Annotated in this window: 50 protein-coding genes and 7 tRNA genes (2 of these 57 cut by a window edge); 38 read left to right on the plus strand and 19 right to left on the minus strand. The window is 53.0% G+C overall.

The window, feature by feature from the left end; all coding sequences use genetic code 11:
- Nucleotides 1-340, minus strand: the 5' portion of a protein-coding gene (gene sdhC, locus ABIE10_RS07705) for a succinate dehydrogenase cytochrome b556 subunit (protein WP_016152282.1). 65 nt of this gene lie to the left of the window's left edge; the window shows 340 of its 405 coding nt (coding positions 1-340); its start codon is at nucleotides 338-340; its stop codon lies beyond the left edge, outside the window.
- 437 nt (nucleotides 341-777) lie between these two features.
- Between sdhC and ABIE10_RS07710 the strand changes: the two genes are divergently transcribed.
- The 3 genes from ABIE10_RS07710 to ABIE10_RS07720 all read left to right on the plus strand — a co-directional run bounded on the left by ABIE10_RS07710 (nucleotide 778) and on the right by ABIE10_RS07720 (nucleotide 3,541).
- Entirely contained in the window at nucleotides 778-831 is a 54-nt protein-coding gene (locus tag ABIE10_RS07710; RefSeq protein ID WP_418135082.1) for a hypothetical protein, read from the plus strand.
- A gap of 206 nt (nucleotides 832-1,037) precedes the next feature.
- Entirely contained in the window at nucleotides 1,038-2,321 is a 1,284-nt protein-coding gene (locus ABIE10_RS07715) for a citrate synthase (protein ID WP_016152281.1), read from the plus strand.
- A gap of 173 nt (nucleotides 2,322-2,494) precedes the next feature.
- Complete coding sequence (locus tag ABIE10_RS07720) at nucleotides 2,495-3,541, plus strand: AbrB family transcriptional regulator (protein ID WP_429155196.1); 1,047 nt, start codon at nucleotides 2,495-2,497, stop codon at nucleotides 3,539-3,541.
- On the opposite strand, the gene nei is transcribed toward ABIE10_RS07720, so the two are convergent.
- Genes nei through ybgI form a run of 8 tightly spaced genes read right to left on the minus strand, consistent with a single transcriptional unit; the run spans nucleotide 3,538 to nucleotide 9,833 of the window.
- The gene (gene nei, locus ABIE10_RS07725; protein ID WP_429155198.1) at nucleotides 3,538-4,329 is read right to left on the minus strand and encodes an endonuclease VIII; all 792 of its coding nucleotides are present in this window, start codon (nucleotides 4,327-4,329) and stop codon (nucleotides 3,538-3,540) included. The genes ABIE10_RS07720 and nei overlap by 4 nt on opposite strands.
- 14 nt (nucleotides 4,330-4,343) lie before the next feature.
- Entirely contained in the window at nucleotides 4,344-4,988 is a 645-nt protein-coding gene (gene pcp / locus ABIE10_RS07730) for a pyroglutamyl-peptidase I (protein WP_016155998.1), read from the minus strand.
- A gap of 9 nt (nucleotides 4,989-4,997) precedes the next feature.
- Nucleotides 4,998-5,993, minus strand: coding sequence for a DUF979 domain-containing protein (locus ABIE10_RS07735; RefSeq protein WP_016152277.1), 996 nt, complete (start codon nucleotides 5,991-5,993; stop codon nucleotides 4,998-5,000).
- A complete protein-coding gene (locus tag ABIE10_RS07740) occupies nucleotides 5,990-6,712 on the minus strand; it encodes a DUF969 domain-containing protein (protein ID WP_019076288.1) in 723 nt (240 codons plus the stop codon). The genes ABIE10_RS07735 and ABIE10_RS07740 overlap by 4 nt, the downstream gene beginning before the upstream one ends.
- Before the next feature lie 55 nt (nucleotides 6,713-6,767).
- Entirely contained in the window at nucleotides 6,768-7,502 is a 735-nt protein-coding gene (pxpA, locus tag ABIE10_RS07745) for a 5-oxoprolinase subunit PxpA (protein WP_053388605.1), read from the minus strand.
- Nucleotides 7,492-8,424 (minus strand): 5-oxoprolinase subunit PxpC, encoded by a 933-nt coding sequence (pxpC, locus tag ABIE10_RS07750; protein WP_429155201.1) that lies wholly within the window; start codon nucleotides 8,422-8,424, stop codon nucleotides 7,492-7,494. Before pxpC ends, pxpA begins: the two co-directional genes overlap by 11 nt.
- The gene (pxpB, locus tag ABIE10_RS07755) at nucleotides 8,418-9,074 is read right to left on the minus strand and encodes a 5-oxoprolinase subunit PxpB (protein WP_046274709.1); all 657 of its coding nucleotides are present in this window, start codon (nucleotides 9,072-9,074) and stop codon (nucleotides 8,418-8,420) included. Before pxpB ends, pxpC begins: the two co-directional genes overlap by 7 nt.
- Nucleotides 9,075-9,089: 15 nt before the next feature.
- Nucleotides 9,090-9,833, minus strand: a complete 744-nt coding sequence (gene ybgI / locus ABIE10_RS07760) for a radiation resistance protein YbgI (protein ID WP_181221912.1) — start codon at nucleotides 9,831-9,833, stop codon at nucleotides 9,090-9,092.
- Nucleotides 9,834-10,122: 289 nt separating this feature from the next.
- Here ybgI and dtpD point away from each other — a divergent pair, with 289 nt between their 5' ends.
- Nucleotides 10,123-11,604 carry a dipeptide permease DtpD gene (gene dtpD, locus ABIE10_RS07765; RefSeq protein ID WP_016152272.1) on the plus strand — a complete coding sequence of 494 codons (1,482 nt, stop codon included), beginning with the start codon at nucleotides 10,123-10,125 and terminating at the stop codon, nucleotides 11,602-11,604.
- 49 nt (nucleotides 11,605-11,653) lie between these two features.
- On the opposite strand, the gene ABIE10_RS07770 is transcribed toward dtpD, so the two are convergent.
- The 3 genes from ABIE10_RS07770 to ABIE10_RS07780 all read right to left on the minus strand — a co-directional run bounded on the left by ABIE10_RS07770 (nucleotide 11,654) and on the right by ABIE10_RS07780 (nucleotide 14,485).
- Nucleotides 11,654-12,574: an Rpn family recombination-promoting nuclease/putative transposase gene (locus ABIE10_RS07770; protein WP_141874979.1), complete on the minus strand. Its 921-nt coding sequence runs from the start codon at nucleotides 12,572-12,574 to the stop codon at nucleotides 11,654-11,656.
- A gap of 161 nt (nucleotides 12,575-12,735) precedes the next feature.
- A complete protein-coding gene (gene phrB / locus ABIE10_RS07775) occupies nucleotides 12,736-14,154 on the minus strand; it encodes a deoxyribodipyrimidine photo-lyase (protein WP_259686028.1) in 1,419 nt (472 codons plus the stop codon).
- Between the two features lie 124 nt (nucleotides 14,155-14,278).
- The gene (locus ABIE10_RS07780; RefSeq protein ID WP_003022870.1) at nucleotides 14,279-14,485 is read right to left on the minus strand and encodes a YbfA family protein; all 207 of its coding nucleotides are present in this window, start codon (nucleotides 14,483-14,485) and stop codon (nucleotides 14,279-14,281) included.
- Nucleotides 14,486-14,793: 308 nt separating this feature from the next.
- Here ABIE10_RS07780 and kdpF point away from each other — a divergent pair, with 308 nt between their 5' ends.
- From kdpF to potE, 9 genes are all read left to right on the plus strand, one after another.
- On the plus strand, nucleotides 14,794-14,883 hold the full coding sequence (gene kdpF / locus ABIE10_RS07785) for a K(+)-transporting ATPase subunit F (protein ID WP_001670793.1): 90 nt from the start codon (nucleotides 14,794-14,796) through the stop codon (nucleotides 14,881-14,883).
- Nucleotides 14,883-16,562 carry a potassium-transporting ATPase subunit KdpA gene (kdpA, locus tag ABIE10_RS07790; protein ID WP_200051419.1) on the plus strand — a complete coding sequence of 560 codons (1,680 nt, stop codon included), beginning with the start codon at nucleotides 14,883-14,885 and terminating at the stop codon, nucleotides 16,560-16,562. Before kdpF ends, kdpA begins: the two co-directional genes overlap by 1 nt.
- A 20-nt stretch (nucleotides 16,563-16,582) precedes the next feature.
- Nucleotides 16,583-18,631, plus strand: a complete 2,049-nt coding sequence (gene kdpB, locus ABIE10_RS07795; RefSeq protein WP_101699821.1) for a potassium-transporting ATPase subunit KdpB — start codon at nucleotides 16,583-16,585, stop codon at nucleotides 18,629-18,631.
- Nucleotides 18,632-18,639: 8 nt separating this feature from the next.
- Nucleotides 18,640-19,206 carry a potassium-transporting ATPase subunit KdpC gene (gene kdpC / locus ABIE10_RS07800; protein ID WP_046274706.1) on the plus strand — a complete coding sequence of 189 codons (567 nt, stop codon included), beginning with the start codon at nucleotides 18,640-18,642 and terminating at the stop codon, nucleotides 19,204-19,206.
- Nucleotides 19,207-19,216: 10 nt separating this feature from the next.
- On the plus strand, nucleotides 19,217-21,901 hold the full coding sequence (gene kdpD / locus ABIE10_RS07805; protein ID WP_047359485.1) for a two-component system sensor histidine kinase KdpD: 2,685 nt from the start codon (nucleotides 19,217-19,219) through the stop codon (nucleotides 21,899-21,901).
- Complete coding sequence (gene kdpE / locus ABIE10_RS07810; RefSeq protein ID WP_016152265.1) at nucleotides 21,898-22,575, plus strand: two-component system response regulator KdpE; 678 nt, start codon at nucleotides 21,898-21,900, stop codon at nucleotides 22,573-22,575. The genes kdpD and kdpE overlap by 4 nt, the downstream gene beginning before the upstream one ends.
- 278 nt (nucleotides 22,576-22,853) lie before the next feature.
- Nucleotides 22,854-22,958, plus strand: coding sequence for a leader peptide SpeFL (speFL, locus tag ABIE10_RS07815; RefSeq protein ID WP_114149115.1), 105 nt, complete (start codon nucleotides 22,854-22,856; stop codon nucleotides 22,956-22,958).
- Nucleotides 22,959-23,214: 256 nt separating this feature from the next.
- On the plus strand, nucleotides 23,215-25,413 hold the full coding sequence (gene speF, locus ABIE10_RS07820; RefSeq protein ID WP_429155212.1) for an ornithine decarboxylase SpeF: 2,199 nt from the start codon (nucleotides 23,215-23,217) through the stop codon (nucleotides 25,411-25,413).
- On the plus strand, nucleotides 25,410-26,729 hold the full coding sequence (potE, locus tag ABIE10_RS07825) for a putrescine-ornithine antiporter (protein WP_016155987.1): 1,320 nt from the start codon (nucleotides 25,410-25,412) through the stop codon (nucleotides 26,727-26,729). Before speF ends, potE begins: the two co-directional genes overlap by 4 nt.
- Nucleotides 26,730-26,800: 71 nt before the next feature.
- Here potE and pgm read toward each other — a convergent pair whose 3' ends face one another.
- A complete protein-coding gene (gene pgm / locus ABIE10_RS07830; RefSeq protein WP_016152262.1) occupies nucleotides 26,801-28,441 on the minus strand; it encodes a phosphoglucomutase (alpha-D-glucose-1,6-bisphosphate-dependent) in 1,641 nt (546 codons plus the stop codon).
- 24 nt (nucleotides 28,442-28,465) lie between these two features.
- The gene (gene seqA / locus ABIE10_RS07835; RefSeq protein WP_016152261.1) at nucleotides 28,466-29,008 is read right to left on the minus strand and encodes a replication initiation negative regulator SeqA; all 543 of its coding nucleotides are present in this window, start codon (nucleotides 29,006-29,008) and stop codon (nucleotides 28,466-28,468) included.
- A gap of 194 nt (nucleotides 29,009-29,202) precedes the next feature.
- On the opposite strand from seqA, the gene ybfF reads away from it, so the two are divergent.
- The 9 genes from ybfF to ABIE10_RS07880 all read left to right on the plus strand — a co-directional run bounded on the left by ybfF (nucleotide 29,203) and on the right by ABIE10_RS07880 (nucleotide 36,845).
- The gene (gene ybfF / locus ABIE10_RS07840; protein ID WP_047415163.1) at nucleotides 29,203-29,976 is read left to right on the plus strand and encodes an esterase; all 774 of its coding nucleotides are present in this window, start codon (nucleotides 29,203-29,205) and stop codon (nucleotides 29,974-29,976) included.
- A 128-nt stretch (nucleotides 29,977-30,104) separates the two neighbouring features.
- The gene (gene ybfE / locus ABIE10_RS07845; RefSeq protein WP_003022842.1) at nucleotides 30,105-30,392 is read left to right on the plus strand and encodes a LexA regulated protein; all 288 of its coding nucleotides are present in this window, start codon (nucleotides 30,105-30,107) and stop codon (nucleotides 30,390-30,392) included.
- Nucleotides 30,393-30,547: 155 nt separating this feature from the next.
- Nucleotides 30,548-31,078 carry a flavodoxin FldA gene (fldA, locus tag ABIE10_RS07850; RefSeq protein ID WP_003022839.1) on the plus strand — a complete coding sequence of 177 codons (531 nt, stop codon included), beginning with the start codon at nucleotides 30,548-30,550 and terminating at the stop codon, nucleotides 31,076-31,078.
- A gap of 210 nt (nucleotides 31,079-31,288) precedes the next feature.
- Complete coding sequence (locus tag ABIE10_RS07855; RefSeq protein ID WP_049259739.1) at nucleotides 31,289-31,375, plus strand: ryhB-regulated fur leader peptide; 87 nt, start codon at nucleotides 31,289-31,291, stop codon at nucleotides 31,373-31,375.
- The gene (gene fur / locus ABIE10_RS07860; protein ID WP_003022836.1) at nucleotides 31,368-31,814 is read left to right on the plus strand and encodes a ferric iron uptake transcriptional regulator; all 447 of its coding nucleotides are present in this window, start codon (nucleotides 31,368-31,370) and stop codon (nucleotides 31,812-31,814) included. Before ABIE10_RS07855 ends, fur begins: the two co-directional genes overlap by 8 nt.
- Nucleotides 31,815-31,942: 128 nt before the next feature.
- Nucleotides 31,943-32,869, plus strand: coding sequence for a tricarballylate utilization LysR family transcriptional regulator TcuR (tcuR, locus tag ABIE10_RS07865; RefSeq protein ID WP_410398613.1), 927 nt, complete (start codon nucleotides 31,943-31,945; stop codon nucleotides 32,867-32,869).
- A gap of 97 nt (nucleotides 32,870-32,966) precedes the next feature.
- Nucleotides 32,967-34,370: an FAD-dependent tricarballylate dehydrogenase TcuA gene (gene tcuA / locus ABIE10_RS07870; RefSeq protein WP_200079487.1), complete on the plus strand. Its 1,404-nt coding sequence runs from the start codon at nucleotides 32,967-32,969 to the stop codon at nucleotides 34,368-34,370.
- A complete protein-coding gene (tcuB, locus tag ABIE10_RS07875) occupies nucleotides 34,357-35,496 on the plus strand; it encodes a tricarballylate utilization 4Fe-4S protein TcuB (protein ID WP_101699818.1) in 1,140 nt (379 codons plus the stop codon). The genes tcuA and tcuB overlap by 14 nt, the downstream gene beginning before the upstream one ends.
- A gap of 53 nt (nucleotides 35,497-35,549) precedes the next feature.
- Entirely contained in the window at nucleotides 35,550-36,845 is a 1,296-nt protein-coding gene (locus ABIE10_RS07880) for an MFS transporter (protein WP_429155219.1), read from the plus strand.
- 51 nt (nucleotides 36,846-36,896) lie between these two features.
- On the opposite strand, the gene chiQ is transcribed toward ABIE10_RS07880, so the two are convergent.
- Both chiQ and chiP read right to left on the minus strand, forming a co-directional pair.
- A complete protein-coding gene (chiQ, locus tag ABIE10_RS07885; RefSeq protein WP_016155980.1) occupies nucleotides 36,897-37,229 on the minus strand; it encodes a ChiQ/YbfN family lipoprotein in 333 nt (110 codons plus the stop codon).
- A 49-nt stretch (nucleotides 37,230-37,278) separates the two neighbouring features.
- A complete protein-coding gene (gene chiP, locus ABIE10_RS07890; RefSeq protein WP_016152254.1) occupies nucleotides 37,279-38,685 on the minus strand; it encodes a chitoporin ChiP in 1,407 nt (468 codons plus the stop codon).
- Between the two features lie 636 nt (nucleotides 38,686-39,321).
- Between chiP and ABIE10_RS07895 the strand changes: the two genes are divergently transcribed.
- The 3 genes from ABIE10_RS07895 to ABIE10_RS07905 are packed head-to-tail and all read left to right on the plus strand — an operon-like array spanning nucleotide 39,322 to nucleotide 43,783.
- Nucleotides 39,322-40,323 (plus strand): LacI family DNA-binding transcriptional regulator, encoded by a 1,002-nt coding sequence (locus tag ABIE10_RS07895; RefSeq protein ID WP_181220676.1) that lies wholly within the window; start codon nucleotides 39,322-39,324, stop codon nucleotides 40,321-40,323.
- Between the two features lie 34 nt (nucleotides 40,324-40,357).
- Nucleotides 40,358-42,466, plus strand: coding sequence for an ADP-ribosylglycohydrolase family protein (locus ABIE10_RS07900; protein WP_429155222.1), 2,109 nt, complete (start codon nucleotides 40,358-40,360; stop codon nucleotides 42,464-42,466).
- Between the two features lie 33 nt (nucleotides 42,467-42,499).
- Nucleotides 42,500-43,783 carry an ABC transporter substrate-binding protein gene (locus ABIE10_RS07905; protein ID WP_103283621.1) on the plus strand — a complete coding sequence of 428 codons (1,284 nt, stop codon included), beginning with the start codon at nucleotides 42,500-42,502 and terminating at the stop codon, nucleotides 43,781-43,783.
- Nucleotides 43,784-43,841: 58 nt separating this feature from the next.
- Here ABIE10_RS07905 and glnS read toward each other — a convergent pair whose 3' ends face one another.
- Entirely contained in the window at nucleotides 43,842-45,509 is a 1,668-nt protein-coding gene (glnS, locus tag ABIE10_RS07910; protein ID WP_016152250.1) for a glutamine--tRNA ligase, read from the minus strand.
- Nucleotides 45,510-45,696: 187 nt separating this feature from the next.
- Nucleotides 45,697-47,646 (minus strand): PTS N-acetyl glucosamine transporter subunit IIABC, encoded by a 1,950-nt coding sequence (nagE, locus tag ABIE10_RS07915; protein ID WP_429155224.1) that lies wholly within the window; start codon nucleotides 47,644-47,646, stop codon nucleotides 45,697-45,699.
- 342 nt (nucleotides 47,647-47,988) lie between these two features.
- On the opposite strand from nagE, the gene nagB reads away from it, so the two are divergent.
- The 12 genes from nagB (at nucleotide 47,989) to ABIE10_RS07975 (ending at nucleotide 54,981) form a co-directional block, all read left to right on the plus strand.
- The gene (gene nagB / locus ABIE10_RS07920) at nucleotides 47,989-48,789 is read left to right on the plus strand and encodes a glucosamine-6-phosphate deaminase (RefSeq protein WP_003022803.1); all 801 of its coding nucleotides are present in this window, start codon (nucleotides 47,989-47,991) and stop codon (nucleotides 48,787-48,789) included.
- 60 nt (nucleotides 48,790-48,849) lie between these two features.
- The gene (nagA, locus tag ABIE10_RS07925; RefSeq protein WP_032931096.1) at nucleotides 48,850-49,998 is read left to right on the plus strand and encodes an N-acetylglucosamine-6-phosphate deacetylase; all 1,149 of its coding nucleotides are present in this window, start codon (nucleotides 48,850-48,852) and stop codon (nucleotides 49,996-49,998) included.
- An 8-nt stretch (nucleotides 49,999-50,006) separates the two neighbouring features.
- Nucleotides 50,007-51,227 (plus strand): DNA-binding transcriptional regulator NagC, encoded by a 1,221-nt coding sequence (gene nagC, locus ABIE10_RS07930; protein ID WP_200079485.1) that lies wholly within the window; start codon nucleotides 50,007-50,009, stop codon nucleotides 51,225-51,227.
- A gap of 155 nt (nucleotides 51,228-51,382) precedes the next feature.
- Complete coding sequence (gene nagD, locus ABIE10_RS07935) at nucleotides 51,383-52,135, plus strand: ribonucleotide monophosphatase NagD (protein ID WP_005121413.1); 753 nt, start codon at nucleotides 51,383-51,385, stop codon at nucleotides 52,133-52,135.
- A gap of 252 nt (nucleotides 52,136-52,387) precedes the next feature.
- On the plus strand, nucleotides 52,388-54,052 hold the full coding sequence (gene asnB / locus ABIE10_RS07940) for an asparagine synthase B (RefSeq protein ID WP_003835552.1): 1,665 nt from the start codon (nucleotides 52,388-52,390) through the stop codon (nucleotides 54,050-54,052).
- A 222-nt stretch (nucleotides 54,053-54,274) separates the two neighbouring features.
- Nucleotides 54,275-54,351, plus strand: a tRNA-Met gene (locus tag ABIE10_RS07945).
- An 8-nt stretch (nucleotides 54,352-54,359) separates the two neighbouring features.
- A tRNA-Leu gene (locus tag ABIE10_RS07950) sits at nucleotides 54,360-54,444 on the plus strand.
- 23 nt (nucleotides 54,445-54,467) lie between these two features.
- A tRNA-Gln gene (locus tag ABIE10_RS07955) sits at nucleotides 54,468-54,542 on the plus strand.
- Nucleotides 54,543-54,579: 37 nt separating this feature from the next.
- A tRNA-Gln gene (locus tag ABIE10_RS07960) sits at nucleotides 54,580-54,654 on the plus strand.
- Between the two features lie 21 nt (nucleotides 54,655-54,675).
- A tRNA-Met gene (locus ABIE10_RS07965) sits at nucleotides 54,676-54,752 on the plus strand.
- 43 nt (nucleotides 54,753-54,795) lie between these two features.
- Nucleotides 54,796-54,870: transfer RNA gene (locus tag ABIE10_RS07970), tRNA-Gln, on the plus strand.
- A gap of 36 nt (nucleotides 54,871-54,906) precedes the next feature.
- A tRNA-Gln gene (locus ABIE10_RS07975) sits at nucleotides 54,907-54,981 on the plus strand.
- A gap of 103 nt (nucleotides 54,982-55,084) precedes the next feature.
- Here the strand turns inward: ABIE10_RS07975 and ubiF are convergent.
- Complete coding sequence (gene ubiF, locus ABIE10_RS07980) at nucleotides 55,085-56,260, minus strand: 3-demethoxyubiquinol 3-hydroxylase (protein WP_429155228.1); 1,176 nt, start codon at nucleotides 56,258-56,260, stop codon at nucleotides 55,085-55,087.
- A 145-nt stretch (nucleotides 56,261-56,405) separates the two neighbouring features.
- On the opposite strand from ubiF, the gene miaB reads away from it, so the two are divergent.
- Nucleotides 56,406-57,671, plus strand: the 5' portion of a protein-coding gene (miaB, locus tag ABIE10_RS07985) for a tRNA (N6-isopentenyl adenosine(37)-C2)-methylthiotransferase MiaB (protein ID WP_103766019.1). The gene runs 165 nt beyond the window's last position; 1,266 of the gene's 1,431 nt are visible here — the first part of the coding sequence; the start codon lies at nucleotides 56,406-56,408; the stop codon falls past the right edge of the window.

A 57,671-nucleotide genomic window follows, 5' to 3' on the forward strand; every position in this document is an offset into this window, starting at 1 on the left:
AACGTGTCCCTGCTTCGAGGGTTTCTTCGATATAGCCAAAATCCATCAACAGATGGCGAATGCCCATTACGGCGTGATATGCCAGCGCAATCAGGATCCCCCACAGAATTAACTCCACAAAGAAGTTATTCATAATGGATGACGCCGCGAGGAAACCTTCAGGGGAGGAAAGGCTGGTACCCAATAACCACAACAGAATCCCGACCGCCACGAAGGTGATCACTCCGGATACGCGATGGAGAATGGACGCTATCGCCGTGATTGGGAACCGGATCGTTTGTAGATCCAGATTGACAGGTCTTTGTTTTTTCACATTTCTTATCATGAATAACGCCCACATGCTGTTCTTATTATTCCCTTTGGACTTCGGGTACAGAAGATGAAGACACCTGTAGCCTGAAAGACGACGGGATTTCCTTCCTCCGGTCTGCGTGCGGGTCAGACAGCGTCCTTACTATAACTACGCGTCATATAAAACACTGCTTCCAGATGCTAAAACGACACGTTACAACGCTGGTTGGCTCGGGATTGCAGGGTATTCCGGAGACCTGGCGGCAGTATAGGACGTTCACAAAATCATTACAATTAACCTACATATAGTTTGTCGGGTTTTATCCCGAACAGTGACATAGGTCACGATAACAACATTATTTTAATTTTTAACCATCTAATTTGACAATCATTAAACAAAGTTGTTACAAACGACACCAGAAAAAGCATATAATGCGTAAAAGTTATGGGGTCACTCTTTCACCGGACATTTAGTTATGTAACAGTGTGGAAGTATTGACCAATACAGTCAGGACAGTTATTAGTGATAGACAGGTTTAATAATTCGGATTGCTAAGTTCTTGATTTGCAGTTTATTCGCCATGAAAAGACCGTTTTACCTGCAAGCGCCCATAGCTCTGTACCCAGGTTATCCCCTCTTTCGCAGAGCGGCGAGCCAAATAACAAACTGGTAACGGTTCATTGATGTACGAAGGCAAATGTGAGTTCCAGCAGTCTTAAGCAATAAGGCGCTAAGGAGACCGTAAATGGCTGATACTAAAGCAAAAATCACTCTAAATGGTGACTCTGCTATTGAACTGGATGTGCTGAAAGGTACGCTCGGTCAAGATGTTATTGATATTCGTAGTCTTGGCTCAAAAGGGATGTTTACTTTTGACCCAGGTTTCACCTCTACCGCATCCTGCGAATCCAAAATTACTTTCATCGACGGTGACGAAGGTATTTTGCTGCATCGCGGCTTCCCGATTGATCAGTTGGCGACCGAGTCAAACTATCTGGAAGTGTGTTATATCCTGCTGTACGGCGAAAAACCGACGCAGGAGGAGTACGACGAGTTCAAAACCACAGTCACTCGCCATACCATGATCCACGAACAGATCACCCGCCTGTTCCACGGTTTCCGCCGCGACTCTCACCCGATGGCCGTTATGTGTGGTGTTACCGGGGCGCTGGCTGCGTTCTACCACGACTCGCTGGATGTGAATAATCCGCGTCACCGTGAAATCGCCGCCTTCCGTCTGCTGTCCAAAATGCCGACCATGGCAGCGATGTGCTACAAATATTCCATCGGACAGCCGTTCGTGTACCCGCGTAATGACCTCTCCTACGCCGGTAACTTCCTGAACATGATGTTCTCCACGCCGTGCGAAAAATACGAAGTGAATCCGATTCTGGAACGCGCAATGGACCGTATCTTGATCCTGCACGCTGACCACGAACAGAACGCCTCAACCTCTACCGTTCGTACCGCCGGTTCTTCTGGCGCTAACCCGTTTGCCTGCATCGCGGCCGGTATTGCTTCCCTGTGGGGACCAGCACACGGCGGCGCAAACGAAGCTGCGCTGAAAATGCTGGAAGAAATCAGCTCTGTTAAACACATTCCGGAATTTGTTCGCCGCGCGAAAGACAAGAATGATTCCTTCCGCCTGATGGGCTTTGGTCACCGTGTTTATAAAAACTATGACCCGCGCGCCACCGTCATGCGTGAAACCTGCCATGAAGTACTGAAAGAACTGGGCACCAAAGATGATCTGCTGGAAGTGGCGATGGAACTTGAACACATTGCGCTCAACGACCCGTACTTCATCGAGAAGAAACTCTACCCGAACGTAGATTTCTACTCCGGCATCATCCTGAAGGCGATGGGTATTCCGTCTTCCATGTTCACCGTTATCTTCGCCATGGCGCGTACCGTGGGCTGGATTGCACACTGGAACGAAATGCACACCGACGGCATGAAAATCGCTCGTCCGCGTCAGTTGTACACCGGCTACGATAAGCGCGATTTTAAGTCTGATATTAAGCGTTAATTGTCTGCCGGATGGCGCCAGCGCCTGTCCGGCTTACAGCCATTAATTCTCCCGGGTCGGACAAGGCATTGAAGCCACAATCCGACCTGTTTTTTTGATGCATATTATTTTATTCTCATCATGCTTTCTCTATGATTTACTGAGATTTCCGTCATTTCACTCAGGAGCATGGGATGCCTGTTTTGCAGTGGAGCCTGTTGTTTCTGCTATCGCTCCTTCTTTCCCTGTTCTTTTTGTTTATACACCTTCCAGGACCGCTGCTGCTCGGTTCGATGATCGTCGGCATCATATTCAGTATGCGCGGCATCTCACTGAACCCTCCCCGCTGCACATTTCTTGGCGCGCAGGCGATTCTCGGCTGCATGATTGCCCAAAACCTGACGGGCTCAATCTTGACGACCCTTACGGCCCACTGGCCGATGGTGATTATCATCCTGCTGACGACCCTTATCAGCAGCGCGGTAATCGGCTGGCTGCTGGTTCGCTACAGTAACCTACCGGGAAACACCGGTGCATGGGGCTCGTCACCTGGCGGTGCGGCGGCAATGGTGGCGATGGCGCAGGAATATGGTGCCGACATCCGGCTGGTGGCGTTTATGCAGTATCTGCGCGTACTGTTGGTGGTTGGTGCGGCGGCACTGGTCACCCGAGTGATGATGGGCGACCAGGCCCAAACGGTCAGTGAGCAAATCGTCTGGTTTCCGCCACTGAGCAGCAATCTGTTCAGTACCCTGGCGCTGGCCGCCGTTGCCGGTACGGCCGGGCGTCTATTGCGTATTCCCTCTGGCGTCATGTTGCTACCGATGTTGGCAGGCGCATTGCTGAATGCTGGTGGCGTGATGGCGATCGAACTGCCGGAATGGCTGCTGGCGATTGCCTATATGGCCATCGGCTGGCAAATCGGCCTGGGTTTTGACAAGCAGATCTTTTTAATGGCGTTGCGCCCCTTACCGCAAATCCTCTTGTCCATTTTTTCACTGATGGCGATCTGCGCCGCTATGGCCTGGGGACTGGCGCATTACATGCAGATAGATTTTCTTACCGCCTATCTGGCGACCAGTCCAGGCGGCGTGGATTCTGTTGCGGTGATTGCCGCGGGGAGTCACGCCGATATGGCGCTGATCATGGCAATGCAAACCCTGCGGCTATTCAGTATTTTATTGACTGGCCCGGCGGTGGCGCGGTTTATTTCGCTACACGCGCCAAAGCATCCCGCTTAGTGCTGACATCCCGGACACCAGTAAAAGGGTCGTGAAGAGAGCGTCGTTTTTTCGATGATTCCGCCACAGCGCTCACAGGCTTCACCATCCCGGTGAAAGACCTTAAAGCGAAACAGCGCGCCGTGATGTTTATTCTCATCCACCAGCCCGCGGGTGTTATAGGACAAACGAGGAATATCAAGCAGCGCATGCGCCAGCGCATCCAACTGCTCATCTCCGAGCATCGACGCTTTATGCTGCCCGGTCAGCCCTACCTGCCAGAGAATCTCTACCCGCAGGTAGTTACCTAATCCCGCCAGAAACGCCTGGTCCAACAGCAGGCCAGAAAACTGGCGATTGCGAAAACGCGGGGATAACAGACGCGCTTTCACGTCATCGGGCGTTAAACGTAAATCCAGGACGTCCGGCCCAACCCGTTGCAGGAACGGGTGGGTAGCGAGCTGTTCCGGCGTCAGCATGTCGATATCAGAGGCGCTATAGAGCAGAATAGTTTTGTCGTGTGTTTGCAACCTGACACGCAGAACCCGCGAAGTCTGCGGTATTTTGCCGGTATCCACCACTCGCCACACGCCATAGAGCTGATTGTGGCTGTACAGCGTCAATCCATTAGAAAAATGGGTCAGCAATGCTTTACCCCGCGTTTCAAGCTGGGTAACACTCTGCCCAATCAGTTGAGATTGATACGGTTTTAGCTGATCAAAGGCAAACCAGACATCGGTCAGGGGTTTGCCTTTGACTGCCGCCTCCAGGTTATCCGCCGCGCGGCGGATCTCCGGGCCTTCAGGCATAATACTGTCCTTTTTTAATGTGTTGCACCGCCCGTCACTGCGATATCACTCTCCACCTGCAACGCGGTGGCAATCGCAACTTCCAGCGCCCGGCGCACCGTGTCCGCTGCCATACTTGGCGCCCCGGGATGCTGTGCAGCCTGTTGCGGTAAATAAGGGATATGAATAAATCCTCCCTTCACCGCCGGAACGTCACGTAGTTTATGCAGCAGGCCATACATCACGTGGTTACAAACGAAAGTGCCCGCGGTCTGGGAAACCGAAGCCGGAATTCCCGCGTTGCGCATGGCAACAACCATCGCTTTGATCGGCAACGAACTAAACCATGCCGCCGGACCATCGGCCACAATCGGCACATCTACCGGCTGTTGACCCTGATTATCCGCAATACGCGCATCGTCAACGTTGATCGCCACGCGCTCCACGGTGACATCCGTGCGCCCCCCCGCCTGCCCCACCGCCAGCACCAGTGATGGCGACAGCGCGTCAATCGCACCATTGAGTACGGCAAGAGACTCGCCAAAGACGCACGGCAGTTGGCGGGCAACGACGCGGCATCCGCCGATGATAGCATTGTCGAGGCCCGAGACCACTTCCCAGGAAGGGTTAACTGACTCGCCGCCAAAGGGTTCAAATCCCGTGATGAGTACTGTTTTCATCCTGTCACCTTACAAGAACATCAGGAAATACATCAGGAACACGTTGACCAGCAACAGCAGTATGCCGGTTGGCACCTGCGCTTTAATCACCGCGTTTTTATCCGGCAGCTCCAGCAGCGCTGCAGGAACAATGTTAAAGTTTGCCGCCATCGGCGTCATTAACGTCCCGCAATAGCCAGAGAACATACCAATTGCCGCCATTACTGCCGGATTGCCGCCGTGCTGCAGCACGAGGATCGGAATACCAATTCCAGCGGTCACGATCGGGAAAGCGGCAAACGCATTGCCCATGACCATCGTCAGCAATGCCATGCCGAGGGTGTACACCGCCACTGCGATAAAGCGGCTATCCACCGCCAGGTATTCTTGCGTTAGCCAGGAAATACCGCTGCCTACGCCCGCTGCCGTAAACAACAGCCCGAGCGTGGCCAAAATCTGCGGCAGGATGAACGCCCAGCCGATGGAGTCCAGCAGACGGCGCGCCTCCTGAATCGGTTGGTGAACCCGCTCATGGGTCATTTTTATCGCCATCGCCAGACCAATCAACGAGCCTGCGGTCATAGAAAAGAGCGTCACCAGCGTGGCGTGATTACCCGGCCCAAACAGCGCATCCTGTAAGCCCGGAATATGGTTGAACATCAGCACGCCAATAACCGTTACCACCGGAATTGCCAGCGCCGGGAAAAACAGGCGGTTACCCAGACGACTGGCGCTTTCTTCGCGCTGTTGCTGCGTTCGTTGATGGTAGCTTCCCAGCTTCACGCCGCCAAAACCGGCGATCAGGGCCAGCACGACCACCGCAACGCCAACGGCAATATGCACCGTGCGTTTGTCGCCAAACAGCGAATATGTCCAGTCGCCAAGCAGAAACAGTACGCCGTATATGCCCCAAAACAGGCCGGTGGTGAAGCGACGCGGGTTCGCTTTGTCCTGCCAGGACATCAGCGCCACAATCAGTAATACCGCTCCCGCCAGCCAGTAGAGATAGCTTTGTTGAAAATTCATTTCGCTTCCCCTTTCGCTGCGGCATTCGCTTTCGCCACCTCACGTTGCAAATAGCTATCCAGACGCCACAGACGCGTACCGTGGATCAGGAATGCACAAATTGCCGTAGGGATCCCCCACAAGGCAATATGCAGCGGTTCGGTCTGGATCCCACCAGACTCCAGCATAAAGTTGTGCATAAAAATGATGGCACCGAAGGCAACAAAGATATCTTCACCGAAGAACAGCCCGACGTTATCGGTCGCAGCTGACATGGCGCGCAGACGATAACGTACCGCCCCTGGTATCTCGCCGTGATTTTTCTCTGCGGCCCCTTCCGCCATCGGCGCCAGCAGCGGACGCACCATCTGCGGATGCCCCCCCAGACTGGTCAACCCTAACGCAGCGGTCGCTTCGCGAATGAACAGATAGACAATAAGCAGACGGCCACTGGTGGCGCTGCGGATTTTTGCAATCCACGCCTGAGCACGCTCTTTGAGTCCGTGGCGTTCCAGCAGGCCAATCACCGCCAGCGGGATCAGCAGGATAAATGGCAGGTTGCGGGTGTTAAGAAAACCTTCACCCAGCTTCTCAAGGATAGTGGCTACCGGCATATGCGCCGCCAGCCCCGTGACGATCCCGGCAATAATGACCACCAAGACCGGGTTAAAACGTAAAAGAAATCCGACCACGATGACGGCGATCCCCGTCAATGGCCAGAGAGAAATTACCTCTCCCATAATTCAGTCCTGTATATGTTGTTGTGTAATATATTATTGTTTTATATGAATAAATTTATGCGCTAATTTGAATATTGCATGCATTGAATGCGGCTCGCAAGCGACGGGCAAAAGCGAGTGCGTGCTCACCATCCCCGTGAATGCATACCGTCTGGGCTGTCACGCTCGCCCACGTTCCACTCTGGCTTTTTACTCTGCCGGATTGCACCATTTCTAGCGTTTGCGCCAGCGCCTGCTCTTCATCCTCAATCAATGCGCCCGGTTGGCTGCGCGGCACCAGACTGCCATCCGCCTGATAACCCCGATCGGCAAAAACCTCCTGACGTGTTACCAGACCATAGCGTTCTCCGGCACGAATCAGTTCGCTTCCCGCCAGCCCTACCAGAACCAGCGACGGATCGCAGGCATACACCGCTTGAGCAATAGCATCCGCCAACTGAGGATCTTTCGCCGCCTGGTTATAAAGCATACCGTGCGGTTTAACATGACGCATTACGCCGCCCTGCGCACGCGTGATGGCAGCCAGCGCACCAATTTGATACAGCGTCTGCGCATACACCGTTTCCACAGGCAGGGTCATGGCGCTACGGCCAAAATTTTCCCGATCCGGAAAACTCGGATGCGCACCTATCGCTACGCCATTTTTTAGCGCTTCGCGCACGCTTAAAAGCATCGTCTGCGCATCACCGGCGTGAAACCCACAGGCGATGTTGGCTGATGACACCAGTTGCAGCAGCGCTGCATCGTTAGGGCATCCCTCACCGAGGTCTGCGTTGAGATCAATTTTCATTGTTAAGTCGCCATGTTAACTGTTCCAGATAACGCTGCCGATCCTGGCGCGCCTTAAGCGCTTCCTCCAGCGAACACTGCACAAAATGAATCGGCTGGCCGAGCGGGATCTGCGCCAGATGATACATATCTGCTTCGATGATACAGGCGATACGCGGATAGCCGCCCGTCGTCTGAGCATCGTTCATCAGCACGATGGGCTGACCATTATGCGGAACCTGCACTACGCCAGGGAGCAAACCATGCGACAATAGCTCGCGATCGGTCGTGCGCTTCAGCGACTGCCCCTGCAAGCGATACCCCATACGGTTGCTTTGCGGACTCAGCTGCCACGGGGAGCGCCAGAAAGAAGCCTGCGATACTTCGTCAAACTCCTGGTATTCAGGCCCGGGGAGCGCACGAATGTGGTTGCCCCACATCAGCTGTTTTACGCCCTGCGGCCCGCTGAATTGCCGGGTCGATGCGCCAATTGGCAGCCGATCGCCATCGCGCAGCAGACGCCCTTCCAGCCCGCCAATTCCGACTTTGAGATCGGTACTGCGCGACCCCATTACTTCGGGCACATCAAAACCGCCCGCTACCGCCAGATAGCTGCGCATGCCGTGATGTGGACGTTTTAGCGTCAGACGCTGCCCGGCTTTCACCGGCAGCCGCCATCCGCTCCATACGGGAGTACGATCCAGGTGCGCTTCACATCCCGCTCCGGTCAGGGCAAACCAGCCATCGGTTTCAAATTCCACCACCAGTTGCCCCAGTGTGATTTCCAGCGCAGCGGCATTCGCATCATTACCCACCAGCAGATTAGCAACGTTCAGCGCCGGTTTATCCAGCGCGCCACAGTGACTGATTCCGGATTGACGAAAACTATGGCGTCCCCCGTCCTGTACTGAGGTGTACATGCCAGCGCGAATGATGTTTAACATATCCCCTCCTTCTGCGGGACAAAACGCACGGTATCGCCAGCCCGTAACAGAATCGGCTCCTGCCGTTTTGGATCAAATAACGCAACGGAGGTACGGCCAATCAATTGCCATCCACCTGGCGTGGAAAGCGGATAGACCCCCGTTTGGGATCCGCCAATACCCACAGAACCTGCCGGAACAAGCAGACGCGGTTCCGCACGCCTCGGAGTATGGAGCGGTTCAGGTAAGCTCCCGAGATAGGGAAATCCCGGCTGAAAACCGATAAACCACACCACATAATCAACCGACGCATGAAGTTCGACGACCTGCTTGTCGCTTAATCCACTGTGCCGGGCGACCTCAGCCAGATCGGGGCCGAACTCACCGCCATAGGTCACGGGAATTTCAATAAAGCGCGAGTCCGGCTCCAGCGCCTCACTCTCTTCCCACCAGCGCTGCAGGCGTTCAATCGCATCCAGCGCCAGCGTTTTCGGGTCGCGCAGGGTAACCGTGATATTGTTCATTCCCGGAATAGCTTCCAGCACATTCGGGGCATCAACCAGACGCTGGGCCAGACGCCAGATGCGTTTCTGAGTCGCCAGCGTAATGGGAGGTTCCAGCTCAAGAACCACCGCACTTTCACCTAACAGATAACAACGCGCTCGCTGCACTTTCGTCCCTCTTTATTACGCTGGATTAGGAATATCGATAAAGGTTACGTCCAGATCGGTATTTTCATTCAGCCATTCGCTCAATGCGCGAATGCCGCCGCGTTCGGTCGCATGGTGACCAGCAGCATAAAAATGCAACCCTTGCTCGCGGGCTGAGTGAATGGTTTGCTCTGAAACTTCACCGGTGATAAAGGCATCGACACCAAACCGGGCTGCGCTATCAATGAAACTCTGCCCCCCCCCTGTACACCAGGCGACGCGCTGAACTTTTTCCGACCCGGTATCACCGCACCATAACGGTTTACGGCCTAAACGCGCTTCAATCCACGATGCCAGCTCCAGCCCCGGAACCGGCATGGAGAGTTCTCCCCATGGCACCAGCGGCTCGATTTCACCCATGACGGTGATCCCCAACAGCGCTGCCAACTGCGCGTTATTACCCAGTTCCGGGTGAGCATCCAGCGGCAGGTGCCAGCCATACAAGTTGATATCATTTTCCAACAGCGTTTTCAGACGATGGCGCTTCATACCGCGAATAACCGGAGATTCGCCTTTCCAGAAATAACCGTGATGAACGATGACCGCATCCGCCTGCAGGCGTACCGCCTCGTCCAGTAACGCCTGACTTGCGGTCACGCCGGTCACGATTTTATGCACCGTCTCTTTGCCCTCAACCTGCAAACCATTCGGCGCATAGTCGCTAATGGCGGCGCTGTTCAGTTTGTCGTTGATCAGTTGTTCCAGTTCGGTGTTTTTCATCATCGTCCTCGTAGTCATAAATTCTGCCTGCCCAATCAGCAACACAGCTTAGGTTAAAATAGCGTTCCCGCTTGCGTTCGTCGATAGACATTTCACTGACACATCAAGAAACAATCACACCCACTTTGAACGCAATTTGCTTACCCCCACGCGATCTAATTCATGTATATTTATGCAATCAGACAGCATATTGCAAAAATAATCAGATCTGTATCAAAGTTAAAACTTTAAGGAAACACACTCGCGCAGCACGTTCAGCCTGTCGCGAGGCATTTACTTCGAGAAAATAATGAATAAACAAGCATCTCAACCACGGGCGATTTATTACGTCGTTGCGCTACAAATTTGGGAATACTTCAGTTTTTACGGCATGCGTGCATTGCTGATCCTGTATCTCACTAACCAGCTTAAGTACGACGATAATCACGCATATGAACTGTTCAGCGCCTACTGCTCGCTGGTCTACGTCACGCCCATACTTGGGGGATATCTGGCCGATAAAGTGCTCGGCAATCGAATGGCGGTGATGATCGGCGCATTTTTAATGGCGGTGGGGCATCTGGTATTGGGCGCCAGCGAAATGGCCCCGGCGTTCCTTTATTTGTCGCTGGCGATTATTGTCTGTGGCTACGGTCTGTTTAAATCCAACATCAGTTGCCTGTTGGGCGAGTTGTATCAGCCTGAAGACCCTCGCCGTGACGGTGGATTCTCTCTGCTCTACGCTGCCGGTAATATTGGTTCAATCATCGCGCCCATTGCCTGCGGCTACGTGCAGGAAGAGTACAGCTGGGCGATGGGCTTTGCGCTGGCGGCGATTGGCATGCTGGCGGGGCTGGTGATTTTCGTATGCGGTAATCGCCATTTCGCCCATACCACCGGCGTCAACAAGGCCGTCTTGTGTGCGAAAAAATATATGCTGCCAAACTGGGCCTGGTTGTTAGTTCTGCTGGTTGCAGCACCGCTGCTGATTACCGTTCTGTTCTGGAAAGAGTGGTCCGTTTACGCACTGATCGTTGCTACTGTTATTGGTCTGGCGGTTCTGGCGAAGATTTACCGCCAGGCGCAGACCCAGAAACAGCGCAAAGAGCTGGGGCTTATCGTTACATTGACCTTCTTCAGTCTGTTGTTCTGGGCCTTTGCTCAACAGGGCGGCAGTTCGATTAGCCTGTATATTGACCGCTTCGTTAACCGAGATATTCTGGGATATTCCGTCCCTACCGCGATGTTCCAGTCGGTTAACGCCTTTGCCGTTATGCTGTGCGGTATCGTGCTGGCCTGGGTGGTCAAAGAAAGCGTTAGCGGTAATCGTACCGTACGTATCTGGGGTAAATTTGCCCTTGGCCTCGGTTTAATGAGCGCCGGATTCTGTATTCTGACCTTGAGCGCCCGCTGGTCTGCGGCTTACGGTCACTCTTCCATGCCGCTGATGGTATTGGGGCTGGCGGTCATGGGCTTTGCCGAGCTGTTTATCGATCCGGTGGCTATGTCTCAGATTACACGTATCGAGATCCCAGGAGTGACCGGCGTATTAACGGGTATTTACATGCTGCTTTCCGGGGCCATCGCTAACTACCTGGCCGGCGTTATCGCCGATCAGACCTCACAAGGTTCGTTTGACTCAGCGGGTGCTATCAACTATTCCATCAATGCATATATTGATGTCTTTAGCGAAATAACCTGGGGCGCGCTGGCCTGTGTGGTGCTGGTACTGCTGATTTGGCTGTACCAGTCGCTGAAGTTCAGAAATCGTCCGCTGGCGGTAGAGTCCTGAGTTTACAGGCCCGATGATGTAATAAGATTCGGGCCTGTTTTTCTGGAGATTATGCATGGTTTACAGCCAAATCCGCTTCTGAAACACCGGTCACCAGTTTTACCATTTCGCGTTCTATTCCCTGTTCCAACATGGTTTGCGCTATACGTAATGCCGCTTCTTGTTTTCCTTGTTGTAGTCCTTGTTGTAGACCTTCCTGTAATCCATCTAACCGTAACCGCTCTGCAATAGTCATCAGCCTCTCCTTGTGTTGGGGGATCCGTTGTGCCATCTCTTGCATAAACTCATTAAAGCGAGATTCATCGCCAGATTGTAGAATGTAATTAAACATCGCTTGTAATTGCGTGTCATTAGCGCATCCAGTAAGTAGCAGCGTGGTCAGTTGCTCTACCAGCCCCATCAAATCCCGCCGACGGATATGTTTTTGCATTAATTCCAGAAGCGCCATTCGCCTGTGAGCCATGATCTCATCATCGGGTACTACCGTTATGTCCACCAACGGAAATGCGCTGGAATAAAGTTGTCTTGCCGCCACGGAGTCGGCAAAGGCATCCAGCCAGCACAACGAGTACGGATAGGGGCTTCGGCAGCCATGATAAAACAGCATCGGTATCACCAGCGGCAGTTCCTTATGCCCTGCGTCCAGATGGCGCTGCATCGCCGCCATCGCATAACGCAACAGACGAAAAGCCATATGCGGCTCGGCTGAACTTTGATGCTCTAAAACCACATAGACATAACCGTCGCCGTCGCGTGTGTGCAAAGACCAGAGCACGTCGGAGTAGCGCGAACGTAAATCCGCTTCAATAAAGCTTTCTGACTCCAGCTTCAGCGAATTCAAATCGCAAAGCGTCCGCAGTTCAGCTGGCAGGTGAATGTCGAGAAAATCCCGCGCAGTTTCGGGATGATGTAAAAACGTTTTAAACACCGCATCGTGCGGTGTGGATGTCGTTGGCGTTGGCGTTGTCATTAATTTCCGTCATCTGAATGAAGATGACAGAAATTTACTGCTGAGGGAAAACTTATGCAGCAGGGTATTCACGGTACTGAGAGCACGTTTCAGCGCTAAAAGCTCCCGGCTGCAACATGTTCATTCTGCTGGAAGGCATTACGCAAAAATCGGTCACATACTTATCCCTTGCGCGCCGCCTCATAGGCCGCCAGCGTCGCCAGTCTTGCCTGTTTATGATCGACAATCGGACGAGGATAGTTAAGCGTAACCTGCGCTTTTTCAGCCCACGTCCACGGATCATGAATGGCTTTACCCGGCACATCGCGCAGTTCCGGCAGCCACTGGCGGATAAACTCGCCGTCGCGATCAAATTTTTCGCCCTGAGTCGTGGGGTTAAAGATACGGAAATACGGTGCGGCGTCGGTCCCGGTTGAGGCCGCCCACTGCCAGCCGCCGTTATTGGCCGCCAGATCGCCATCGATCAGTTGCGACATAAAATATTGCTCGCCTTTACGCCAGTCGATCAGTAGATCTTTCACTAAAAAACTGGCCGTAATCATGCGTAATCGATTATGCATCCAGCCCGTGGCGTTGAGCTGACGCATCGCCGCATCAACAATCGGGTATCCCGTGTTCCCTGTTTGCCAGGCTTGCAAATGTGCAGGATTATTCTGCCATTGCACGCGATCGGTCCAACGGATAAACGGTTGATGCCGACACAGCGCCGGATGGTAAGTCATCAGATGACGATAAAATTCACGCCAGATAAGTTCGTTCAGCCAGACGCTGCCTTCCCCTCCTTCAAGCGCCTGCGGCTGCTCCGCGAGCAGTCGATTCAGGCACTGGCGCGGCGACAATCCCCCTGTCGCCAGGCTCGCGGATAATCGACTGGTACCGTCAACCGCGGGGAAATCACGCCGTTGCTCATATTCTCTCGCGGCCTGCTGGCAAAACTGGCGTAATTGCGCGATAGCCAGTTTTTCTTCTGCCACAAACCGCTGCGTATCAAAATCTTGCTGCGGATAGCTCAGCGTTATTGATGTTAACGGAGCGTCAAGAGCGCCGCTTTCTCTCACCTTCGGCGCACTAACGCATTCTGGAACACCCTCTTTAATCCGCTTCAGCCAGGCATTTTTAAACGGTGTAAAGACTTTATACATTTCGTGATTGCCGGTCATGACCGCCCCCGGAGGCAAGATCACGCTATCGTCAAACCCTTCACACACCACATGGGGTAGTACCTTCTCAACGGCGACATCACGCTGACGTTCGTTTATTTCGTATTGATAGTTATAAAACAATCGGCTGACGCTATGCTGTGCGCAGACGTTTTTGACGGTTTCCACGCTGGTCGCAAAATCTGCAACCTCATCAAACAGAAGCGGGATGCCTTTTTCCGCCAGCGCCGTCTGCAACGCATTCAACTGCGCACTCACAAATGCCGCCTGACGTGGGGCCATTTCGTGCGCCTTCCACTGCTCAGGAGTAGAGATATATAGCGCGATGACCTGCGCAGTACGATCCCGACAAGCCGCCGCCAGCGCGAGGTTGTCATGCAGACGTAAATCACGTCGAAACCAGACCAGATGGGTGGTCATAATACTCCCGGATATAAATTAATCATTGCCACTCGTTATCTATTACACCGACAAGTGTAGACGTCGGCGCATAAAAAAAACCGCCACATTACTGTGAGCGGTTTTCTTGAGCAAGAACGATAACTTAGTAGAAATCGCAGGTGGCTTTTTCAGCCTGCTCCATCCACACCGGTTTATCACTGGTTTTAGACCAGACGCGGTGCAGGTAGCTGTAAAAACGAGCGCGGTCTTTCCAGAACAGCATGACCGGTAGCGCCAGCACGCCCGCCACTACGGCAAAGGTACGGCGCAAGAAAACAATGTGTGCTGGATATTCTTTATAAAAGTCCATAATCCTCTCCCATATATCTGTTCGGTGAATAGCACCGGAAAAATAAACTTGGTTAACTGATGAAAATAATACCGCCTTGTGTGTAATTTTGCTACTCATCCGACCACTTATTTTTATCTATTGATGCTCCGTTTAGCTTAAAACTGTAATTAAGTTACATAAAAGTTAAATTAATACTAACCATTAGTTAAATAATGGTTTTTGCCATTTTTATACTTTTTTTACACCCCACCCGCTGATTTTTGCGAAATCTTTGCAAGCAAAAACCTACGCTCTGGTTATCACATTTATGCCACTGGAGGTGCACTGTGAGTGCAGGCGTGATAACCGGCATTGTGCTGGTCTTTTTATTATTAGGTTACCTGGTCTATGCCCTGATCAATGCGGAGGCGTTCTGATGGCGGCCCAAGGATTTTTACTCATTGCCAGTTTCTTGCTGGTGCTATTTGTCATCGCCAGACCGTTGGGATTTGGGCTGGCTCGACTGATCAACAATACGCCCCTGCCGGGTCTGGTTGGCGCGGAGCATTTACTCTGGCGCGGTCTGGGCATCTCGCAGCAGGAGATGAACTGGCGGCAGTATCTGCTGGCTATCCTCGCTCTCAATGCGCTGGGCCTGCTGGTCCTGTTTTCGATGCTGATGGCGCAAAACCTGCTACCGTTAAATCCCCAGCAACTGCCAGGGCTTTCGTGGGATCTGGCGCTCAACACGGCGGTGAGTTTTGTCACTAATACCAACTGGCAATCCTATGCTGGCGAAACCACCTTAAGCTATTTCAGCCAGATGGCCGGGTTGACCGTGCAGAATTTCCTGTCTGCGGCGACCGGAATTGCGGTGATTTTTGCCCTGACCCGCGCTTTCACACGCCAGAGTATGAACACGCTGGGCAACGCCTGGGTCGATCTGGTTCGCATTACGCTGTGGATCCTCGTCCCTATTGCGTTGATCATTGCCCTGTTCTTCATTCAGCAAGGTACGTTGCAAAACATATTGCCTTATCAGCCCATCACCACCCTTGAAGGGGTGAAACAGCTGCTGCCAATGGGGCCAGTCGCCTCACAGGAAGCGATTAAGATGCTCGGCACTAACGGAGGGGGATTCTTTAACGCTAACTCATCGCATCCGTTTGAAAACCCAACCGCACTGACCAATCTGGTACAGATGCTGGCTATTTTCTTAATTCCCACCGCGCTGTGTTTTGCCTTTGGTGATGTAGTGGGCGATCGTCGTCAGGGGCGGACCTTACTGTGGGCCATGTCACTGATTTTTGTGGTCTGCGTTGCCGTCGTGATGTGGGCCGAAGTTCAGGGCAACCCGCACCTGATGGCATTCGGTGCCGACAGCAATATCAACATGGAGGGCAAGGAGAGCCGCTTTGGCGTGCTGGCCACGAGTCTCTTTTCCGTCGTCACCACAGCAGCATCCTGCGGGGCTGTCGATGCGATGCATGACTCCTTTACCGCACTGGGCGGCATGGTACCTATGTGGCTGATGCAGATTGGTGAAGTGGTCTTCGGCGGTGTGGGTTCAGGTCTGTACGGCATGCTGCTGTTCGTGCTGCTGGCGGTATTTATCGCCGGGTTAATGATTGGCCGTACGCCGGAGTATCTGGGTAAGAAAATCGACGTGCGCGAAATGAAAATGACCGCGCTGGCGATTCTGGTCACCCCTACGCTGGTCCTGCTCGGTACAGCGATCGCCATGATGAGCGATGCCGGGCGCAGCGCCATGCTTAATCCAGGTCCTCACGGCTTTAGTGAAGTCCTGTATGCCGTGTCGTCTGCCTCGAACAACAACGGTAGCGCCTTTGCCGGATTAAGCGCCAATAGCCCGTTCTGGAACTGCCTGCTGGCCCTGTGCATGTTCTTCGGTCGCTTCGGCGTGATCATCCCCGTGATGGCTATTGCCGGGTCGCTGGTTAGTAAAAAGATCCAGCCAGCAAGCCCAGGCACGCTACCTACCCACGGCGCGCTGTTTGTCGGGTTGTTAATCGGTACGGTGTTACTGGTTGGCGCTCTCACCTTTGTTCCTGCCCTGGCGCTTGGCCCGGTCGCAGAATACCTGTCATTACACTGAGTGATGCGGAGCACATTACTATGAGTCGCAAGCAACTGGCGCTGTTCGAACCCTCTCTGGTCGCACAGGCGCTGATGGACGCCGTGAAAAAATTAAGCCCACATACCCAGTGGCGTAACCCGGTGATGTTTATCGTCTGGCTGGGCAGTTTGTTAACGACCCTGTTAACGGTGGCGATGGCAACAGGTCATATGCAGGGCAGCCCGTGGTTTACCGGCGCGATAAGCCTGTGGCTGTGGATTACCGTTCTGTTCGCCAACTTCGCTGAGGCGCTGGCGGAAGGTCGCAGTAAAGCTCAGGCTAATAGCCTAAAGGGAGTCAAAAAAACCGCCTTTGCCCGTAAACTTCGCGAACCCAAATACGGCGCGGCAATGGATCACGTTCCTGCCGATGATTTACGGAAAGGGGATATCGTGCTGGTGGAAGCTGGCGATATTATCCCGTGTGACGGCGAGGTCATTGAAGGTGGCGCATCAGTAGATGAAAGTGCCATTACCGGTGAATCCGCGCCTGTGATTCGTGAATCCGGTGGCGATTTCGCCTCCGTCACCGGCGGGACCCGCATCCTCTCCGACTGGCTGGTTATCGAATGCAGCGTAAACCCCGGTGAAACGTTCCTCGACCGGATGATCGCCATGGTTGAAGGCGCGCAGCGGCGTAAAACGCCCAATGAAATCGCCCTGACGATCCTGCTGATTGCCCTGACCATTATCTTTTTGCTGGCGACCGCCACGCTATGGCCGTTTTCCGCCTGGGGTGGTAGTGCGGTCAGCATCACGGTGCTGGTTGCCTTGCTTGTGTGTTTGATCCCTACAACGATAGGCGGACTGCTCTCAGCGATTGGCGTCGCCGGGATGAGCCGCATGCTGGGCGCGAATGTCATCGCTACCAGCGGACGTGCAGTAGAGGCGGCAGGTGACGTAGACGTACTGCTGCTGGATAAAACCGGCACCATTACGCTGGGTAACCGTCAGGCTTCGGATTTTCTGCCCGCCCACGGCGTGGACGAAAAAACGTTGGCCGACGCCGCACAGCTTTCATCGCTGGCCGATGAAACGCCGGAAGGCCGCAGCATCGTGATCCTGGCAAAACAGCGCTTTAATCTGCGTATTCGCGACGTGCAATCGCTGCATGCTACCTTTGTGCCGTTTACCGCCCAAAGCCGGATGAGCGGCATCAACATCGACAACCGAATGATCCGCAAAGGGTCGGTCGATGCCATTCGTCGGCACGTTGAAGCCAACGGCGGCCACTTTCCCGCCGATGTGGAGCAGAAGGTCGAAAGCGTCGCTCGCCTTGGCGCAACGCCGCTGGTGGTTGCCGAAGGCTCCCGCGTACTGGGCGTGATTGCGCTGAAAGATATTGTGAAAGGCGGAATCAAAGAACGTTTTGCTCAACTGCGCAAAATGGGGATTAAAACGGTGATGATCACCGGCGATAACCGCCTGACCGCTGCCGCGATCGCCGCTGAGGCCGGAGTGGATGACTTCTTAGCTGAAGCCACGCCGGAAGCCAAGCTGGCGCTGATTCGTCAGTATCAAGCGGAAGGTCGTCTGGTGGCGATGACCGGCGACGGAACCAATGACGCTCCTGCCCTGGCGCAGGCCGACGTTGCGGTCGCCATGAACTCTGGAACCCAGGCAGCGAAAGAAGCAGGTAACATGGTGGATCTCGACTCCAACCCCACCAAACTGATTGAAGTAGTGCACATTGGTAAACAAATGCTGATGACGCGCGGTTCGCTGACCACTTTCAGTATTGCCAACGACGTCGCGAAGTATTTCGCTATTATCCCGGCCGCCTTCGCCGCCACCTATCCGCAGCTCAATGCGCTGAACGTGATGGGACTGCATTCGCCAGACTCGGCGATCCTCAGCGCGGTTATCTTTAACGCGCTGGTTATCGTCTTTCTAATCCCGCTGGCGCTAAAAGGCGTGAGCTACAAACCTTTGTCCGCATCCGCGATGTTGCGCCGCAATTTGTGGATCTATGGTCTGGGCGGTTTGGTTGTGCCGTTTATCGGTATCAAAGCGATTGATTTACTGCTGACCCTGCTGGGTCTGGTGTGAGGTTTCAGATGAGTGGATTACGTCCTGCATTATCAACATTGATTTTCCTGATGCTTATCACCGGCGGGGCTTACCCGTTGCTAACTACTGCGCTGGGGCAGTGGTGGTTTCCCCACCAGGCTAACGGTTCGCTTCTTAGCGAAGGTCAGATCGTTCGCGGCTCTGAGCTCATCGGGCAACATTTTACCGCTGCCGGTTATTTTCAGGGGCGTCCGTCTGCCACAGCTGAAATGCCCTATAATCCAATGGCTTCAGGCGGCAGTAATCTGGCAGCCAGCAACCCGGAACTGGATAAACAGCTGCAAAGCCGGATTGCCGCACTGCGTGCCGCCAACCCGCAGGCCAGTCCTGCCGTCCCGGTAGAGCTGGTAACAGCTTCTTCCAGCGGGCTGGATAACAACCTGACGCCAGCCGCGGTGGCCTGGCAAATTCCCCGCGTGGCGCAGGCTCGCAACCTCAGCGTTGAAGAGGTTACGCGGTTGGTTGCACAATATACGCACAAGCCGTTGGTCAGTTTTATCGGTCAGCCGGTGGTGAACCTGGTGGAACTTAATTTAGCGCTGGATAAGCACTGAGAAAAAGGACATGCATAACGAACCCTTACGCCCCGACCCCGATCGCCTGCTGGAGCAGACCACGGCCCCGCACCGGGGAAAACTGAAAATTTTCTTCGGTGCCTGTGCTGGCGTCGGCAAAACCTGGGCCATGCTGGCAGAGGCCCAGCGACTGCGGGCGCAAGGGTTAGATGTGCTGATTGGCGTGGTGGAAACCCATGGACGCAAAGAGACCGCCGCGCTGTTGGACGGCCTCAGCATCCTGCCGCTAAAGCGACAGGCGCGTCACGGCCGCCATATCAATGAGTTCGATCTCGACGCGGCGCTGGCCCGCCGTCCGGCGCTCATTTTGATGGATGAACTGGCGCACAGTAATGCGCCAGGCTCACGGCATCCTAAGCGCTGGCAGGACATTGAAGAGCTGCTGGAAGCCGGGATTGATGTCTTTACTACCGTTAACGTGCAGCATCTGGAAAGTCTCAATGACGTGGTCAGCGGCGTTACCGGCATTCAGGTTCGTGAAACCGTACCCGACCCTTTTTTCGATGCTGCCGACGATGTGGTGCTGGTCGATCTCCCCCCCGACGATTTGCGCCAGCGCCTGAACGAAGGCAAGGTTTATATCGCCGGTCAGGCAGAAAGAGCAATCGAGCATTTCTTTCGCAAAGGTAATCTGATCGCGCTACGTGAACTGGCCCTGCGCCGCACGGCTGATCGGGTAGACGATCAGATGCGCGCCTGGCGAGGACGTCCGGGAGAGGAGAAAGTCTGGCATACCCGCGACGCTATTTTACTGTGCATTGGGCACAATACCGGCAGCGAAAAACTGGTACGCGCCGCCGCACGTCTGGCGGCGCGTCTCGGCAGCGTCTGGCATGCGGTGTATGTCGAAACGCCAGCGCTGCACCGACTGCCCGAAAAACAACGCCGCGCAATTTTAAGCGCTCTGCGGCTGGCTCAGGAGTTAGGCGCAGAAACAGCCACCCTTTCCGACCCCGCCGAAGACAAAGCGGTCATCCACTATGCCCGTGAGCATAATCTGGGAAAAATTGTGCTCGGGCGTCCGACTACGCGTCGCTGGTGGCGTAGCGATTCCTTTGCCGACAAACTCGCTCATCGCGCACCGGATCTCGACCTGATGATTGTTGCGCTCGATGAGCCCCCTTCACGCCCTGTGCTGCAAACGGCAGATAGTCGCACCTTTAAGGATAAATGGCGGGTACAAATTCAGGGTTGTGTGGTTGCCGTTGCGCTGTGCGCCATCATTACGCTAATCGCCATGCAGTGGCTAATGGCCTTTGACGCCGCCAACCTGGTGATGATCTATTTATTGGGTGTGGTGGTTATCGCACTCTTTTACGGACGCTGGCCGTCAGTGCTGGCAACCTTTATTAACGTCGCCAGCTTCGATCTCTTCTTTATTGCCCCACGCGGGACGCTGGCCGTTTCAGACGTTCAGTACCTGCTCACCTTTGCCGTAATGCTAACGGTAGGGCTGGTTATTGGTAATCTGACCGCCGGGGTGCGTTATCAGGCGCGGGTAGCGCGTTATCGTGAACAGCGTACGCGTCATTTGTATGAGATGTCGAAAGCGCTGGCCGTCGGTCGGAGTCAGACGGATATCGCCGCCACCAGTGAACAGTTTATCGCTTCAACGTTTCAGGCCCGCAGCCAGGTTTTACTACCCGGTGAGAACGGCAAGCTGGCCCCGCTCACCCATCAACAGGGCATGACGCCGTGGGATGACGCCATTGCCCAATGGAGCTTTGACAAAGGGCAACCGGCCGGTGCAGGCACCGACACGTTACCGGGCGTGCCGTATCAGATTTTACCGTTAAAAAGCGCCGATAAAACGCATGGGCTGCTGGTAGTCGAACCGGGAAATTTACGCCAGCTTATGATCCCCGAACAGCAACGCCTGCTGGAAACCTTCACTCTACTGGTAGCCAGTGCGCTGGAGCGCCTGACGCTGACCGCCAGCGAAGAGCAGGCCCGGTTTGCCAGCGAGCGCGAAAGCATTCGCAACGCCCTGCTCGCTGCTCTGTCCCACGATTTGCGCACGCCGTTGACGGTGTTGTTCGGTCAGGCGGAAATCTTAACACTGGATCTGGCCAGCGAGGGATCGCCGCACGCGCGCCAGGCCAGTGAGATTCGCCAGCACGTTCTGAATACTACCCGACTGGTTAATAACCTGCTGGATATGGCGCGAATTCAGTCTGGCGGCTTTAATCTTAAGAAGGAGTGGTTAACGCTGGAAGAGGTGGTCGGCAGCGCCCTGCAGATGCTGGAGCCCGGTCTCTCTGCCCCAATAAATCTGTCGTTACCTGAACCGTTAACACTGATTCACGTCGATGGTCCGCTCTTTGAACGGGTGCTGATTAATCTGCTGGAAAACGCCGTCAAATACGCGGGGCCACAGGCGCAAATCGGTATTGATGCCAGCGTCGATGGCGCACATCTGCAACTGGACGTCTGGGATAATGGGCCGGGTATTCCGTCGGGTATGGAACAGCGCGTTTTTGACAAATTTTCCCGGGGAAATAAAGAGTCATCGGTGCCCGGCGTTGGGCTGGGGCTGGCAATTTGTCAGGCTATTGTGGACGTGCACGGCGGTACTATTTCGGTCCACAATCGCGCGCAGGGAGGAGCCTGTTTTCGTGTTACACTGCCCCAGGAAATCCCCCCTGAACTTGAAGATTTTCATGAGGATATGTGACGAACGTACTGATTGTTGAAGATGAACATGCCATTCGCCGCTTTCTGCGCACCGCGCTGGAAGCCGATGGCCTGCGTGTATATGAAGCGGAAACGCTGCAACGTGGTCTGTTGGAAGCCGCCACGCGAAAACCCGATCTCATCATTCTCGATCTCGGCCTGCCGGACGGCGACGGCATTGATTTTATTCGCGACCTGCGACAATGGAGCGCGATTCCGGTGATTGTGCTTTCAGCCCGCAGTGAGGAAAGCGATAAAATTGCTGCGCTGGATGCCGGTGCCGATGACTATCTCAGTAAACCCTTTGGTATTGGCGAGCTACAGGCGAGATTGCGCGTGGCATTGCGTCGCCACGCCAGCGGTGCGTCTCCCGAACCGGTGGTACATTTTTCCAACGTCAAAGTGGATATTGCCGCGCGCCTCGTTCACCGTGGTGACGAGGAAATTCATTTGACGCCGATTGAGTTTCGTCTGTTAGCGGTTCTGCTAAATAATGCCGGGAAGGTACTGACGCAACGCCAGTTGTTAAATCAGGTTTGGGGACCAAACGCCGTCGAACACAGTCACTATCTACGTATTTATATGGGACACCTGCGCCAGAAGCTGGAACTGGACCCGGCCCGTCCGCGTCATTTTCTGACCGAAACCGGAATTGGCTATCGGTTTATGCCGTGAATTCTTATTCATTTTTTCTGATTAATTAATAAATATATTTTTCATTACTCATTCCACTGCATAATACTTATTATGCAGCCAGTAGAATATTGTAAAAAAATAATAAAATACAAATAAATAACATATAAACAACAAAACAGCATCTTGTCTCGCACTATGCATAAATGGCGACTAAATATTTTATAAACGATCGTTTTTTATTGATCTTCTTCACAGTTCATAGCCATTTCCTGGATAAAATACCCGCACCTTCCACTTATCCAGTAAAGGTAACTAAAATGGAAAATAATAGCCGTACAATGCCACATATAAGGCGAACAACGCATATTATGATGTTTGCCCACCGCAACAGTTTCGACTTTCATTTCTTTAATGCCCGTTAGTCTTCCGACTAAGGGCACTCAAGTATACAGGTATTCCTGACTCTCTGTATCGCAGGCTAACGCCTGTATCCGCAGTGCTCTCCCTGCATAACCCTGTATTACCTGTGACCGGACCGGTTAGGGTTTATTGCATCTTCAAAAAAGCAATTTACTGATTTATTTATCAGCGGTATGACTTTGCTTTTTTTTCCGGAGTTATCAATTTCTCATTTGAGAAATTGAGGACCTGCTATTACCTAAAAATAAAGAGATGAAAATGTCAGAATTAAAAATTGCCGTAAGCCGTTCCTGTCCTGATTGTTTTTCTACGCAGCGTTCTTGCGTAAATATCGATGAAAGTAATTTTATTGATGTTGCTGCTATCGTGTTATCCATCAATGATATTGAACGAGGAAAACTCGATGAAATTGACGCCACCGGCTATGGGATTCCTGTTTTTATCGCCACCGAAAATGAAGAACGTGTTCCATCTGAACATCTGCCGCGGATCTCAGGTGTATTCGAATGTAATGAAGCCCGTACCGCCTTTTATGGCCGGCAGTTAGAAACCGCCGCCAGCCATTATGAAACGCAGTTACGTCCGCCGTTCTTCCGTGCGCTTGTCGACTATGTCAATCAGGGTAACAGCGCCTTTGATTGTCCTGGTCATCAGGGAGGCGAGTTTTTCCGTCGCCATCCTGCGGGTAATCAGTTTGTCGAATATTTCGGCGAAACACTTTTCCGCTCCGATTTGTGTAATGCCGATGTCGCAATGGGTGATCTGCTGATTCACGAAGGCGCTCCCTGCATCGCACAACAGCACGCAGCTAAAGTTTTCAACGCGGATAAGACCTACTTTGTACTGAACGGGACCTCCTCATCGAACAAAGTGGTGCTTAACGCATTGCTCACCCCAGGCGATCTGGTGTTATTCGACCGCAACAACCACAAGTCAAACCACCACGGCGCGTTATTGCAGGCCGGGGCAACGCCGGTATATCTGGAAACCGCGCGTAACCCGTACGGCTTTATCGGCGGGATCGACGCGCACTGCTTTGAAGAAGGCTATCTACGTGAACAGGTGAGTGAAGTTGCGCCACAACGTTCGAAAGATGAGCGTCCATTCCGTCTGGCCGTGATTCAGTTAGGTACCTACGACGGCACAATCTATAACGCCCGTCAGGTGGTGGATAAGGTCGGTCATCTGTGCGACTACATCCTGTTTGACTCCGCGTGGGTTGGCTATGAGCAGTTTATTCCGATGATGGCCGATTGCTCTCCGCTGTTGCTGGATCTTAACGAAAATGACCCCGGCATTCTGGTCACCCAGTCAGTGCACAAACAACAGGCAGGCTTCTCTCAGACTTCGCAGATCCACAAAAAAGACAGCCATATTAAAGGCCAGTCTCGCTACGTGCCTCATAAACGAATGAATAACGCGTTCATGATGCACGCCTCCACCAGCCCGTTCTATCCGCTCTTTGCCGCACTGGACATCAACGCCAAAATGCATGAAGGCGTCAGCGGGCGCAACATGTGGATGGACTGCGTCGTCAACGGAATTGATACTCGTAAGTTGATCCTGGAAAACTGCCACCATATCCGCCCGTTCGTGCCGGAGATAGTAGAAGGTAAACCGTGGCAGGCTTATCCCACCGCTGAAATCGCCAGCGACCTGCGTTTCTTCCATTTTGTCCCCGGTGAACACTGGCATGCCTTTGAAGGGTATGCCGAACACCAGTACTTTGTGGATCCATGCAAATTGCTGCTCACCACTCCGGGTATTAATGCGCGTAACGGCGAATACGATACCTTCGGCGTTCCGGCTACCATTCTGGCTAACTTCCTGCGCGAAAATGGTGTGGTGCCCGAAAAATGCGACCTCAACTCCATCCTGTTCCTGCTGACCCCCGCAGAAGATATGGCGAAGTTGCAGCAGCTTGTCGCCCTGCTGGTACGTTTCGAAAAACTGCTGGAAGCCGATGCCCCGCTAGCCGAGGTTCTGCCTTCGATCTACAAGCAGCATGAAGCCCGTTACGCCGGTTACACCCTGCGCCAGCTGTGCCAGGAGATGCACGATTTGTATGCGCGTCACAACGTGAAGCAGCTCCAGAAAGAGATGTTCCGTAAGGCACATTTCCCGCGCGTTAGCATGAATCCGCAGGATGCCAATTATGCATATCTGCGTGGTGAAGTTGAACTGGTGCGTCTGCCGGACGCTGAAGGTCGCATCGCGGCAGAAGGCGCGCTGCCTTATCCTCCGGGCGTACTGTGTGTGGTTCCGGGTGAAATCTGGGGCGGTTCAGTATTACGTTACTTCAGCGCACTGGAAGAAGGAATCAATTTGCTACCGGGTTTTGCGCCTGAACTCCAGGGTGTCTACATCGAAGAACACGACGGTCGTAAACAGGTGTGGTGCTACGTGATTAAGCAACAAAGCGCGCAACACGCTCTGTTGAAAGGGGAAATGTTATGAGCAAAGCCAAATCCAACAAAATGGGCGTCGTCCAGCTCACTATCCTGACCATGGTTAATATGATGGGATCCGGAATCATCATGTTGCCCACCAAGCTTGCGGAAGTCGGTACTATCTCGATCATCTCGTGGCTGGTGACTGCTGTCGGTTCAATGGCGCTGGCCTGGGCCTTCGCAAAATGCGGTATGTTCAGCCGTAAATCCGGTGGTATGGGGGGTTACGCTGAATACGCCTTTGGCAAATCCGGTAACTTTATGGCGAACTACACTTATGGCGTTTCGCTGTTAATCGCCAACGTGGCTATCGCCATCTCCGCCGTTGGCTACGGTACCGAGCTGTTTGGCGCCACACTGACACCGGTGCAGATTGGCCTGGCAACCATTGGTGTACTGTGGATCTGTACCGTGGCTAACTTTGGCGGGGCGCGCATTACCGGGCAGATCAGCAGCATCACCGTTTGGGGCGTCATTATTCCGGTTGTCGGTCTGTGTATCATCGGCTGGTTCTGGTTCAGTCCGACGCTGTACGCTAACTCCTGGAATCCACACCACGTCCCGTTCTTCACGGCTGTCGGTTCTTCCATTGCGATGACCTTGTGGGCTTTTCTGGGTCTGGAATCGGCCTGCGCCAACGCTGAAGTGGTAGACAACCCGGAACGCAACGTGCCCATCGCCGTATTGGGCGGTACGCTGGGCGCGGCGGTGATTTACATCATCTCCACCAACGTGATAGCCGGGATTGTGCCGAATATGGATCTGGCTAACTCTACAGCACCGTTCGGTTTAGCCTTCGCACAAATGTTCACCCCAGAAGTCGGTAAGGTGATCATGGCGCTGATGGTGATGTCCTGCTGCGGTTCACTGCTGGGCTGGCAATTCACTATCGCTCAGGTATTCAAATCGTCGGCTGATGGGGGTTACTTCCCTAAAATCTTCTCCCGCGTGACCAAAGTAGATGCGCCGGTTCAGGGGATGCTGGCAATCGTGATCATCCAGAGTGGTTTATCACTGATGACTATCAGCCCGTCACTGAACAGTCAGTTTAACGTGCTGGTCAACCTGGCGGTGGTGACGAACATCATTCCGTATATTCTGTCGATGGCCGCGCTGGTAATTATTCAAAAAATGGCGAATGTTCCGTCGTCAAAAGCGAAACCGGCGAACTTCGTGGCGTTTGTTGGCGCATTGTACAGCTTCTATGCGCTCTACTCCTCTGGCGAAGAAGCAATGCTTTATGGTTCTATCGTGACCTTCCTCGGCTGGACGCTGTATGGCCTGGTATCACCGCGTTTTGAACTGAAAAATAAGCATAGTTAAATCCTGGCATAAAAAAGCCCGGTAGCGCTAACGCTTACCGGGCCTACAAAACGCGTCAGTACAAACAATACTTACGCGTTTTTCAGCACTTCGCTGACAATCTCAACGGCTTCTTTTTCGATCTGCTTGCGATGTTCTTCACCAAGGAAGCTCTCGCAGTAGATTTTATAGGCGTCTTCAGTACCTGACGGACGCGCAGCAAACCAGCCGTTGTCAGTCATCACCTTCAGACCACCGATAGAAGCACCGTTACCCGGTGCCGCCGTCAGACGTGCCGTGATCGGGTCCCCCGCCAGCGTGCTGGCACTCACCATTTCCGGAGACAGCTTAGACAGCGCCGCTTTCTGCGCGGAGGTCGCGCTTGCCTGCAGGCGGTTGTAGCTTGGCGCGCCGAAGCGGGCTGCCAGTTCGTTGTAGTGCTCTTGCGGATTCTTACCGGTCACTGCGGTAATTTCTGCCGCCAGCAGGCACATGATGATGCCGTCTTTGTCGGTTGACCACGGTGTACCGTCAAAGCGCAGGAAAGAAGCGCCCGCGCTCTCTTCACCACCAAAGCCAAAGCTGCCGTCAAACAGACCGTCAACGAACCATTTAAAGCCAACCGGAACTTCGACCAGTTTACGCCCTAAATCATTCACTACGCGGTCAATCATCGCCGAAGAGACCAGCGTCTTACCAACGGCAACGTCTTTGCCCCACTGCGGACGATGCTGGAACAGGTAGTTAATCGCCACCGCCAGGTAGTGGTTCGGGTTCATCAGACCCGCCGGGGTGACGATACCGTGACGGTCATAGTCAGGATCGTTGGCAAAGGCCAGATCGAACTTGTCACGCAGCGCCAACAGTCCCGCCATCGCGCACTCGGAGGAGCAGTCCATACGGATTGCGCCATCTTTGTCGAGATGCATAAAGCGGAAAGTCTGATCAACGTGATCGTTAACGATAGTCAGGTTCAGGTTGTAGTGCTTGGCAATACGCTTCCAGTATTCGATACCGGAACCGCCAAGCGGATCGACGCCCAGCGTCAGGCCCGCTTTCTGGATCGCCGCCATGTCGACGATGTCGGCCAGTCCTTCAACAAACGGCTGAACCAGGTCCTGCTCTTTTACATGACCAGATGCCAGCGCAGCATCCAGCGACATACGCTTCACGCCTTGCAGGCCGTCAGCCAGCAGAGCGTTAGCCCTGTCTTCCACCACTTTGGTGACGTTAGTATCTGCCGGACCACCGTTTGGCGGGTTGTATTTAATGCCACCATCTTCCGGCGGGTTGTGGGATGGCGTGATCACAATGCCGTCAGCCAGCGGGCCGCCTTTTTTGTTGTGGACCAGGATAGCATTCGACACGGCAGGGGTTGGCGTAAAGCCGTTATTTTCCTGCACGATGACGTCCACGCCGTTCGCTGCCAGCACTTCCAGTACAGAGATAAAAGCCGGTTCAGACAGCGCGTGGGTATCCTTGCCCACGTAGCACGGGCCAGTGATCCCGTTTTTCGCACGTTCTTCAGCAATCGCCTGAGCGATAGCCAGAATATGCGGCTCGTTAAAACTATGACGACCTGCACTGCCGCGATGTCCGGACGTACCGAACTTGACGGCGTGCTCAGCGTTCCCTGCCGTTGGTTTCAGTACATAGTACTGTGCCGTCAGTTGGGCGACGTTAATCAAATCACTCTGTTGCGCAGGTTGACCTGCACGGTTGTGGATTGCCATTGCCTGGTCCTTCTAATGCAAGGATTAAATTGTTCCGCAAACCTTTTCAATCAATTCCGCAGGGAATTGCATTGACTGCATGATGTGCTCAACCATGCTGCATTTACGGCCGGTATTGGTATTGGTGATCACCCAGTACGGCGTGCCTGGCACGTGTTTCGGTTTGGTTTGATTACCATTTTTCAGCAGCGTCTGTTCATCTGCTGCAAAATAAACGCGCGTACGACCATGCAACGATTCCGTTGCTTCGGCGAACGCGTTTTGATCCAGTGAATAGAGTGTAGACAGCACCAGCATAAAGCGATTTACTGCTTTCTTCTGCTCCGCATATTCGTCGGACAGCAGCAGTTCACGCATCGCGCGCACTTTATCTTTTACGGGGTTAACCGGCTTCGCTTCCACGACAGCTTGCACAGCGCGGACTTCTTTTACTACCGGAGTGACAGGCTGTGATGCGGCGGAAAACTTCAACATACGCCGTAAAATGTCGGATGCGCTCTCGCCGATATGCTTGGTGTGGCTGGCAATATAGCTATAGAGTTCATCATCAACTTCAATCGTTTTCATCTTAATCCAGTGCAGTGTTTAGCTGAATACAAGTTGTTGGGGTCAACACGCGTAGTGTAAAGGCAAATCCCAACAGCGGATAGCGTCAAGCCTGGTGGCTGGCAAAACTCAGAGTAACCGTAGTTGTTGCAGCCATGTGGCAGAATGGTCAACATGATACCCTAACCCGTGAGTGTGAAAAAAAGAACTTTGCCATGAAATTGAATATCCGAGCGCAATCTGCGCAAAACCTGCACAATAATTCTCCCATCGTCCTGGTGCACGGCCTGTTTGGCAGTCTGGATAACCTGGGGATCCTGGCGCGCGATCTGGTGGCCGATCACGATATCATCCAGGTTGATATGCGAAATCATGGCCTCTCCCCGCGTTCACCTGAGATGAATTATCCGGCCATGGCGCAAGACCTGCTGGATACGCTGGACGATCAACAGATCGAAAAAGCGATCTTTATTGGTCACTCGATGGGGGGCAAAGCCGTCATGGCGTTAACCGCGTTGGCCCCTGAACGTGTCGAACGGTTGGTAGCCATCGACATTGCCCCCGTTGACTATCATGTTCGCCGTCACGATGAGATTTTTGCTGCCATTAACGCAGTAACTGACGCGCAGTCCTCTTCGCGTCAGCAGGCGGCGAGCGTCATGCGCCAGCATCTGCAAGAGGAAGGCGTGATCCAGTTTCTGCTCAAATCCTTCGTGGACGGCGAATGGCGCTTTAATGTTCCCGTGCTGTGGGAGCAATATCCTCATATTGTCGGCTGGGAGACCATCCCTGCGTGGGAACACCCGGCGCTGTTTATCCCCGGTGGCAACTCACCTTATGTAACCGAAGCGTATCGCGAACAGCTGTTGGCGCAATTCCCGCAGGCTCGGGCGCACGTTATTGCAGGCGCGGGCCATTGGGTGCATGCGGAAAAACCGGAGGCGGTACTGCGCGCCATCCGTCGTTATCTGAGCGAACAGGCTAACTGATTAAAAACTCAGCGTCTGCGCGTGATTACGCGCGTGGGCGTTGGCGTGTCTCCCCTGCTGATGTATTATGGCGGGCTATCCATCCGGGCAGACGCCTGGCTGATTGTTTCCCCGAAGTCACCAAGATCATGGCCAAAGAACAAACGGACCGTACGACATTAGATCTGTTCGCGCAGGAGCGTCGCCCGGGACGACCCAAAACTAATCCGCTCTCGCGTGATGAACAGTTACGTATTAACAAACGTAATCAGCTTAAACGCGATAAAGTTCGCGGGCTTAAGCGTGTCGAACTGAAACTGAACGCTGATGCTGTTGACGCTCTGAACGAGCTGGCCGAGGCGCGCAACATGAGTCGCAGTGAACTCATCGAAGAGATGCTGATGAACCAACTCAGCGCATTGCGCGGTCAGGCTTAGTCTGAATTTCTGCTCTAAATCATAAATCGTGTAGCACAGAGTGCAGTCCTGCGTGTTTGCTGTTTCCGCATGCCTGACTGTTCTGCTATGATTGCCCTTATCCGTGGGCAATGCGCCACCACCATTTCAATAAGTTTCAAGAGGTTATTTTACTCATGGCAATCACTGGCATCTTTTTCGGCAGCGACACCGGTAACACCGAAAACATCGCAAAAATGATTCAAAAACAGCTTGGTAAAGACGTTGCCGATGTACATGACATTGCAAAAAGCAGCAAAGAAGACCTCGAAGGGTATGACATTTTGCTGCTCGGCATTCCAACCTGGTACTACGGTGAAGCGCAGTGTGACTGGGACGATTTCTTCCCTACCCTCGAAGACATTGATTTTAACGGCAAGCTGGTTGCATTGTTCGGCTGCGGCGACCAGGAAGATTACGCAGAATATTTCTGCGATGCGTTGGGTACAATTCGCGACATCATCGAACCACGCGGCGCAACCATCGTTGGTCACTGGCCAACGGCGGGTTATCACTTTGAAGCGTCCAAAGGCCTGGCTGACGACGACCACTTTGTGGGTCTGGCCATTGATGAAGATCGCCAGCCTGAATTGACCGCCGAACGCGTAGAAAAATGGGTTAAGCAGATCTCTGAGGAGCTGCACCTCGACGAAATCATCAATGCCTGATTTTGTGTGGCGCAGATTTCCATCTGCGCCACATCAATAGATAAAACCAATCAAAATAATTGCTACAAATTTGTAACTTTTTCGTCTGACCCTGTACAATGGCCGGATGCCAATCGGGTATTGCACAGTGTGTTTGTCGGCGATACCACGTTTTGATTAACAATATATGCCAGAGACTTGCAGTTTTCATTTAGCCATGGCAGTTCTATAATGAATCGCATTATCTCAAGTGCAATTTCTGTCACTTCTGTTAATGAAGTGAATCGTTTAGCTACAGGACAGATTCCGCATGACTGACAACAATACCGCATTAAAGAAGGCTGGCCTGAAAGTAACGCTTCCTCGTTTAAAAATTCTGGAAGTTCTTCAGGAACCGGATAACCATCACGTCAGTGCGGAAGACTTATACAAACGTCTGATCGATATGGGTGAAGAAATTGGTCTGGCGACCGTGTATCGCGTGCTGAACCAGTTTGATGATGCCGGTATCGTGACCCGCCATAATTTTGAAGGTGGTAAATCCGTCTTCGAACTGACTCAACAGCATCATCACGATCACCTCATCTGCCTCGACTGCGGCAAAGTGGTCGAGTTCAGCGATGATTCCATCGAGGCGCGCCAGCGTGAGATTGCGGCTAAACATGGTATTCGTTTAACCAACCATAGCCTCTATCTTTACGGTCACTGCGCCGAAGGCGATTGCCGCGAAGATGAGCATGCTCACGACGGTAAATAATGTGATGCTTTCTGAAAAGCCAACCATTCGGTTGGCTTTTTTTATGGGCATTATCACCCCTTTTCCCCTTCCCTCCACTCCTGTGTTGCTTTAATGTAAAATCTATAGTCCCTTCCCGGAGAGTCGAAATGGAACTTCGCCAGCTACGCTATTTTGTTCGCATTGTAGAAACCGGCAGCATGGGTAGCGCGGCGCTCGATCTCAATATTGGGGTTTCGGCACTCAGCCAGCAAATGTCCCGCCTGGAAAACGAACTCGCTATTCGCCTGCTGCAGCGCACCTCGCGTGGCGTTACGCCCACCAGCGCCGGACTGGCTTTTTACTCCCAGGCGCAGCTGGCGCTCCGCCACGCAGACGATGCAATCCTCGCCGCGCGAGAGTCCCGGCTTTCCGGGCACGTCAGCGTCGGTATGGCCCCCAGTACCGCTTCCGTTCTCGGCATGCCTTTTATTAACGCCATGCGGGAAAGCTATAGTGATGTCCGCCTGCATGTGGTGGAAAGCCTCTCTGGCAACCTGGAACGGATGATTAATACCCGCCAGATTGATCTGGCCGTGGTATTTCAAAAAGAAAAGCTCCTGCGCTGGAGCGCCAGACCGATTCTCGAAGAGCGCCTGTTTTTGATTGGGACTCATGCCTTACTGGCCGATATTGCCGATGAAAATATTGCGCCAGCCCAGTTGGCAAGTATCCCATTGATAATGCCCAGCCCAGGCCACGGTCTGCGCGGCAGGCTGGAAGCAATTTGTCAGGAACACGCACTGCGCATTGAGATCGCCACAGAAATTGATGGTCTGGCGCTGCTAATGCGCGCCGTTCGCAGTGGAATCGGCGCTACTCTCCAGCCCGGCGCGGCGATTTCCCATCTCGATAAAGAGACGCTAAGAGTGATCGGCGTCCATAATCCAATACTGAGTCGCCCCAACTTTCTGGTCAGCCTTTCTGATGATGAGCTCACCCCCGCGGGCCTCGCCGCCCGCGTGGTGCTAACGAAAGTGATGCATCAACTGGTGGAAGCAGGAAGCTGGCCAGGCGCCATCCTTTACAATAACTAAAGCCCTCTTTAGCACTTCGTCATAGCGCCCGCACAAGCTGTACGTATACATTTCAATTACAAATTTAACAATTAGTTAAATGGTAATGGAGTATACGATGGTTGATGTTCTGGTGATTGGCGGTGGCAATGCCGCGTTATGTGCTGCCCTAACCGCCCGGGAGCAAGGAGCTTCGGTACTCCTGCTCGAAGCGGCTCCACGGGAATGGCGCGGGGGAAATTCTCAACACACACGTAATCTGCGCTGTATGCATGACGCGCCGCAGGATGTGCTGGTGGAAAGCTATCCTGAAGAGGAGTTCTGGCAGGATTTGCGGCGCGTCACCGAGGGAAATACTAACGAAGCCCTGGCGCGTCTGGTGATCCGCACCTCTTCACAATGCCGAGACTGGATGCGCCAACACGGCGTTAATTTTCAACCTCCTCTCTCCGGTGCTTTACACGTAGCGCGAACCAACGCCTTTTTTATGGGGGGCGGGAAAGCCCTCGTGAATGCCTATTATCGCAGCGCAGAAAAGTTAGGCGTGCAAATCCGCTATAACACACCAGTGCAGGCGCTTGAACTGCATAATGGTGAGTTTGTGGCAGCGCTGGCAGGCGAAGAGCGCATAACCGCTAAGTCCTGCGTGCTTGCCGCTGGCGGATTTGAGTCAAACCGCGAATGGCTGCGCGAAGCCTGGGGAGAGAACGCCCGCGGCGAGTGGCCTGCGGATAACTTCCTGATTCGCGGCACACGCTTTAATCAGGGCGTACTGCTTAAATTTATGATGGATGCCGGGGCGGACATCATCGGCGAACCCTCCCAGTCACACTGCGTCGCCATTGATGCCAGAGCGCCATTATATGACGGCGGAATTTGCACCCGCGTGGACTGCGTTTCACTCGGCATAGTAGTCAACCGTGACGCAGAACGTTTTTATGATGAAGGCGAAGATTTCTGGCCCAAACGCTACGCCATCTGGGGACGCCTGGTCGCCCAACAGCCAGGACAGATTGGCTATTCCATTATCGACAGTAAAGCCATCGGCCACTTTATGCCACCGGTATTCCCCGGCGCACAGGCGAATACGCTGGCGGAGTTGGCGCATCAGTTGGGGCTGGATACCGAACGCTTTACCCACACCGTGACGGCGTACAACAACGCCTGCCAGCCAGGTCAGTTCGACCATACCATCCTGGACAACTGCGCGACGAAGAAGTTATCCCCCGCGAAAACACACTGGGCGCGACCGCTGGACCAGCCACCTTACTACGGCTATGCCCTGCGGCCAGGGATCACCTTCACCTATCTTGGGTTAAAAGTGAACGAACGCGCTGCCGTGCACTTTGCCGGGCAGCCAAGCCGCAACCTGTTCGTCGCCGGAGAGATGATGGCGGGCAACGTGTTGGGCAAGGGTTACACCGCTGGCGTGGGCATGTCGATCGGGACAACCTTTGGCCGCATTGCCGGAAAAGAAGCCGCGCTGGCAGCACGTAAGGAGGCACGTCATGAAGCAGCTTGAGAAACTGATCATCGAAGCACAAATTATCACCGAGCCGGAAGCAGAAGTTGAACGTGTGATGCAGGTCTGTAACGCCTGCCGCTATTGTGAAGGTTTTTGCGCCGTGTTCCCGGCAATGACTCAGCGCCTGGAATTCGGTAAAGCGGATATCAATTATCTGGCTAACTTGTGCCATAACTGCGGCGCCTGCCTGCACGCGTGTCAGTATGCCCCACCTCATGAATTTGCCATTAACGTACCGAAGGCGATGGCGGAAGTGCGGCTCGAAACCTATCAGCACTACGCGCAACCCGCCGCCTTTGGCGCGCTTTATCGTCGCGCAGGCATCACTGTGACGCTGGCGCTGGTTTTCGGTCTGATCCTGTTTTTACTCCTCGCCATGAGTTTAAAGGGCTCGTTATTCCATCCTCCGCTGGCCGGGGATTTTTATCAGATTTTCCCGCATAACCTGCTCGCATGGATGTTTGGTTCGGTATTTATTCTGGCGATAGGTCTGCTGATGGCGGGTGTTCTCCGCTTCTGGCGCGAAATCTCTCCGGGTGTACCGCGTTCCGCTGAAATTGCTGAAGCCTCGCACAATGCGCTGACGCTGAAGTATCTCGATGGTGGGCATGGCAAAGGTTGTAACGAAGCAGATGATGCCTTCACCCTGATGCGCCGCCGTTTCCATCACTTCACCTTCTACGGTTTTATGCTCTGCTTTGCCGCCACCGTGGTGGCAACGGGCTATCACTACTTTGCAGGTATAGAAGCGCCCTATCCGTTCTTCAGCGTTCCGGTAATGTTGGGCACGTTGGGCGGCATTGGCCTGACTGTCGGCCCGGCTGGCTTGCTATGGCTCAATTTTAAGCGCTCACCGCTGCATGGCGACGCTCGGCAAAAACCGATGGATCGCGGTTTTATTTTGCTGCTGCTCCTGACCAGTCTGACCGGTTTAGCGCTGCTGGCGGGAAGAGACACCTCCTGGATGGCTATTTTGCTCGCCATTCACCTCGGCGTGGTCATGGCGCTCTTTCTGACCATTCCTTATGGAAAATTTGCCCACGGATTTTACCGCTGCGCAGCCTTACTCAAGTGGGCGATTGAGAAACGGCGCGGCAAACAGGCGGGGGTCGCAGGCGACTAACCCGCAAACTCTTACCTCTATAAATATTATGATAAGACAGTGGAGCAAACCCAATGACACAACAACCATCGCGCGCCGGAACTTTCGGCGCAATACTGCGGGTAACCAGCGGTAATTTCCTCGAACAGTTTGACTTTTTTCTGTTCGGTTTTTACGCCACCTATATCGCAAAGACCTTCTTTCCTGCAGAGAGTGAATTTGCCGGGCTAATGTTAACTTTCGCCGTGTTTGGTTCAGGTTTCTTAATGCGGCCTGTTGGCGCAATTGTGCTGGGTGCTTACATCGACAGAATTGGTCGCCGTAAAGGACTGATGGTGACGCTGGCGATTATGGGCTGCGGTACCCTGCTGATTGCCCTGGTACCCGGTTATCACAGTATTGGTCTGCTGGCCCCTGTCCTGGTATTACTCGGCCGATTATTACAGGGCTTTTCTGCAGGGGTGGAGCTGGGCGGCGTCTCGGTTTATCTTTCTGAAATCGCCACCCCTGGCAATAAAGGCTTCTACACCAGCTGGCAGTCCGCCAGTCAACAGGTCGCCATTGTGGTGGCGGCTCTGATTGGTTACGGCCTGAACGCCACCCTGGGACACGATGAGATTTCTGAATGGGGCTGGCGTATTCCATTCTTTATTGGTTGCATGATTATTTCTTTGATCTTCGTGCTCCGCCGCTCGCTTCAGGAAACAGACGCCTTTTTACAACGTACGCACCGTCCCGACACCAGGGAAATTTTTACTACCATCATCAAAAACTGGCGTCTCATCGCTGCGGGTACGCTGCTGGTGGCGATGACCACAACGACGTTCTACTTTATTACCGTCTACACACCGACCTACGGTAGGGCTGTACTTCACCTGAGCGCTCGCGACAGCCTGATCGTCACCATGCTGGTCGGTATTTCTAATTTTATCTGGCTGCCGATTGGCGGGGCGATTTCTGACCGAATTGGTCGTCGTCCGGTGTTGATGGGGATTACCATCCTTGCACTGATCACCACCTGGCCGGTTATGCACTGGCTCACCGCCGCGCCAGATTTCACGCGCATGACGCTGGTTCTGCTTTGGTTCTCGTTCTTTTTTGGTATGTACAACGGGGCAATGGTCGCCGCACTCACCGAGGTGATGCCTGTCTATGTGCGTACGGTGGGCTTTTCACTGGCATTCAGTCTTGCCACGGCGATTTTTGGCGGCCTTACGCCAGTCATCTCCACAGCGCTGGTCCAGCTAACCGGGGATAAAAGCTCACCGGGGTGGTGGCTGATGTGTGCGGCACTTTGCGGGCTCGCCGCCACGGCAATGCTGTTTGTCCGGCTGAGTCGGAGTTATCAACCGGTGGAATATAAACCCTGAAATGCAAACGGGCGGAAAACTCTCCGCCCGTTGTCTGTTTCATTTTTCGATTTACTGCGCAGTATTCTTGCTACGAATTTCCTGCCAGACCTTGTCGCAATCAGCATTAACGGACTGACCATTACCCGTGCGCGTAGCCTGGATGCATTGCTGATAATCCAGTACGCGTACGCTTTCTTCATTGGCAAACTGCTGATGCTGCTTTTCTTTCTTCAGCACATTCAACACGCTTTGGCAAGCTTCGATTTTCTCCGGCGATCCTTGCGCGGTAGTAATGCACGCGCTGTAGGCTTCTTTCAGACGACTGTCTTCTTTTGGTGCCGGGGATTGCGCGCAAGCCACCAGCCCGGATGCCATAACAGCGATGAGTATCAGTTTTTTCATAGCACTTTCCTCAACGATGCGGCAGGCGCCCGGCCTGCCGCTGTTGGCATTAGAAGATGGTGAACGGAGCAATAACGATGAATTTCACGTCACGCTCATCCTGGAAGATGTTGCCGTAACCACCGCCCCAGCTCGGAATGTCTGAATGGTTGTCGTACTGGGTGAAGTGCAGTTTAAACATGGTGCCCTTCGCACGCCCCTCTTGCAGGGTATAGACCGCATCCAGGCTGTAAGAAGATTCTTCGATAGTCCGGTTTTTGTCGTAATACGCATCCGGATTGATCTGCCAGGTTGATGGCTTGGCATCCCATGCGTAAACGTAGGACGCGCCCACTGCCCAGCCCGGCAAATTCCAGTTCTTCAGGTCATACATTGCGCCGAAGAAGACAGCCTTTTCGCCGTTGGCGTTGAAGTCGGAACGGTTATCCCACCAGATATCCAGGCGACCGTTTGATGAGGCGTAGGTCGGGGTCATACGCTGCAGGAAGTACCCCTGCTGCCCGTCCGCTTTAACCCAGGTCCCTTCCAGACGCAGGTCAACCACTTCCGCCACTTTGTAGCCAAAGGTCAGCGCCTGCAGCCAGGCCGTACCATCATAAATGTCGTTCACGGTGCGATCGTCAACTTTGTCGCGCGCGCCGTAGAATTGGTAGCTGGTGGTAAACGGGTTACCGCCTAAATCGAATTTATAGCTGGCTTTTGCGAAGTACTGATCGACGTAGCCTTCAGACTGACCAAATGCGGCTTCCAGCAACAGGTTATTTTTGAAGTCATATTTCGCGCCGATTGAGTGCAGATAATCTACGCTGGTCTTTTTATCAGCCTGATAGAATTTATCGACTTCAGTGTGCCATGGTGCTTTATATTCGTTGGCCCACATATAGGAGAAGCTCAGTGCACCAGCATCACCATAGTCAAAGTTGGCTCCGGCTTCAGCACCCTGATAGGTACCTGGCATAAAGCTCCAGTGCGGAGCCAACAGAGTCTGTCCGGTTGGTTGAATGTAACCGGCGCGCGCCCAGGTTGGGCCGAATTTAAATTTGGCTGCTGCTTTATAAAGGCTAATTCCGCTCTTATCGCCGGAGTAATCTTCATCATAGCCTTTGTTTTTTGACGAGAATGCAATTTCGTTTGGATGGCCGCTTTCGCTACTTTCGTTCATTTCAATAGCGGTAAATGCTGCGATATCAATACCAAACATATCAGCCGCATAACCGGACTGGAAGTCGAGGTTAGCGTTCCAGGTGGAGTGAGAAAGGTTGGTTTTGTATTTGTCGTGATCGGTCACATCTTTACGGTCACGCTCACGCTGCCAGTAATAGATGCCGCCGGTTAAGGTTGAGTCATCAATAAACCCTTCGGCGTGTACCTGGGGAGCGACAACGAAACCCGACATTGCTGTGATACCGGCGATAGCCAGCGCCAGCGTACTACGTTTGCCACTAAACGTACGCATATGTTAATCCTCTTTGACGTATAACCCTTCGTTTTTCAAGCTGCATCGGTGTTGGCTTTACTCGGCCTTTGGCCTCGCCCCTTCGGGGACAGCGCACGCGCTGCGTCTCCGCCTTGATGCAACTCGAAATCCATTGGGTATAAAATGCTGCCGACAAAAGCGGACAGCGAAAAAACAAAAATTAAAAAAGTAGCGCTGAGAAAACCTCAGTGACTACAATGAATAGACTATTTTTCGCGACGCGAATTATCAATCTCTTTCTGTAACGAGTATGTAATAGTATGAGCAACCGCACATATTTTCTTGTTTTCTGTTACATTTTGCTTTGGGAGTAAAAAAACTCACAAAAACAAGAAAAAATACTTTATATACATATAGATATCTTCAATTTTATTATTATATATATAATTCCACCCCTAATAATTGTCTTTGCATTCGCAAAACAAATTAATTCTCAAGCGTCATTAATTCGCTCTGCAAACAGAACGTTTGAACTCCTGAATTCACTCTCCGTCGTTGATGTGACCGTCCTCGGATTTTCCACACAAATACACTCACTTTATAAGGTTTTTATTGACAGCTACCGGGTGTCCCATTATTCAAAGATGCAGGTTATACGTATAAGTTGATAAATAAATGACAAAACGCATCACGCAGAAAGACGTTGCTGCCCTGGCTGGCGTTTCACAGGCGGTGGTATCCGTGGTACTCACCAAAGGAAATCACACCTATCCACACGAGACAGTGAGCCGGGTTGAGCAAGCGGCTAATCAGCTGGGATATATACCGAACCGTTTTGCACAAGCGCTGAAAACCAATAAAACCATGTCGATCGCCTGCATCGTGCCGGATATCGCCAACCCTTTTTATGCCTCGCTCGTCCGTGGCGTTCAGTCGGTGACGGATAGGTATCACTACGATGCGATCGTGGCCAGCACCGATGGATTACGGGAAAGAGAGCTGCATTTTTTGCGCTGGTCAGCGCAGGGGCGGGTCGACGCCGTGGTGGGGACATTTTTTAACGTCGGGATGAAAGATTTTGCCCCGTATCTTCAGGCAGGGATCCCGATTGCACGTATTGAAGCCAGAATGAAAAAAAACGGCCCGCTACCGCTGCATAATGTTTATATCGACAACGCCGCTGCCGCGCGCAGCGCCGTCGAATATCTGCTGGCACAGGGGCACCGAAATATCACGATGATCGCCAGCGCTGGCGGTCCTGAGCCTGCCAGAGTGGAAGGATATCGCCAGGCGATGACCCAGGCCGGCCGCCTTCCGCGCATCAAAATTCTGCCAGGTTTTAACGAACAGAGCGGCTATCAGATCGCGATGCAGCTGATTAATGACGGTACGCTCCCGGATGCGATTTTCGCCGCCAACGATTTAATGGCTATCGGCGTGATGCGTGCCGCAAGGGAGAAAGGCATCACGATCCCGGAGCAGCTTGCGGTGATGGGGTTCGATGATATTCCCGCCGCCGGGCTGGTAACCCCTTCCCTGACCACTATCGCCCAGTACCCGGAGCAGCTTGGGCAAAAAGCGGCCGCCCTCCTCCTGGCGCAAACTGATATCACCGCACCGCTCCAGGGCAGCACCACAGAAATGCCCTGGGGCTTGGTAAAAAGAGAATCCGCCTGAACGGCTGATAAAACACCACACAAGGATCAAACAGATGGATTTGCCTTCAGATTATGAGTCGCGCGTTTATGCAGGGGTGTTAGGGAAATTAATCGGCGTCTACCTTGGCCGCCCTTTCGAAGGATGGACCTACGAAAAAATTATGCAGGAGCTGGGGCCGATCCAATATTACGTCCACGAAAAATTTAACCGTCCGCTGGTTGTCACCGACGATGATGTCGCCGGAACCTTTACCTTTATCCGCGCACTGGAAGATTATGCCCTGCCGCCGGATCTGAGCGCGGAACAGATGGGGCACTGCTGGCTTAATTACATCATTGATAAACGCACCATCCTCTGGTGGGGCGGCAACGGTAATTCGACGGAACACACCGCCTGGCTGAATCTCAAAAAAGGCATTCCGGCTCCGCTAAGCGGAGCCATTGCGACCAACGGGAAAACGATTGCCGAACAGATTGGCGCACAAATCTTTATTGATAGCTGGGCGCTTGTCGCACCGGGACAACCCCGTCTGGCGGCAGAACTTGCCAAAAATGCCGCCAGCGTGAGCCATGACGGTGAAGCGGTGTATGCCGCTATGCTCTGGGCGGCGATGGAATCACAGGCCTTTATTTGCCAGGAGATCGAACAGCTTATTGACGTCGGATTATCCGTGATCCCGGCAGAGTCGCAAATAGCCCAGCTGGTTGGCGATATCCGTCGCTGGCGACGGGAAGATAACGACTGGCAGACGACCCGCCAGCGAATCGACGACAACTATGGCTATCACAAATATCCCAGCAATTGTCACATCATCCCTAATCATGCGCTGATGATTATGGCGATCCTTTACGCGCCGGACGACTTCCAGCAGGCCCAGTGCATTGTCAATACGTCAGGATGGGACACTGACTGCAATGCGGGGAATGTCGGCTGTCTGTCCGGCATTATGCTGGGACTCCAGGGTATTGACGCAGGCCCGGACTGGCGCGGGCCGCTGGCGGACAGAATGCTGATCTCCTCAGCCGACGGGGGGTTCTCCATAAACAACGCCGTGCGGATCACCGATTACCTGGTCGGGCTGGGACACCAGATTGCCGGTCTGCCGCACCCTGAAGCAAAAAAATCCGGCGCGCAGTACCATTTCTCACTACCGGGCAGCGTGCAGGGTTTCCGCTGGCTTAATGAAGAAAATGCGGCCGCGGTTGATGTTAAGAATGAGGCGCACCTGGGGCGGCAAATGTTGAGTCTGCACTATCGCCATCTTGCGCCCGGACTTCACGCCAGCGTGACCACGCAAACCTTTACCCCGCCTGAAATCGTGGAAATGCGCAGCTACGATTTAATGGCTACCCCACTTATCTACCCAGGCCAGCGTCTTCAGGCCACACTGATAGCCCCGCCGGATAACACCGCCGCGTTAAACGTGCGGCTCTGCTACCGGATTTATGATGACAACAATCAGCTGACGCCCCAGTACGGCGACGCGCAGAGTATAGCCCCGGGTGAATCGCTAACGCTGGCGTTGGATCTCCCGGACTGCCAGGGCCAACCGATCGGCGAGATTGGCGTAACAATCAGCACCGATGCCCGCGTTGCCCGCGGTCGCCTGCTCATCGACAGTATGCGCTGGGACGGCGCACCTGAGCTGACCCTGCGTAAACCCACAGGGGAAAATAATTTCTGGTGGCGGGCCTGGGTAAACGGCGTGGATCTCTTTTCACGCCACTATCCCACCAGCTTTCGCATCTCCAAAGAGTACGACGAGGGATTGATTATTCACGGAACGCGGCAGTGGGATAACTACCGCGTTCAGAGTGACATTACGCTGCATTCAGGGGAGTACGGCGGTCTGGCTTTTCGGGTGCAGGGGATGAGGCGCTATTACGCCGCACGCATCCTGCGCGACGGAAAATTACAGATCGTCCGCGTGCGCGACACCAGCACCAAAGTGCTGGCAGAAGCGGCGTTATCCGACGTTTACGAGCGCCCTGTGTCGTTCGATATCAGCGTCAACGGGCAGATTATTTCCGCGACCGTTGACGGTAAAACGCTGCGCGTGGAGGACGCTGAACACGAAGCCTTGATGGATGGCGGGATCGGTTTACTGATTTGTGCGGGTGCGCTGTCGACGGACGCTATCCATATCAGCGCCAGTTGTTAATTAACGGAAATGGACGACAACAAGGGATTAAAAATGAACATACCAAAAACAATGCTGGCGCTGATAACCGCCGTTTTGCTTTCAGGCTGTGAGGATAAACCGCAGCAGGTGACCATCGAATTTATGCACTCCGCCGTTGAGCAGGAGCGCCAGACCGTCATTGCCGGGATCATCAACCGCTTTCAGCAAGAGAATCCGGATATTATTGTGAAGCAGGTTCCCGTCGAAGAGGATGCCTATAATACCAAAATCATTACCCTTGCCCGCTCAGGATCACTGCCGGAGGTCGTCGAGGTCAGCCATGACTATGCCAAAGTCATGGATAAAGAGCAGCTTATCGACCACAAAGCGGTGAAAACGCTGATCGACAGGCAAGGTGAAAGCGCCTTCTACGACGGCGTGCTGCGCATTGTTCGCACCGAAGACGGAACGGCCTATACCGGCGTGCCGATCAGCGCCTGGCTGCAGGGAGTCTGGTATCGTAAATCGGTACTGGCTAAAGCGGGAATCGACGAACCCAAAAACTGGACGCAGCTGCTGGAAGCGGCACGCAGGCTGACCGACAGCGCCAGTAAAAAATATGGCATCGCGCTGCCGACGGCTGAAAGCGTCATGAGCGAACAAACCTTCTCTCAGTTCGCACTTTCAAACGGTGCCAATGTGTTCAACGCAAACGGCGACATCACGGTTAACTCAGCGGAAATGCAGGCCTCGCTGAACTATTATCGCGAACTGGCCCGCTATACCATGCCTGGCTCGAACAACGTAACAGAGATCAAAGACGCCTTTATGAACGGCACCGCGCCGATGGCGGTCTATTCGACCTACATCCTGCCAGCGATTTATCAGGATGGTTCACTGGCGGATTTAGGCTTTGTCGTGCCGAGCGAAAAATCACCTGCCGTATTTGGCGTTATCACATCATTAACGCTCACGACCGGTCAGACTGAGGCAGAGACGAAAGCCGCCGAAAAATTTGTCAGCTTTATGGGACAGGCGCAGAACGCGGCTGACTGGGTATTGATGTCTCCGGGGGCGATGCTGCCGGTGACGAAGGCCGCCGCGCAAAACGTCAGCTGGAAGGACAACCCTGCCGTCAAAGTCTTTGGAACTCTCCCTGAACAGCTGATTGCCCAGTACCCGAATATGCAGGTCTTTGGATCGGTCGGCGAGAAGAACTTTACGCGGATGGGGGATATTACCGGCTCGATGATCCTCAGTGAAATGGTCAATCAGGCGACGGTGGGTAAGCAGGAGACATCGGTGGTGCTGGAACGCAGCCAGCAGCGGGTTCAGGCGTTAATGCAGCATAAGTAAAACAGAAAAATCCGCCTCAAACGTCGCGTTGGCGGCGTTTGAGGCAGTGTGGCAGGAATTACTCGCCGACTTTAGCCCACGTATCGCGCAGACCTACAGTGCGGTTAAATACCAGCTTGTCAGCCGTTGCATAGCGGCTGTCCAGGCAGAAATAGCCTTCACGCTCAAACTGGAACGCTTTACCTGCAATCGCAGCCTGCAGTGACGGCTCACCGTAGCCCTGCTTAATGACCAGCGATTCCGGGTTGATAACGGACAGGAAGTCTTCCGCCGCACCTGGGTTTGGCACGCTAAACAGACGATCGTACAAACGGATTTCAATCGGCAGCGCATGGGACGCGCTCACCCAGTGAATAACACCTTTTACTTTACGACCATCAGCCGGATCTTTGCTCAGGGTGTCGGCATCGTAGGTGCAGAAAATGGTGGTGATATTCCCTTCTGCATCTTTCTCCACACGTTCAGCCTTGATCACGTAAGCATTGCGCAGACGTACTTCTTTGCCCATCACCAGACGCTTGTACTGCTTGTTCGCTTCTTCGCGGAAGTCGGCGCGATCGATCCAAATTTCACCGCTAAACGGCACTTCACGGCTGCCCATTTCCGGTTTGTTCGGATGGTTAGGCATGGTAACCAACTCACTTTCGCCCTGCGGGTAGTTTTCGATAACCAGTTTCACCGGATCGATAACTGCCATCGCGCGCGGGGCGTTTTCGTTCAGATCTTCGCGAATGCAGGACTCCAGAGAAGCGATCTCAATGGTGTTATCCTGCTTGGTCACGCCAATGCGTTTGCAGAACTCACGAATAGCGGCAGCGGTATAACCACGACGACGCAGGCCAGAAATCGTCGGCATACGCGGATCGTCCCAGCCTTCAACGTGCTTGTCGGTCACCAGCAGGTTCAGCTTGCGTTTGGACATCACGGTGTATTCCAGATTCAGGCGCGAGAATTCGTACTGGCGCGGGTGAACCGGAATGGTGATGTTGTCCAGCACCCAGTCGTACAAACGACGGTTATCCTGGAACTCCAGCGTACACAGTGAATGCGTAATGCCTTCCAGCGCATCGCTGATGCAGTGGGTAAAATCGTACATCGGGTAGATGCACCACTTGTTGCCGGTCTGGTGGTGTTCGGCGAACTTAATACGGTACAGCACCGGATCGCGCATCACGATAAACGGCGAAGCCATATCGATTTTCGCGCGCAGGCAGGCTTTACCTTCTTCAAAACCACCGGTACGCATTTTTTCGAACAGCGCCAGGTTCTCTTCGACGCTACGATCGCGGAACGGGCTGTTTTTACCCGGCTGCGTCAGAGTGCCGCGGTATTCGCGGATCTCCTCCGCTGACAGTTCATCAACGTACGCCAGGCCTTTATTAATAAGCTCTACCGCATAGGCGTGAAGCTGATCGAAGTAATCCGAAGAGTAGCGAATATCGCCAGTCCAGTGGAAACCTAACCATTCAACGTCGTTTTTAATCGACTCAACGTACTCGATATCTTCTTTAACCGGGTTCGTATCATCAAAACGCAGGTTGCACTGGCCCTGGTAATCTTGCGCAATGCCAAAGTTCAGACAAATGGATTTCGCGTGGCCAATGTGCAGATAGCCATTTGGCTCCGGCGGAAAACGTGTATGGATAGTGGTGTGCTTACCACTGGCCAGATCTTCATCGATGATCTGACGAATAAAGTTACTCGGGCGGGCTTCAGCCTCACTCATCGTGGATTCCTCAAAGCGTAAACAACGTATAACGGAACATGATCTTATAAGCGACGTCAGGAGACAACTATTTGTTGCACAAAAAAGGTGTTTCAACAGGATATATGTGGATATTTGCTGCAAAAAAAAGCGGCGGAGGAATATCCCCCGCCGCTTAAGGCACTTAACTCACTTTACTCAGGAGCAGTTATTTACCTTTAATCTCATACAGTGGTGTTTGACCAGCAACCACATGACCTTCGGCTTTAATGACCAGAGCACCGAAATCATCGCTGTTGCTGCACACAACCGGGCTAATCATGGAACGTGCGTTGGCGTTCAGGAACTCCAGATCCATTTCCAGAATCGGTTCACCTGCAGTCACTTCCGCACCTTCTTCAACCAGACGCTTAAAGCCTTTACCTTCCAGCGCTACTGTATCGATACCCATGTGGACCACGATTTCCGCGCCTTTAACGGTTTCCAGACAGAACGCATGGTTAGTGTTGAAGATTTTCACGATGGTACCGGCAGCCGGAGCAACCACGATTTTATCCGTTGGCTTCACCGCCACACCGTCGCCTACAGCTTTGCTGGCGAAGGCTTCATCAGGTACCTGCTCCAGCGCAACCACGTCACCGGTAATCGGAGAAACTAAAGTTTCAACGGTTACAGCGTTCGCTACAGCTTGCGGTTTAGCAACCGGAGCCGCTGCTGCTGGCGCACTTTCACCAGACGCTGCAGCCACCGGGCCACGCGCAACAACTTTCTTCATTTCGTCGCCGATAGATTCGGCCTTCGCACCCACGATGACCTGGATAGTTTGCTTGTTCAGCTTAACCACTCCAGATGCGCCTAAACGTTTACACATCGCATCATTTACGCGACTGGAGTCGGCAACGGTCAGACGCAGACGAGTGATACAGGCATCAATCGCTTTCAGGTTATCGGTACCGCCAACTGCTGCAATGTAGTTGGTTGCCAGTTGAGCCAGACCTTCTTCAGTGTTGCTGTTCGCTTCTTCAGTAACGATATCGTCTTCTTTATCTTCACGGCCCGGCGTTTTCAGGTTAAACATACGAATAACCGCGCTGAACAACACAAAGTAAATGACGAAGAACACCAGGCCCATCACGACCAGCATCCAGACGTTCTGACTCGCCGCCGGCAGGTTGTACATCAACACGTAGTCGATAGCACCTGCGGAGAAGGAGAAGCCCGCGTGGATCCCCAGCAGTGTTGCAACGAACAGGCTGATACCCGTTAACAGTGCGTGCAGGAGGTACAGCAATGGCGCCAGGAACATGAACAGGAATTCCAGCGGCTCGGTAACACCGGTCAGGAACGCGGTGATCGCAACGGACAGCAGCATACCGCCAACCATCGGACGACGTGCTTTCGGAGCGGCGAAGTACATTGCCAGCGCCGCACCCGGCAGACCAAACATCATGATCGGGAAGAAGCCAGACATGAACATACCCGCAGTGCCGTCACCCGCGTAGAAGCGGTTGATGTCACCATGGAATACGGTACCTGCAGCGTTAGTGAATTCACCAATCTGGAACCAGGCGATGGTGTTCAGCACCTGATGCAGACCGGTTGGGATCAGCAGACGGTTGATGAAACCAAAGATACCGGAACCCAGCGCGCCAGCGCCCACGATCCACTCACCTCCCGCATGGATGGCGTTCTGCACCGGCGGCCACACGTAGCCGAAGATAGCAGCCAGCACCAGACAGAAGAAGCCAGTGGCGATCGGCACGAAGCGTTTGCCGCCAAAGAAGCTCAGGAAGTCAGGTAGTTTGATACCAGACCAACGGTTATATACCGCACCGCCGACCAGACCAGTGATGATACCTGCCAGCACGCCCATGTTGATGGCCGGGTTAATGGTAACCATTGCTTTGGTCAATATGAAATAACCAACCGCACCCGCCAGCGCTGCAGCACCTGCGCTGTCTTTTGACCAGCTGGAAGCCACACCGATAGCGAAAATTAACGCCAGGTTATCAAAGATGGCCCCACCCGCTTGCGCGATGAAGGGTACGTTAAGTAAATCTGGTTGGCCGAATCGCAGCAGCAGTGCCGCGACTGGCAGCACAGCGATGGGGAGCTGTAACGCCCTACCCAGCCGCTGGAAAAAACCTAAAATATTCATTTTATTCCCCCTACGAGACCCCGATTAGGCTTCTTTGAAGCCATATTTTTATTGTGCGACCATTCCTGACAGCAAGATTCTGGAACAACAATATTAACCATTCATCTACATTCAGAGTGTGTGAAAATTTAATTCGTATCGCAAATTAAATACGTGTTTTTTGTGATTCCAGTCACCAAATATCGTTATTAACCCTCCCTTCCACTGGCTAACTACGAAAACTTATTTTATCATTCAAAAAATCGAAACGGATTGATCCTTACCGATGCAAAACCAGGTTACGCTTAATACTGCACAGAGACTCAATCCGCCAATTGCTTACATTTACTTTTGAGGTGAAGAATGAGACTGATCCCCCTGAATACCGCTGAACAAGTCGGCAAATGGGCTGCTCGCCATATCGTTAACCGTATTAACGCGTTCAAACCAACGGCTGATCGTCCGTTCGTTTTGGGACTGCCGACTGGCGGTACTCCGCTGACAGCCTACAAAGCATTGGTTGAAATGCACAAAGCGGGCCAGGTAAGCTTCAAGCATGTTGTAACGTTCAATATGGACGAATATGTTGGCCTGCCGAAAGAGCATCCGGAAAGCTACCATAGCTTCATGCATCGCAACTTCTTTGATCACGTTGATATTCCAGCAGAAAACATCAACCTCCTCAATGGTAACGCACCGGATATTGATGCAGAATGCCGTCAGTATGAAGAAAAAATCCGTTCTTACGGTAAAATCCACCTGTTTATGGGCGGCGTAGGCAACGATGGTCACATCGCGTTCAACGAACCAGCCTCTTCTTTGGCTTCCCGTACTCGCATCAAAACGCTGACTCACGACACGCGTGTTGCGAACTCACGCTTCTTTGACGGCGACGTAAGCCAGGTGCCTAAATATGCGCTGACCGTTGGCGTGGGCACCCTGCTGGATGCTGAAGAAGTGATGATCCTGGTACTGGGCCACCAGAAAGCGCAGGCGCTGCAAGCCGCCGTTGAAGGCAACGTTAACCATATGTGGACCATCAGCTGTCTGCAGCTGCATCCGAAAGCCGTTGTGGTCTGCGATGAGCCTTCCACCATGGAACTGAAAGTGAAGACGCTGAAATACTTTAACGAGTTAGAAGCGGAAAATATTAAAGGTCTGTAATTGATGTCTCCGCCCTGTCGATAAGTTGCAGGGCGGCATTTTTTGAAATCGGGGGTCGGAATGTATGCTTTAACCCAGGGCCGGATTTTTACCGGTCACGAAATTCTTGATGACCATGCGATTGTTGTCGCCAATGGACTGATTGACAGCGTTTGCCCACTGGCTGAGTTACCGTCAGGAATTGAACAGCGCTCACTGAATGGGGCCATTGTTTCCCCCGGTTTTATCGATGTACAGCTAAACGGCTGCGGCGGCGTACAATTTAACGATACGGCAGAAGCCGTGACCGTTGAAACGCTGGAAATCATGCAGAAAGCCAATGAAAAATCTGGCTGCACCAGCTACCTGCCAACGCTTATCACCACCAGCGATGACCTGATGAAACAAGGCGTTCGCGTCATGCGTGAATACCTGGCGAAACACCCGAATCAGGCACTAGGGCTTCATCTGGAAGGCCCGTGGCTGAATCTGGTGAAAAAAGGCACCCATAATCCGGGATTTGTCCGTCAACCGGACGCTGCGCTGGTTGATTTCCTGTGCAATAATGCCGATGTGATCACCAAAGTAACGCTGGCGCCAGAAATGGTCCCGGTAGAGGTCATTACCAAACTGGTGAATGCGGGTATTGTGGTTTCTGCGGGTCACTCAAATGCAACGGTAAAAGAAGCAAAAATCGGGTTCCGCGCAGGCATCACCTTTGCGACGCATCTGTTCAACGCGATGCCGTACATTACCGGCCGCGAACCTGGTCTGGCGGGCGCTATTCTTGATGAAGCCGATATCTATTGCGGTATCATCGCCGATGGCCTCCACGTTGATTACGTTAACATTCGTAATGCCAAACGCCTGAAAGGCGACAAGCTGTGCCTGGTCACCGACGCAACCGCACCAGCAGGTGCAAACATTGAACAGTTCATTTTCGCTGGCAAAACAATATACTACCGTAATGGATTGTGCGTTGATGAGAACGGTACACTGAGCGGCTCATCATTAACCATGATTGAAGGCGTACGCAATCTGGTCGAACATGCGAATATCGCTCTCGACGAAGTCTTACGTATGGCAACGCTCTACCCTGCTCGCGCCATTGGCGTCGACAAACAACTCGGCAGCATCGCGCCAGGCAAAGTAGCCAACCTGACTGCGTTCACGCACGACTTTAAAATTATCAAGACCATCGTTAATGGCAACGAGGTCGTTACTGAGTAAGAGAAAGAATGACACCAGGCGGACAAGCTCAAATAGGTAATGTTGATCTCGTAAAACAGCTTAACAGCGCGGCGGTTTATCGCCTGATTGACCAGCATGGGCCAATCTCGCGAATTCAAATTGCCGAGCAAAGCCAGCTTGCCCCCGCCAGCGTAACGAAAATTACGCGTCAATTGATTGAACGCGGGCTGATCAAAGAAGTCGACCAGCAGGCCTCCACCGGGGGCCGCCGCGCTATCTCTATCGTCACCGAAACCCGCAATTTCCACGCGATTGGCGTTCGCTTAGGCCGCCACGATACTACGCTCACGCTCTATGATATGAGCAGTAAAGTGGTCGCTGAAGAGCATTATCCCCTCCCGGAGCGCACCCAGGAAACGCTGGAGTATGCGCTGCTCAACACCATTGCCACCTTTATTGAGAACTGCCAGCGGAAAATCCGCGAGCTGGTTGCGATTTCCGTCATTCTGCCAGGCCTTGTTGATCCTGAAAGCGGCGTCATCCGCTATATGCCGCACATTCAGGTCGAAAACTGGGGGCTGGTCGAAGCACTCGAAAAACGCTTTAAGGTCACCTGCTTTGTCGGTCACGATATTCGCAGTCTGGCGCTGGCCGAGCACTATTTCGGGGCAAGCCAGGATTGCGAGGACTCCATTTTGGTGCGTGTTCACCGCGGAACCGGAGCGGGAATCATCTCCAATGGCCGAATTTTTATTGGTCGCAATGGCAACGTGGGTGAGATTGGCCATATTCAGGTAGAGCCGCTGGGGGAGCGCTGTCACTGCGGTAATTTCGGCTGTCTGGAAACAATTGCCGCCAATGCCTCTATTGAACACCGCGTGCAGAACTTATTGAAACAGGGTTATCCAAGCCGACTCACGCTGGATGATTGCGGCATTAAAGCCATCTGTAAGGCGGCTAATAAAGGCGATAACCTGGCAACAGAAGTCATTGAGCACGTTGGTCGTCACCTGGGTAAAACCATCGCCATTGCCATCAACCTGTTTAACCCACAAAAAATCGTCATTGCGGGCGAGATTACCGAGGCTGATAAAGTGCTGCTGCCTGCTATAGAAAGCTGTATCAACACGCAGGCGTTGAAAGCGTTTCGCCACAATTTACCGGTGGTTCGTTCCACGCTGGATCACCGTTCAGCCATTGGCGCCTTTGCGCTGGTGAAGCGTGCGATGCTCAACGGTACATTGCTGCAACGTTTGCTGGAAAGCTAATACCAAGCTGCCTCTGCGTTAGCTGCACCTGCTCACCCCAGTCACTTACTTCAGTAAGCTTCCGGGGTTCTCAGACTTGCCGCCTTGATGCAACTCGAATGATTTAGTGTATTTTGTGTATAGTAATGCCTTCTTTTTTTGATGTCGGATTGTCCATGGCCATTAAGAATGTAATTTGTGATATCGACGGCGTGCTGATGCACGACAATGTTGCCGTACCAGGTGCGGCAGAATTTCTGACTGGGATCCTGGAAAAAGGCCTGCCGTTAGTTTTGCTGACTAACTATCCTTCACAGACCGGGCAGGATTTGGCAAACCGCTTCGCCACCGCGGGTGTGAATGTCCCTGATAGCGTTTTTTATACTTCCGCCATGGCTACCGCTGATTTTCTTCGCCGCCAGGAAGGGAAAAAGGCCTACGTGGTAGGTGAAGGTGCGTTAATTCACGAGCTGTATAAAGCCGGGTTTACTATTACTGACGTGAACCCCGATTTTGTGATTGTTGGCGAGACGCGATCCTATAACTGGGACATGATGCATAAAGCAGCATATTTTGTGGCCAACGGCGCGCGTTTCATCGCCACAAACCCGGATACTCACGGACGCGGCTTTTATCCCGCCTGCGGTGCGCTGTGCGCCGGTATCGAAAAAATCTCTGGCCGCAAGCCATTTTATGTGGGCAAACCCAGCCCGTGGATTATTCGCGCGGCGCTCAACAAAATGCAGGCGCATTCGGAAGAGACCGTTATCGTTGGCGACAACCTGCGTACCGATATTCTGGCGGGCTTCCAGGCGGGTCTCGAAACCATCCTGGTATTGTCTGGCGTTTCGACGCTCGACGACATTGACAGCATGCCGTTCAGACCAAGCTGGATTTACCCGTCCGTTGCGGAAATTGATGTGATTTGATGCGTAAGCCGGATAAGACGCCCCCGCGTCATATCCGGCCAGAAGAAATCCTTCCATTTAATAAAACCGCCATAAAATTATCGATTCATTAATAAACCCGTCTATTCCGTAATCTTTTTTCACCAATCCACAATGACCATTGCGTTTTTTATTTTCTGACCCGTAATTCACTTGCGCCCTCTCCAGCTTTGCGGCATTTTCTTTATCAAGCAAACATAAAAAGCATCACGCAACAGGTTAACGGAGAAGGTTATGTGTTCTATTTTTGGCGTATTCGATATTAAAACTGACGCAGTTGAACTGCGTAAAAAAGCCCTGGAATTGTCTCGTCTGATGCGCCATCGCGGCCCGGACTGGTCAGGTATTTACGCCAGTGATAACGCCATTCTGGCGCACGAACGTCTGTCCATCGTCGACGTCAACGCCGGTGCTCAGCCGCTGTACAACGTGAAGAAAACGCATATCCTGGCGGTTAACGGTGAAATTTATAACCATCAGGCGCTGCGCGCTGAATACGGCGATCGCTATCAGTTCCAGACCGGTTCCGACTGCGAAGTTATCCTTGCGCTGTATCAGGAAAAAGGCCCAGAGTTTCTGGATGACCTGCAAGGCATGTTTGCTTTTGCTCTGTACGACAGCGAGCAGGACGCTTATCTGATCGGTCGCGATCATATCGGGATCATCCCGCTGTATATGGGTTACGACGAGCACGGTAACTTCTACGTTGCGTCTGAAATGAAAGCCCTGGTTCCCGTGTGTCGCACGATCAAAGAATTCCCGGCCGGTAGCTATTTATGGAGTAAAGATGGCGAAATTCGTCAGTACTACCAGCGCGACTGGTTTGAATACGATGCGGTAAAAGACAACGTTACCGATAAAAACGAGTTGCGTCAGGCACTGGAAGATGCAGTGAAAAGCCACCTGATGTCAGATGTTCCTTATGGTGTATTGCTGTCCGGCGGTCTGGATTCATCCGTCATTTCCGCAATCACCAAAAAATACGCCGCGCGTCGTGTTGAAGATCAGGAGCGTAGCGAAGCCTGGTGGCCGCAGTTGCACTCCTTCGCCGTAGGCCTGGAAGGCGCACCGGACCTGAAAGCCGCGCAAGAGGTGGCGAACCATCTGGGTACTGTACACCATGAGATCCACTTCACCGTGCAGGAAGGTTTGGATGCTATCCGCGACGTGATTTATCACATCGAAACTTACGATGTTACGACGATTCGCGCCTCGACCCCGATGTACTTAATGTCGCGTAAAATTAAAGCGATGGGCATTAAAATGGTGCTGTCGGGCGAAGGTTCTGACGAAGTATTTGGCGGCTATCTCTATTTCCACAAAGCACCAGATGCAAAAGAGCTGCACGAAGAGACCGTGCGTAAGCTGCAGGCGCTGCATATGTTCGACTGTGCCCGTGCCAACAAAGCTATGTCGGCCTGGGGAGTGGAAGCTCGCGTGCCCTTCCTGGATAAGAAATTCCTTGATGTGGCGATGCGCATCAACCCGCAGGACAAAATGTGCGGCAACGGCAAAATGGAAAAACATGTTCTGCGTGAATGTTTTGAATCCTACCTGCCAGCAAGCGTTGCATGGCGCCAGAAAGAGCAGTTCTCCGATGGTGTCGGTTACAGCTGGATTGATACCCTGAAAGAGGTGGCCGCTGAGCAAGTTTCTGACCAACAACTGGAAACCGCCAGCTTCCGTTTCCCTTACAATACGCCATCTTCTAAAGAAGCGTATTTGTACCGTGAGATTTTCGAAGAGCTGTTCCCGGTTGCGAGCGCTGCGGAATGTGTGCCTGGCGGGCCGTCTGTTGCCTGTTCATCTGCCAAAGCAATTGAATGGGATGAGGCGTTTAAAACCATGAACGATCCTTCTGGTCGTGCGGTTGGCGTACATCAGTCCGCTTATAAATAAGTTAATCCTTAGAAAAGGGCCCTGCGAGGCTCTTTTTTATGTCTATTTTCTGTGCAAAAAAACAATTAATAACTAATAATTGCCGAATATTGCGCCATGCTGTTCGCAACCTAACCAAACAGTCACATTCCAGCTATTTTCAATGAAAAAGGGGTTGACGCTTCAAGGCTCAATACGCATAATGCGCCCCGCAACGCCGATAAGGTTACGCGAAAAAAAGATGGCTACGTAGCTCAGCTGGTTAGAGCACATCACTCATAATGATGGGGTCACAGGTTCGAATCCCGTCGTAGCCACCATCTTTTTTGCGGGAGTGGCGAAATTGGTAGACGCACCAGATTTAGGTTCTGGCGCCGCAAGGTGTGCGAGTTCAAGTCTCGCCTCCCGCACCATTCACCCGTAAGCGTTGCACGGATGGGGTATCGCCAAGCGGTAAGGCACCGGTTTTTGATACCGGCATTCCCTGGTTCGAATCCAGGTACCCCAGCCATTTTTTCTTCGATGTAGCGGTTCACCGCAACGGTCATTGGGGTATCGCCAAGCGGTAAGGCACCGGTTTTTGATACCGGCATTCCCTGGTTCGAATCCAGGTACCCCAGCCATCGAAGAATATGATAGTATCTGGCTACGTAGCTCAGCTGGTTAGAGCACATCACTCATAATGATGGGGTCACAGGTTCGAATCCCGTCGTAGCCACCATATTAAGGACGTATCGACTCGTTCGGTAAATCCAAAAAATTGTTGGGGTATCGCCAAGCGGTAAGGCTCTGGTTTCTGATACCAGCATTCCGAGGTTCGAATCCTCGTACCCCAGCCAATTTCAAAAAGTCGTCCATTCTGTGGATGCGCCCGTTGGGGTATCGCCAAGCGGTAAGGCTCTGGTTTCTGATACCAGCATTCCGAGGTTCGAATCCTCGTACCCCAGCCATATTAAAAAAGCTCGCTTCGGCGAGCTTTTTGCTTTTCTGTATTTATTATCTGATGGCACTACGCTTACCAGGCCTACAACGTTCTCTGTAGGCCTGTCTGAATTACAATCCTAACGCGTACTTGAGTGCCTGGCGTTTCAGCACGCCGGCGCGCTCTGCGGCCATTAGCCCAAGATTTCGCATGATACGCAGCGGCTGCAGATTGTTGCTAAATCCTGCGTAGAACAGATCCATGCCGCTTTGCATGATGAAATTGTCAGTCATGCGACGGTTCTGATAGCGCTTCAGCACCGGCTGACTTGCCCAGGACTCACCGTAGCTGCGCGCATTCACCAGCACGTCAATCAGCGCATCCACATCACGGAACCCCAAATTAACGCCCTGCCCCGCCAGCGGATGAATGGTATGCGCGGCGTCACCCACCAGCGCCAGTCCTGTCTGCACATATTGCAGCGCGTGACGGCGCGTTAGCGGGAATGCCCCCGCTGCGACAGGCGTAACGTTACCGAGTCGCGATGGGAAATGTTTGGCGATCTCCGCCTGCAGTTGAGACATATTCAAACCTTGCAACTGGCGGATACGCGCCGGTGAGTCGTACCACACCAGCGAGGCCCAGTTATCAAACAGCGGTAAAAATGCGCGCGGACCGTCAGGGGTGAATTGCTGCCAGGTGCTGTCTCCCGGCGAATTCTCGCATTGTACGGTTATCAACATACAGGACTGCGCATATTGCCAGGCATGGATACCAATCCCGGCCATTTTCCGCACCTGAGAATTTGCGCCATCGGCGCCGATGACCAGCTTCGCGCTGATTTTTTCGCCACCAGCCAGCTCAAGCTCATGCCGATCGTTATGTTGATGCAGAGAGATCAACGACGCAGGCACCCGCAGCGTGACTTTGGGGTGAACGTCCAGAGCCTGCCAGAGCGCCTGTTGCAGGACCGTGTTTTCCACCATATAGCCCAGTAAGGGCAGCTTAAGCTCGGCGGCATCAAACATCACATGGGCATTTTCCCATTCCCACGTTTCCAGACGACGGTAAGGATGGCTGCGCATCCCCTGAACCGTATCCCAGACGCCCAGCCCTTTCAGTAACGACACGGAGGCGGAGCTGATGGCCGAAATTCTGACATCTGGCTGTCCGTCAGCCACAAACGGCGCGGGAACGGCATGTTCAATGACCGTTACCGTAAATCCATGCTGCGCCAGTCCTAGCGCCAGCGCGCCGCCGACCATCCCCCCGCCGACAATGGCAATTTCCGTTGGTTGATTTGTCATGGTCAATTATCCTGTTACATGTATTGTGTAAGTTTACAGGATTTTTTACCCCTTGAGGCTGACATCCGTCATACTGGTCACAACCGCGCCAAAGCAGTACACTATGCGCCCTGCATTTCAGCCACAATTTCGCAAGAGCAAGTCGATGACCAAAAAACTCCATATTAAAACCTGGGGCTGTCAGATGAACGAATACGATTCATCGAAGATGGCCGATCTGCTGGATGCCACCCATGGGTATCAACTGACCGACGTGGCCGAAGAAGCGGATGTGCTGCTGCTGAATACCTGCTCTATCCGTGAGAAGGCTCAGGAAAAAGTCTTCCATCAGTTGGGCCGCTGGAAGCTGTTAAAAGAGAAAAACCCCAAGCTGATCATCGGTGTCGGTGGCTGTGTTGCGTCTCAGGAAGGCGACCATATTCGCCAACGCGCGCACTATGTCGATATTATTTTTGGGCCGCAAACCCTGCATCGTCTGCCGGAAATGATTAACAAAGTGCGTGGAAGTACCACCCGTAGCCCGGTGGTTGATATCAGTTTCCCGGAGATCGAAAAATTCGACCGCCTACCGGAACCGCGTGCTGAAGGTCCAAGCGCTTTCGTGTCAATCATGGAAGGTTGTAATAAATATTGTACTTACTGCGTGGTGCCATACACCCGCGGTGAAGAAGTGAGCCGTCCGGCGGACGATATCCTGTTTGAAATCGCCCAGCTTGCGGCGCAAGGCGTGCGTGAAGTGAACCTGCTGGGACAAAACGTGAACGCCTGGCGCGGTGAGAACTACGACGGCACGACCGGATCTTTTGCCGATCTGCTGCGTCTGGTCGCGGCGATCGATGGCATTGACCGTATCCGCTTCACCACCAGCCATCCGATCGAATTCACCGATGATATCATTGAAGTGTATCGTGACACGCCAGAACTGGTGAGTTTCCTGCACCTGCCGGTTCAGAGCGGTTCAGATCGCGTACTGAACCTGATGGGACGCACCCATACCGCGCTGGAATATAAAGCGATCATCCGCAAACTGCGCGCAGCGCGTCCGGATATCCAGATTAGCTCCGACTTCATCGTTGGCTTCCCAGGCGAAACCACGCAGGATTTCGAGCAGACCATGAAGTTGATTGCAGACGTCAATTTTGACATGAGCTACAGCTTTATCTTCTCTGCGCGTCCAGGCACCCCTGCCGCCGATATGGTTGACGACGTGCCGGAGGAAGAGAAAAAACAGCGCCTGTATATTCTGCAGGAGCGTATTAACCAGCAAGCCATGGCCTGGAGCCGTCGCATGGTCGGCACGACCCAGCGCATTCTGGTTGAAGGCACATCGCGTAAAAGCATCATGGAACTGTCTGGCCGTACCGAAAATAACCGAGTGGTGAACTTTGAAGGCAACCCGGAGATGGTCGGT

Source organism: Citrobacter sp. 506, assembly GCF_050434985.1.
Taxonomy (GTDB): Bacteria; Pseudomonadota; Gammaproteobacteria; order Enterobacterales; family Enterobacteriaceae; genus Citrobacter; species Citrobacter braakii.

Coding starts and splice junctions, on each gene's coding strand:
- ABIE10_RS07715 (WP_016152281.1), top strand. CDS start 1,038: ATGGCTGATACTAAAGCAAAAATCACTCTAAATGGTGACTCTGCTATT.
- ABIE10_RS07720 (WP_429155196.1), top strand. CDS start 2,495: ATGCCTGTTTTGCAGTGGAGCCTGTTGTTTCTGCTATCGCTCCTTCTT.
- nei (WP_429155198.1), bottom strand. CDS start 4,329: ATGCCTGAAGGCCCGGAGATCCGCCGCGCGGCGGATAACCTGGAGGCG.
- pcp (WP_016155998.1), bottom strand. CDS start 4,988: ATGAAAACAGTACTCATCACGGGATTTGAACCCTTTGGCGGCGAGTCA.
- ABIE10_RS07735 (WP_016152277.1), bottom strand. CDS start 5,993: ATGAATTTTCAACAAAGCTATCTCTACTGGCTGGCGGGAGCGGTATTA.
- ABIE10_RS07740 (WP_019076288.1), bottom strand. CDS start 6,712: ATGGGAGAGGTAATTTCTCTCTGGCCATTGACGGGGATCGCCGTCATC.
- pxpA (WP_053388605.1), bottom strand. CDS start 7,502: ATGAAAATTGATCTCAACGCAGACCTCGGTGAGGGATGCCCTAACGAT.
- pxpC (WP_429155201.1), bottom strand. CDS start 8,424: ATGTTAAACATCATTCGCGCTGGCATGTACACCTCAGTACAGGACGGG.
- ybgI (WP_181221912.1), bottom strand. CDS start 9,833: ATGAAAAACACCGAACTGGAACAACTGATCAACGACAAACTGAACAGC.
- dtpD (WP_016152272.1), top strand. CDS start 10,123: ATGAATAAACAAGCATCTCAACCACGGGCGATTTATTACGTCGTTGCG.
- ABIE10_RS07770 (WP_141874979.1), bottom strand. CDS start 12,574: ATGACAACGCCAACGCCAACGACATCCACACCGCACGATGCGGTGTTT.
- phrB (WP_259686028.1), bottom strand. CDS start 14,154: ATGACCACCCATCTGGTCTGGTTTCGACGTGATTTACGTCTGCATGAC.
- ABIE10_RS07780 (WP_003022870.1), bottom strand. CDS start 14,485: ATGGACTTTTATAAAGAATATCCAGCACACATTGTTTTCTTGCGCCGT.
- kdpA (WP_200051419.1), top strand. CDS start 14,883: ATGGCGGCCCAAGGATTTTTACTCATTGCCAGTTTCTTGCTGGTGCTA.
- kdpB (WP_101699821.1), top strand. CDS start 16,583: ATGAGTCGCAAGCAACTGGCGCTGTTCGAACCCTCTCTGGTCGCACAG.
- kdpC (WP_046274706.1), top strand. CDS start 18,640: ATGAGTGGATTACGTCCTGCATTATCAACATTGATTTTCCTGATGCTT.
- kdpD (WP_047359485.1), top strand. CDS start 19,217: ATGCATAACGAACCCTTACGCCCCGACCCCGATCGCCTGCTGGAGCAG.
- speFL (WP_114149115.1), top strand. CDS start 22,854: ATGGAAAATAATAGCCGTACAATGCCACATATAAGGCGAACAACGCAT.
- speF (WP_429155212.1), top strand. CDS start 23,215: ATGTCAGAATTAAAAATTGCCGTAAGCCGTTCCTGTCCTGATTGTTTT.
- potE (WP_016155987.1), top strand. CDS start 25,410: ATGAGCAAAGCCAAATCCAACAAAATGGGCGTCGTCCAGCTCACTATC.
- pgm (WP_016152262.1), bottom strand. CDS start 28,441: ATGGCAATCCACAACCGTGCAGGTCAACCTGCGCAACAGAGTGATTTG.
- seqA (WP_016152261.1), bottom strand. CDS start 29,008: ATGAAAACGATTGAAGTTGATGATGAACTCTATAGCTATATTGCCAGC.
- ybfF (WP_047415163.1), top strand. CDS start 29,203: ATGAAATTGAATATCCGAGCGCAATCTGCGCAAAACCTGCACAATAAT.
- ybfE (WP_003022842.1), top strand. CDS start 30,105: ATGGCCAAAGAACAAACGGACCGTACGACATTAGATCTGTTCGCGCAG.
- fldA (WP_003022839.1), top strand. CDS start 30,548: ATGGCAATCACTGGCATCTTTTTCGGCAGCGACACCGGTAACACCGAA.
- ABIE10_RS07855 (WP_049259739.1), top strand. CDS start 31,289: ATGAATCGCATTATCTCAAGTGCAATTTCTGTCACTTCTGTTAATGAA.
- fur (WP_003022836.1), top strand. CDS start 31,368: ATGACTGACAACAATACCGCATTAAAGAAGGCTGGCCTGAAAGTAACG.
- tcuR (WP_410398613.1), top strand. CDS start 31,943: ATGGAACTTCGCCAGCTACGCTATTTTGTTCGCATTGTAGAAACCGGC.
- tcuA (WP_200079487.1), top strand. CDS start 32,967: ATGGTTGATGTTCTGGTGATTGGCGGTGGCAATGCCGCGTTATGTGCT.
- tcuB (WP_101699818.1), top strand. CDS start 34,357: ATGAAGCAGCTTGAGAAACTGATCATCGAAGCACAAATTATCACCGAG.
- ABIE10_RS07880 (WP_429155219.1), top strand. CDS start 35,550: ATGACACAACAACCATCGCGCGCCGGAACTTTCGGCGCAATACTGCGG.
- chiQ (WP_016155980.1), bottom strand. CDS start 37,229: ATGAAAAAACTGATACTCATCGCTGTTATGGCATCCGGGCTGGTGGCT.
- chiP (WP_016152254.1), bottom strand. CDS start 38,685: ATGCGTACGTTTAGTGGCAAACGTAGTACGCTGGCGCTGGCTATCGCC.
- ABIE10_RS07895 (WP_181220676.1), top strand. CDS start 39,322: ATGACAAAACGCATCACGCAGAAAGACGTTGCTGCCCTGGCTGGCGTT.
- ABIE10_RS07900 (WP_429155222.1), top strand. CDS start 40,358: ATGGATTTGCCTTCAGATTATGAGTCGCGCGTTTATGCAGGGGTGTTA.
- ABIE10_RS07905 (WP_103283621.1), top strand. CDS start 42,500: ATGAACATACCAAAAACAATGCTGGCGCTGATAACCGCCGTTTTGCTT.
- glnS (WP_016152250.1), bottom strand. CDS start 45,509: ATGAGTGAGGCTGAAGCCCGCCCGAGTAACTTTATTCGTCAGATCATC.
- nagE (WP_429155224.1), bottom strand. CDS start 47,646: ATGAATATTTTAGGTTTTTTCCAGCGGCTGGGTAGGGCGTTACAGCTC.
- nagB (WP_003022803.1), top strand. CDS start 47,989: ATGAGACTGATCCCCCTGAATACCGCTGAACAAGTCGGCAAATGGGCT.
- nagA (WP_032931096.1), top strand. CDS start 48,850: ATGTATGCTTTAACCCAGGGCCGGATTTTTACCGGTCACGAAATTCTT.
- nagC (WP_200079485.1), top strand. CDS start 50,007: ATGACACCAGGCGGACAAGCTCAAATAGGTAATGTTGATCTCGTAAAA.
- nagD (WP_005121413.1), top strand. CDS start 51,383: ATGGCCATTAAGAATGTAATTTGTGATATCGACGGCGTGCTGATGCAC.
- asnB (WP_003835552.1), top strand. CDS start 52,388: ATGTGTTCTATTTTTGGCGTATTCGATATTAAAACTGACGCAGTTGAA.
- ubiF (WP_429155228.1), bottom strand. CDS start 56,260: ATGACAAATCAACCAACGGAAATTGCCATTGTCGGCGGGGGGATGGTC.